General features: G+C 70.1%; 47 protein-coding genes, 1 tRNA gene, 3 pseudogenes and 1 riboswitch (1 of these 52 only partly in view). Of the genes and pseudogenes, 18 read left to right on the top strand and 33 right to left on the bottom strand.

All coding sequences use genetic code 11. From position 1 onward, the window contains the following. Positions 1 to 8: 8 nt before the first annotated feature. From btuB to QE438_RS11485, 5 genes are all read right to left on the bottom strand, one after another. Positions 9 to 1886, bottom strand: a complete 1878-nt coding sequence (gene btuB / locus QE438_RS11505; protein WP_306995532.1) for a TonB-dependent vitamin B12 receptor — start codon at positions 1884 to 1886, stop codon at positions 9 to 11. Positions 1887 to 2030: 144 nt separating this feature from the next. Further along, a riboswitch (cobalamin riboswitch) is annotated at positions 2031 to 2261 on the bottom strand. 27 nt (positions 2262 to 2288) lie between these two features. Beyond that, the gene (locus QE438_RS11500; RefSeq protein WP_306995534.1) at positions 2289 to 2663 is read right to left on the bottom strand and encodes a TfoX/Sxy family protein; all 375 of its coding nucleotides are present in this window, start codon (positions 2661 to 2663) and stop codon (positions 2289 to 2291) included. Continuing rightward, the gene (locus QE438_RS11495) at positions 2660 to 3145 is read right to left on the bottom strand and encodes a GAF domain-containing protein (RefSeq protein WP_130524992.1); all 486 of its coding nucleotides are present in this window, start codon (positions 3143 to 3145) and stop codon (positions 2660 to 2662) included. Before QE438_RS11495 ends, QE438_RS11500 begins: the two co-directional genes overlap by 4 nt. Positions 3146 to 3910: 765 nt before the next feature. Next, complete coding sequence (queD, locus tag QE438_RS11490) at positions 3911 to 4276, bottom strand: 6-carboxytetrahydropterin synthase QueD (protein ID WP_130516495.1); 366 nt, start codon at positions 4274 to 4276, stop codon at positions 3911 to 3913. A gap of 84 nt (positions 4277 to 4360) precedes the next feature. Next, positions 4361 to 5725 carry a DEAD/DEAH box helicase gene (locus tag QE438_RS11485; RefSeq protein ID WP_130528189.1) on the bottom strand — a complete coding sequence of 455 codons (1365 nt, stop codon included), beginning with the start codon at positions 5723 to 5725 and terminating at the stop codon, positions 4361 to 4363. A gap of 764 nt (positions 5726 to 6489) precedes the next feature. Between QE438_RS11485 and QE438_RS11480 the strand changes: the two genes are divergently transcribed. After that, positions 6490 to 7230 (top strand): helix-turn-helix domain-containing protein, encoded by a 741-nt coding sequence (locus QE438_RS11480; RefSeq protein WP_130528190.1) that lies wholly within the window; start codon positions 6490 to 6492, stop codon positions 7228 to 7230. A gap of 16 nt (positions 7231 to 7246) precedes the next feature. Here the strand turns inward: QE438_RS11480 and QE438_RS11475 are convergent, their stop codons facing one another. From QE438_RS11475 to cydD, 3 genes are all read right to left on the bottom strand, one after another. Continuing rightward, positions 7247 to 7570 carry a hypothetical protein gene (locus QE438_RS11475; protein WP_130528191.1) on the bottom strand — a complete coding sequence of 108 codons (324 nt, stop codon included), beginning with the start codon at positions 7568 to 7570 and terminating at the stop codon, positions 7247 to 7249. 89 nt (positions 7571 to 7659) lie between these two features. Next, a complete protein-coding gene (gene cydC, locus QE438_RS11470) occupies positions 7660 to 9315 on the bottom strand; it encodes a thiol reductant ABC exporter subunit CydC (RefSeq protein WP_306995541.1) in 1656 nt (551 codons plus the stop codon). After that, positions 9312 to 10997 (bottom strand): thiol reductant ABC exporter subunit CydD, encoded by a 1686-nt coding sequence (gene cydD, locus QE438_RS11465; RefSeq protein ID WP_306995543.1) that lies wholly within the window; start codon positions 10995 to 10997, stop codon positions 9312 to 9314. Before cydD ends, cydC begins: the two co-directional genes overlap by 4 nt. A gap of 108 nt (positions 10998 to 11105) precedes the next feature. On the opposite strand from cydD, the pseudogene QE438_RS11460 reads away from it, so the two are divergent. The 3 genes and pseudogenes from QE438_RS11460 (at position 11106) to cydX (ending at position 13969) form a co-directional block, all read left to right on the top strand. Continuing rightward, positions 11106 to 12681 (top strand): annotated as a pseudogene (locus QE438_RS11460) (cytochrome ubiquinol oxidase subunit I). 10 nt (positions 12682 to 12691) lie between these two features. Next, positions 12692 to 13840, top strand: coding sequence for a cytochrome d ubiquinol oxidase subunit II (gene cydB / locus QE438_RS11455; RefSeq protein ID WP_306995547.1), 1149 nt, complete (start codon positions 12692 to 12694; stop codon positions 13838 to 13840). A 27-nt stretch (positions 13841 to 13867) separates the two neighbouring features. Then, on the top strand, positions 13868 to 13969 hold the full coding sequence (gene cydX / locus QE438_RS11450; protein WP_130516512.1) for a cytochrome bd-I oxidase subunit CydX: 102 nt from the start codon (positions 13868 to 13870) through the stop codon (positions 13967 to 13969). A gap of 706 nt (positions 13970 to 14675) precedes the next feature. On the opposite strand, the gene QE438_RS11445 is transcribed toward cydX, so the two are convergent. The 4 genes from QE438_RS11445 to QE438_RS11430 all read right to left on the bottom strand — a co-directional run bounded on the left by QE438_RS11445 (position 14676) and on the right by QE438_RS11430 (position 20579). Further along, a complete protein-coding gene (locus tag QE438_RS11445; RefSeq protein ID WP_306995549.1) occupies positions 14676 to 16760 on the bottom strand; it encodes a hypothetical protein in 2085 nt (694 codons plus the stop codon). A gap of 103 nt (positions 16761 to 16863) precedes the next feature. After that, entirely contained in the window at positions 16864 to 19371 is a 2508-nt protein-coding gene (locus QE438_RS11440; RefSeq protein ID WP_307183924.1) for a TonB-dependent receptor, read from the bottom strand. A gap of 484 nt (positions 19372 to 19855) precedes the next feature. Continuing rightward, complete coding sequence (locus QE438_RS11435; RefSeq protein WP_309736286.1) at positions 19856 to 20419, bottom strand: SDR family oxidoreductase; 564 nt, start codon at positions 20417 to 20419, stop codon at positions 19856 to 19858. A 10-nt stretch (positions 20420 to 20429) separates the two neighbouring features. Next, positions 20430 to 20579, bottom strand: a complete 150-nt coding sequence (locus QE438_RS11430) for an SDR family NAD(P)-dependent oxidoreductase (RefSeq protein WP_309734174.1) — start codon at positions 20577 to 20579, stop codon at positions 20430 to 20432. Positions 20580 to 20742: 163 nt separating this feature from the next. On the opposite strand from QE438_RS11430, the gene QE438_RS11425 reads away from it, so the two are divergent. Beyond that, positions 20743 to 21069 carry a helix-turn-helix domain-containing protein gene (locus tag QE438_RS11425; protein WP_306995555.1) on the top strand — a complete coding sequence of 109 codons (327 nt, stop codon included), beginning with the start codon at positions 20743 to 20745 and terminating at the stop codon, positions 21067 to 21069. A 180-nt stretch (positions 21070 to 21249) separates the two neighbouring features. Here QE438_RS11425 and QE438_RS11420 read toward each other — a convergent pair. Next, positions 21250 to 21326 (bottom strand) — tRNA-Met (locus QE438_RS11420). 120 nt (positions 21327 to 21446) lie between these two features. Between QE438_RS11420 and QE438_RS11415 the strand changes: the two genes are divergently transcribed. From QE438_RS11415 to bfr, 3 genes are all read left to right on the top strand, one after another. After that, complete coding sequence (locus QE438_RS11415) at positions 21447 to 22055, top strand: RNA pyrophosphohydrolase (protein ID WP_130516528.1); 609 nt, start codon at positions 21447 to 21449, stop codon at positions 22053 to 22055. Between the two features lie 66 nt (positions 22056 to 22121). Further along, the gene (locus tag QE438_RS11410) at positions 22122 to 22337 is read left to right on the top strand and encodes a (2Fe-2S)-binding protein (RefSeq protein WP_130516530.1); all 216 of its coding nucleotides are present in this window, start codon (positions 22122 to 22124) and stop codon (positions 22335 to 22337) included. 107 nt (positions 22338 to 22444) lie between these two features. Next, positions 22445 to 22915: a bacterioferritin gene (gene bfr / locus QE438_RS11405; protein WP_130528693.1), complete on the top strand. Its 471-nt coding sequence runs from the start codon at positions 22445 to 22447 to the stop codon at positions 22913 to 22915. Here bfr and QE438_RS11400 read toward each other — a convergent pair. The 3 genes and pseudogenes from QE438_RS11400 to QE438_RS11390 form a co-directional block, all read right to left on the bottom strand. Next, on the bottom strand, positions 22888 to 25287 hold the full coding sequence (locus QE438_RS11400) for a hybrid sensor histidine kinase/response regulator (RefSeq protein ID WP_307183925.1): 2400 nt from the start codon (positions 25285 to 25287) through the stop codon (positions 22888 to 22890). The two genes, bfr and QE438_RS11400, sit on opposite strands and share 28 nt — an antisense overlap. Before the next feature lie 29 nt (positions 25288 to 25316). After that, positions 25317 to 27210: pseudogene (locus QE438_RS11395) on the bottom strand (EAL domain-containing protein). A gap of 67 nt (positions 27211 to 27277) precedes the next feature. Further along, a complete protein-coding gene (locus QE438_RS11390) occupies positions 27278 to 27877 on the bottom strand; it encodes a DUF4126 domain-containing protein (RefSeq protein WP_306995559.1) in 600 nt (199 codons plus the stop codon). Positions 27878 to 27994: 117 nt separating this feature from the next. On the opposite strand from QE438_RS11390, the gene QE438_RS11385 reads away from it, so the two are divergent. Genes QE438_RS11385 through QE438_RS11360 form a run of 6 tightly spaced genes read left to right on the top strand, consistent with a single transcriptional unit; the run spans position 27995 to position 32313 of the window. Further along, on the top strand, positions 27995 to 28750 hold the full coding sequence (locus tag QE438_RS11385; RefSeq protein ID WP_309734162.1) for a DUF6776 family protein: 756 nt from the start codon (positions 27995 to 27997) through the stop codon (positions 28748 to 28750). A 30-nt stretch (positions 28751 to 28780) separates the two neighbouring features. Further along, positions 28781 to 29215, top strand: coding sequence for a polymer-forming cytoskeletal protein (locus QE438_RS11380; RefSeq protein WP_130524976.1), 435 nt, complete (start codon positions 28781 to 28783; stop codon positions 29213 to 29215). Between the two features lie 53 nt (positions 29216 to 29268). After that, positions 29269 to 30030, top strand: coding sequence for a DUF6776 family protein (locus QE438_RS11375; RefSeq protein ID WP_306995561.1), 762 nt, complete (start codon positions 29269 to 29271; stop codon positions 30028 to 30030). Between the two features lie 32 nt (positions 30031 to 30062). Further along, entirely contained in the window at positions 30063 to 30449 is a 387-nt protein-coding gene (gene erpA, locus QE438_RS11370; protein WP_130516543.1) for an iron-sulfur cluster insertion protein ErpA, read from the top strand. Next, the gene (gene nudC, locus QE438_RS11365) at positions 30449 to 31372 is read left to right on the top strand and encodes an NAD(+) diphosphatase (RefSeq protein WP_306995563.1); all 924 of its coding nucleotides are present in this window, start codon (positions 30449 to 30451) and stop codon (positions 31370 to 31372) included. Before erpA ends, nudC begins: the two co-directional genes overlap by 1 nt. A 53-nt stretch (positions 31373 to 31425) precedes the next feature. After that, positions 31426 to 32313, top strand: a complete 888-nt coding sequence (locus tag QE438_RS11360) for a hypothetical protein (RefSeq protein ID WP_306995565.1) — start codon at positions 31426 to 31428, stop codon at positions 32311 to 32313. Between the two features lie 519 nt (positions 32314 to 32832). On the opposite strand, the gene QE438_RS11355 is transcribed toward QE438_RS11360, so the two are convergent. The 10 genes from QE438_RS11355 to prmA all read right to left on the bottom strand — a co-directional run bounded on the left by QE438_RS11355 (position 32833) and on the right by prmA (position 44716). After that, the gene (locus QE438_RS11355) at positions 32833 to 33249 is read right to left on the bottom strand and encodes a DUF2752 domain-containing protein (RefSeq protein ID WP_306995567.1); all 417 of its coding nucleotides are present in this window, start codon (positions 33247 to 33249) and stop codon (positions 32833 to 32835) included. Continuing rightward, the gene (locus QE438_RS11350) at positions 33246 to 33626 is read right to left on the bottom strand and encodes a CD225/dispanin family protein (RefSeq protein WP_306996343.1); all 381 of its coding nucleotides are present in this window, start codon (positions 33624 to 33626) and stop codon (positions 33246 to 33248) included. The genes QE438_RS11355 and QE438_RS11350 overlap by 4 nt, the downstream gene beginning before the upstream one ends. Before the next feature lie 103 nt (positions 33627 to 33729). Next, positions 33730 to 35619 (bottom strand): MFS transporter, encoded by a 1890-nt coding sequence (locus tag QE438_RS11345; protein ID WP_306995570.1) that lies wholly within the window; start codon positions 35617 to 35619, stop codon positions 33730 to 33732. A 431-nt stretch (positions 35620 to 36050) separates the two neighbouring features. Next, positions 36051 to 38279 (bottom strand): YccS family putative transporter, encoded by a 2229-nt coding sequence (gene yccS, locus QE438_RS11340; protein WP_306995572.1) that lies wholly within the window; start codon positions 38277 to 38279, stop codon positions 36051 to 36053. Positions 38280 to 38582: 303 nt separating this feature from the next. Further along, the gene (purD, locus tag QE438_RS11335; protein WP_306995574.1) at positions 38583 to 39869 is read right to left on the bottom strand and encodes a phosphoribosylamine--glycine ligase; all 1287 of its coding nucleotides are present in this window, start codon (positions 39867 to 39869) and stop codon (positions 38583 to 38585) included. A gap of 117 nt (positions 39870 to 39986) precedes the next feature. Beyond that, the gene (gene purH / locus QE438_RS11330) at positions 39987 to 41609 is read right to left on the bottom strand and encodes a bifunctional phosphoribosylaminoimidazolecarboxamide formyltransferase/IMP cyclohydrolase (protein ID WP_306995576.1); all 1623 of its coding nucleotides are present in this window, start codon (positions 41607 to 41609) and stop codon (positions 39987 to 39989) included. 131 nt (positions 41610 to 41740) lie between these two features. Further along, complete coding sequence (locus QE438_RS11325; RefSeq protein WP_306995578.1) at positions 41741 to 42130, bottom strand: VOC family protein; 390 nt, start codon at positions 42128 to 42130, stop codon at positions 41741 to 41743. A 353-nt stretch (positions 42131 to 42483) separates the two neighbouring features. Then, positions 42484 to 42753 carry a DNA-binding transcriptional regulator Fis gene (gene fis, locus QE438_RS11320; RefSeq protein ID WP_130516561.1) on the bottom strand — a complete coding sequence of 90 codons (270 nt, stop codon included), beginning with the start codon at positions 42751 to 42753 and terminating at the stop codon, positions 42484 to 42486. Between the two features lie 133 nt (positions 42754 to 42886). Then, entirely contained in the window at positions 42887 to 43762 is an 876-nt protein-coding gene (locus QE438_RS11315; protein WP_306995580.1) for a DUF3426 domain-containing protein, read from the bottom strand. Between the two features lie 18 nt (positions 43763 to 43780). Next, positions 43781 to 44716, bottom strand: a complete 936-nt coding sequence (gene prmA, locus QE438_RS11310; protein WP_306996345.1) for a 50S ribosomal protein L11 methyltransferase — start codon at positions 44714 to 44716, stop codon at positions 43781 to 43783. A 238-nt stretch (positions 44717 to 44954) separates the two neighbouring features. On the opposite strand from prmA, the gene QE438_RS11305 reads away from it, so the two are divergent. Next, positions 44955 to 45884 (top strand): hypothetical protein, encoded by a 930-nt coding sequence (locus QE438_RS11305; protein WP_306995582.1) that lies wholly within the window; start codon positions 44955 to 44957, stop codon positions 45882 to 45884. Then, positions 45881 to 46249 carry a hypothetical protein gene (locus tag QE438_RS11300; protein ID WP_306995584.1) on the top strand — a complete coding sequence of 123 codons (369 nt, stop codon included), beginning with the start codon at positions 45881 to 45883 and terminating at the stop codon, positions 46247 to 46249. Before QE438_RS11305 ends, QE438_RS11300 begins: the two co-directional genes overlap by 4 nt. Positions 46250 to 46831: 582 nt before the next feature. Here the strand turns inward: QE438_RS11300 and accC are convergent. The 6 genes and pseudogenes from accC to QE438_RS11270 all read right to left on the bottom strand — a co-directional run bounded on the left by accC (position 46832) and on the right by QE438_RS11270 (position 52846). After that, entirely contained in the window at positions 46832 to 48199 is a 1368-nt protein-coding gene (accC, locus tag QE438_RS11295; protein WP_130516567.1) for an acetyl-CoA carboxylase biotin carboxylase subunit, read from the bottom strand. Continuing rightward, a complete protein-coding gene (locus QE438_RS11290) occupies positions 48189 to 48623 on the bottom strand; it encodes a four helix bundle protein (RefSeq protein WP_130524495.1) in 435 nt (144 codons plus the stop codon). Before QE438_RS11290 ends, accC begins: the two co-directional genes overlap by 11 nt. Positions 48624 to 48643: 20 nt before the next feature. Next, positions 48644 to 49129, bottom strand: a complete 486-nt coding sequence (gene accB, locus QE438_RS11285; RefSeq protein ID WP_130516571.1) for an acetyl-CoA carboxylase biotin carboxyl carrier protein — start codon at positions 49127 to 49129, stop codon at positions 48644 to 48646. 242 nt (positions 49130 to 49371) lie between these two features. After that, positions 49372 to 49971, bottom strand: coding sequence for a TlpA disulfide reductase family protein (locus QE438_RS11280; protein WP_306995587.1), 600 nt, complete (start codon positions 49969 to 49971; stop codon positions 49372 to 49374). After that, positions 49968 to 52263, bottom strand: a pseudogene (locus tag QE438_RS11275) (protein-disulfide reductase DsbD). The gene QE438_RS11280 and the pseudogene QE438_RS11275 overlap by 4 nt, the downstream one beginning before the upstream one ends. 157 nt (positions 52264 to 52420) lie before the next feature. Further along, a complete protein-coding gene (locus QE438_RS11270) occupies positions 52421 to 52846 on the bottom strand; it encodes a helix-turn-helix transcriptional regulator (protein WP_165403037.1) in 426 nt (141 codons plus the stop codon). Positions 52847 to 53457: 611 nt separating this feature from the next. Here QE438_RS11270 and groES point away from each other — a divergent pair. Both groES and groL read left to right on the top strand, forming a co-directional pair. Further along, positions 53458 to 53748 (top strand): co-chaperone GroES, encoded by a 291-nt coding sequence (gene groES, locus QE438_RS11265; RefSeq protein WP_130516576.1) that lies wholly within the window; start codon positions 53458 to 53460, stop codon positions 53746 to 53748. A 62-nt stretch (positions 53749 to 53810) separates the two neighbouring features. Continuing rightward, positions 53811 to 55451 carry a chaperonin GroEL gene (gene groL / locus QE438_RS11260; RefSeq protein WP_306995594.1) on the top strand — a complete coding sequence of 547 codons (1641 nt, stop codon included), beginning with the start codon at positions 53811 to 53813 and terminating at the stop codon, positions 55449 to 55451. Between the two features lie 107 nt (positions 55452 to 55558). On the opposite strand, the gene QE438_RS11255 is transcribed toward groL, so the two are convergent. Next, on the bottom strand, positions 55559 to 56349 hold the 3' portion of the coding sequence (locus tag QE438_RS11255) for a crosslink repair DNA glycosylase YcaQ family protein (RefSeq protein ID WP_306995596.1). Its footprint extends 307 nt past the window's final position; 791 of the gene's 1098 nt are visible here — the last part of the coding sequence; its start codon lies off the right edge, out of view — the gene reads right to left on this strand; its stop codon occupies positions 55559 to 55561.

Raw genomic sequence — 56349 nt, 5'->3', positions numbered from 1 at the left:
GCGAAGGCTTACTGCTTGGCCTGCCAGCGCACGCTGACGGTGTACTCGCGGCCGGGCTGGTTGTACCACTGGACGGTCTCGTAGTCCTTGTCGAACACGTTGGCGGCCTTGGCCAGCAGGGTCCAGTCGCGCGACAGGGCGTACTCCAGGCGCACGTCCATCGTGCCGTAGCCGGCCAGGCGCTCGGTGTTGGCCGCGTTGTCGTAGCGCTTGCCGGCGGCGTTGCCGGTCAGGCCCATGCGGAAGTCGCCGATCGCATAGTCCAGGTCCAGTCGCGCGGTGTCGCGTGCGCGGCGCGCCAGCCACTTGTCGTGGTTGGCGCCGTCGCCGTCGTCGCGCGCATCGGCGTGGCTGAGCTGGGCGTTGATGTCCAGCCCGGCCAGGGTGACGAAGCCGGTCAGCTCGGCGCCGCGGATCCTGGCCTTGTCCACATTGACGATGTTGAAGGCCGTGTCGTAGCCGATCAGGTCCTCGATGCGCGTCTCGTAGGCGTTGAAGGTCCAGTTCCAGCCCTGGCCGTACTGCGCCAGGCCCAGGTTGAGCGACTTGCTCTTCTCCGGCTTGAGGTTCGGATTGCTGAAGCCCGGGTAGTACAGGTCGTTGAAGTTGGGCGCCTTGAAGCCGGTGCCCGCGTTGGCGGTGAACTTGAAGCCGTTGCCGAAGCCGAAGCCATAGCCCAGGCTGCCGGTGGTGTGCGAGCCGAACTGTTCGTTGTCGTCGTTGCGCACCGAGGCCTGCAGCGCGTGCGCGCCGAAGCTGCCCTGGTACTCGGCGAACACGCCGGTGTTGTCGCGCGCGTCGATGTCGTAGGGCGTGGTGCTGGTGACGCGGTCGTTCAGCCAGTCCACGCCCAGGGTGAAGGTCTGGCCTTCGGCGAAGCGGTAGTCGCCCTGCGCCGAGGCGGTGTCGCGGCGGGTGTCGAAGGTGCTGACGAAGCTGCGCGTGCCGGTATCGGCATCGGCGAAGTAGTTGTCGGCCTGGTCGTCATTGCGGCCGGCCTGCACGGTCAGCTGGAACGCCTCGCTCGGGTTCCAGCGCAGCTTGCCGCCGGCCACGCGCTGCAGGCTCTTGGCCTCGTTGCCGCCGAACAGGGTGCCGTCGTATTCGTTGTAGCTGTCGGCGTTGAGGAAGTTGCCCTCCAGCGCCAGCGTGTCGGTGACGTCGATCCCGGCGCGCAGGCCGAAGGAGGTGTTGCGGTAGCCGTCGCGGTCCGGCTCGTCGGCGTAGCAGCCGGCGCCGAAGGGATGGGCCGCATCGCCGGCGGTGCCGCGGCAGGCGTTGATGCCGTCGGTGTCCTGGTAGCCGCCGTTGGCCGACAGCCAGCCGCGTTCGCCGCGATAGCTGAAGCCGGCGCTGTGGTCGCGCAGGCCATGGCTGCCGAAGCCGGCCTGGGCGTAGGTGGTCAGGCCCTTGCCGCCGCTGCGGGTGAAGATCTGGATGACGCCGCCGATGGCTTCGGAGCCGTACAGGCTCGAGCGCGGGCCGCGCACGATCTCGATGCGCTCGATCTGCGACACCGGCAGGTCCTGGAACGCGGCCAGCCCTGCGGTGACCGAGCCGATGCGCACGCCGTCCACCAGCACCAGCACGTGATCCGATTCGCTGCCGCGCAGGAACACGCTGGTCAGCTTGCCCGGCCCGCCCTGGTTGGCGATGTTGATGCCGGCGCGGCCGGCCAGCAGCTCGGGCAGCGAGGTCGCCTGGCTGCGCTCGATCTCCTCGCGCGAGATGACCTGCACGGGGACGAGACTGTCCTGGACGGCGACTTCGGTGCGCGTGGCGGTGACGCTGATCTGGTCCAGATCGGTGGCGTCGTCGGCGGGCCGCGCCAGGGCGGTGGCGGAAAGGCTCAGGCCGATGGCCAGGCAGAGCAGGGTGGTCTTCATGTGGGGAACTCCGTCGCGCGCCTCGCACGTGCAAGGCAGGAAAGTCGCGGCGACGGAAGGCAACACAGGCGGACAGCGCGCACGGCAAGGCGTGGGCGCGGCACGCGCGACGCCCTCCGCATCGCAACCGGTGGTGGGTTCGGTACGAACCCGTGCTGCTCAGGCCGGTCTCCGGGCTTGCGAGCTGGAAGGCACTCCTTCCGCCGTCGCGCCTTCCCGCGTGCGCTAGGGCACGCAGTGGCCGATGCGTTGGCATGGCTCGCTTACCGTTGCGGGGGCAGCGCCGGATTCGTCCCGTGGCGGGGCTCACCGGCTTCCCGTTTCAACCTGGACGCGATGGATGCGCGGCAGGTCACCTGAAAGCGGCGCGGATTGTACGCGATCCGGCGCCTGGCGCGGCGCTCAGTCGCTGTCGCGGCCGGGGCTGTCGAAGAAATCGAACGTGGGTGCGGCGCCGCCTTCCTCATCGTGGCGGGTGGTGGTCACCGGTGCGGCGGCGGGGCGGCCGCGCGGAGCGGGCAATGCGGCGGCGGCGACCTCGACCTCGGCCACCATCTGCTGGCGGCGGGCGTCGGGCACGTCCTGCCAGTGGCAGCCCAGCAGGGCGCCTTCCAGGGCGTAGAGCAGGTTGAGGCTAGGGCGGAAGCCGGCGCGCTTGATGCGCATGAAGGCTTCCACGGGACCGGCCGCGCGCAGGTCCTCTTCGGTGCGCAGGCCGACCTGACGCAGCCACGCAGCGGACTTGGGGCCGATGTTGCGCAGCTGCGTGGTGCTCACGCCAGGGCGTCCACGAAGGCCGCGGCGATGGCTTCCAGGCCGCGCTGGTCGTCTTCGTCGAAGCGGCCCACCTGGGGGCTGTCGATGTCCAGCACGCCGATCAGGGCGCCGTCTTTCACCAGCGGCACCACCAGCTCCGAACGCGAGGCCGCGTCGCAGGCGATATGGCCGGGGAAGGCTTCCACGTCGTGGACGCGCTGGGTCTGGCGGGTGCTGGCCGCCGCGCCGCACACGCCCTTGTCCAGGGCGATGCGCACGCACGCCGGCAGGCCCTGGAACGGCCCGACCACCAGCTCGGTGCCATCGAAGAAATAGAACCCGGCCCAGTTGAAGCCGGGCAGTGCGTGGTAGAGCAGCGCGGCGAGGTTGGCGGCGTTGGCGATGCGGTCGGTTTCCCCGTACATCAGGCCGCGCGCCTGCTCCAGCAGCTGCGCGTATTGCTCGGGCTTGGTCCCGGAGAGGGTCTGGGTCGCGAATGACATGTCGTGGATTCTACGACGCATGGCGCGCAGACCGGCCATGGTTGTGCAGGAAACGCTATGTCCCCGGTGCCCGCGGCGCGGAAAGCTTGGTTCTTGCGATCGAGGATCGCGGGGGCGTGCGCGTTCTGGCTTCGGTTGGGCAGCGGTCCGGCGGGCGGTGGCCGCTTTTCCCTCAGTCGGGGCGTCCTGCCCTGCCTTAAGGCGCTCGGCTTCCTGCCTCGCTCGTCGCGGCCCCCGCCCGCCGGCCCGCTGCCGCGCGCGTCGAGATGATCGGCTTCGGTCGAAAGAGGTCCTGCTTGGTTCACTGGGGAGCCTCGACCGTTCGGGCCCGTGGCGGCGCGCTATCGGGCTCCCATCTCCGTGGGAGCGACTGTCTCCTCAATCTGTAGAGCGGAGCTTGTGGCAATCCCCTTTTGGGGACTCCGCTGCTCTTCGTTCGGTTCATGGGAGGGCCCCAGCGGAGCGAGCTCCGCTCTACAGGCTCCCACCGAACACGAGCGGAGCGAAGAGCGGTCGGCGAAGCGTGTTTCCCGGCCCTGCACCCTGGTGGCGGAGACAAAAAAAAGGCCCGACAGGGGGAGGGACCTGTCGGGCCTGGATTTGTGCGGGGGGAGGGACCCACACAAATGGGGGTTGCGTGGCGCGGCGCGCCGGCGCGAGAACTGCTGTTGCGACGCAGCATAACGCCGGACTTGGTGCGATGCAACATCCCCTGTCGGTACGACCGACGAACGGTCGGCCGCGGGTCGATGACGCGCCTTGGTGTCAGTCCGCGCGCGGTCCGCGATAGCGGCTGCCGGCCGTGCAGGTCTCGTGGACCACGACCTGGCTCAGCATCGGCAGGGCGGGCTTGAGGTGGTCCCAGATCCACTCTGCGATGCGCTCGCTGGTCGGGTTGTCCAGGCCCTCGATGTCGTTGAGGTAGTGGTGATCGAGCCGTTCGTAGAGCGGCTTGAAGGCCGCCTTGACGTCGGCGAAGTCCATCACCCAGCCGGTGTGCGGATCCAGCGGGCCGGTCAGATGCAGTTCGACGCGGAAGGAATGGCCGTGCAGGCGGGCGCACTTGTGCCCCTCGGGCACGTTCGGCAGCCGGTGCGCGGCCTCGAAAGTGAAGACCTTGAAGATGTCCATGGCGGGCAGTCCGGGGCCGGCGCGTGGGCGTCGGCGGTGAAGGAAAGGGGACGCGCCGGCCTGCGGCGCGTCCCCGATGGCAGCTTAGTGCGCGGCGCGCGGCGCGCTCTGGCGCCGACCGCCGTCGCGGCGGCCGCCGTTGTTGGGCGCGCTGCCGCTGCCGTGCTTCTTCGGGCCGGCGTGGGCGTGGGCCTGCGCCTGGCGCGGGGCGTCGCCGTGCGGACGGCGGCCGTGGCGGCGCGGCGGACGGGTGCCCGACGGCTGCTCGGCCTTGCCCGGCGCGCTGTTGCCCCAGCGGATCGGATGCTGCGGCACGAAGCCCTCCACATCGCGGATCTCCACGTCGCGGCCCAGCAGGCGCACGATCTGGCGCAGCAGCTTGGCGTCTTCCTGCGCGACCAGCGACACCGCCTCGCCGGTGGAGCCATTGCGGCCAGTGCGGCCGATGCGGTGCACGTAGTCCTCGGCCACCATCGGCAGGTCGAAGTTGATCACCTTGGGCAGCTGGTCGATATCGATGCCGCGCGCGGCGATGTCGGTGGCCACCAGCACGTTGATCTTGCCGGCCTTGAAATCGCGCAGCGCGCGCAGGCGCTGGGCCTGGCTCTTGTTGCCGTGGATCGCCGCGGTCTGGATGCCGGACTTCTCCAGGAAGGTGGCCAGCTTGTCGCTGCCGTGCTTGGTCTTGGCGAACACCAGCGTCTGCACGCGCGTGTCGGCCGCCAGCAGGTGCAGCAGCAGCTCGCGCTTGCGCGCGCTGTCCACCGGGTGCACGCGGTGGGCGATGGTGTCGGCCACGGTGTTCTTCGGTGTGACCTGGATTTCCAGCGGGTCGACCATGAACTCGCGCGCCAGCGCCTTGATCGGCTCGGCGAAGGTGGCCGAGAACAGCAGCGTCTGCCGATCCTGCTTGGGCAGCTTGGCCAGGATGCGCTTGATCGAGGGCAGAAAGCCCATGTCGAGCATGCGGTCGGCCTCGTCCAGCACCAGGATCTCGATGCCCGACAGGTCCACGCTGCGGCGCTCGATGTGGTCCAGCAGGCGGCCCGGGCAGGCGATGACCAGGTCCACGCCACGACGCAGCGCGTCCAGCTGCGGACCCATGCCCACGCCGCCGTAGATGGTCGCGGCCGGGATGCGCAGGTACTTGCTGTAGTCGCGCAGGCTCTCGAAGACCTGCGTGGCCAGCTCGCGGGTCGGGGTCAGCACCAGCGCGCGCGGCCGACGCGGGCCACGGGTGACTTCCTGCGAGGACGTGCCCAGGTGCTGCAGCAGCGGCAGGCCGAAGGCAGCGGTCTTGCCGGTGCCGGTCTGCGCGCCGGCCAGCAGGTCGCGGCCTTCCAGCGCCGGCGGGATCGCCTGCTCCTGGATCGGGGTGGGATGTTCATAACCCTGCTCGGTCAGCGCGCGCAGCAGGAACGGGGCAAGCCCCAGGGATTCAAACGACATGAGAAAACTCCGGATGGACGCCCACGCCGCGCGGCCCCTGCCTGATCCGTGCGACGCGAAAGCGCCGCCGGCCACGCAAGCCAACGCGAGGAGAAGCGTGTGTTGCCCGAAGCGTTCCCGAACCGCGCTGCGAGTAACTGGATGGGCGGCCCGTGCCGACACTGGCGCGAACCGTCTTTGCGAAGCGAAAAGGCGTCGGAAGGAAGGGGGGCGAGGCGGGCGTAGGGCCCTGGCCGCGCCGCTGGTCCCGTCAAGGGAAACACGACTGCCGCTAGCGAAGCGCGTCGATGGTAGCAGATTCCAGGCCCGCCCGTGGCCCCGCCTCACGCCCGCCCCCGCACCGCGGCGCTTCTGACGAGCGCCATTGCCACCTCCGATCACGTCACAGCCGTTGTAGAGCGGAGCTTGCTCCGCTGCTTTTCGGCCGGATCACGGGAAGGCCCCAGCGGAGCAAGCTCCGCTCTACAAAGGCCGGATCATGGGAAAGCCCCCGCGGAGCAAGCTCCGCTCTACAAAGGCCGGATCACGGGAAGGCCCCAGCGGAGCAAGCTCCGCTCTACAAAGGCCGGATCATGGGAAGGCCCCAGCGGAGCAAGCTCCGCTCTACAAGGGCCGGATCAGGGGAAAGCCCCGGCGGAGCAAGCTCCGCTCTACAGGTAGGGGCCGCCATGGCGGCGATGTGGCTTTCCCACGGGCCCATCCGACCCCCCAGCACCAGGGGCGTATCATGCAGCCTCAGTTAAGGCAGAGCGGCCGATCCGACCATGAGCCTGCGCATCCAACGCAATCCCACCGACCCCAACCAGACCAGCGTGGAGGGCCACGGCTGCCGCGTCTGCCTGGTGCGCCATCTCGCAGTGTGCACCGCGCTGCCGCCCGATCAGGCCAAGGCGCTGGAGGCGATGACCGGCGACACCCATCTGCGCGCCGGCGAACTGCTGGCGCGCGAAGGCGAGCCGCGGCGCTACGTCTTCACCGTGCAGAGCGGCGCCCTGCGCCGCACCCGCACGCTGGCCGACGGCCGCCGGCTGGTGGCCGGGTTCCTGATGCAGGGCGACTACATCGGCTTCTCCGGCGCCAGCCACTACCGCCACACCATCGAGGCGATCACCGACGCCAGCCTGTGCGCGGTCTCCCAGCCCGGCATGCGCCAGCTGTGCCAGACCTATCCGGGCCTGGAACACGAGCTGATGGAGCGCGCCTGCATCGAGCTGGACGCCACGCGCGATAAGCTGATGGCGCTGGCGCGGATGACCCCACCCGAGCGCCTGGCCGGTTTCCTGGTGGACATGGCCGCGCGCCGCGCCCGCCAGGGCCTGGACGATGCCGTGGTCGAACTGCCGATGACGCGCACCGACATCGCCGACTACCTGGGCCTGACCATCGAGACGGTCAGCCGCTGCTTCACCCGCCTGCGCACCGACGCGCTGATCGCCACGCCCGAGCCGCACACCGTGCGCCTGCTCGACCGCGACAGACTCGAGGCGCTGGCGGCCGCCGCCTGAGGCGTCTGCGCGGTCCCTAGGGACTGATGCTGTAGGTGATGTACAGGCCGCCGCCGGTGAGTACCACCATCGCCACGATGAAGGCCACGTCGGCCACCTGTTCGAGCCGGTGGTTGCGCGTGCCGGTGCGCAGCCCGAAGTAGGACACCAGCGTGGCGATCAGGAAGATCACCGCGTCCCAGGCCAGCAGGTCGTCGGCCAGGGTCGCCTTCTGATTCACCGCCGCCGCCACGTGCAGCAGGCCGACTCCGGTCAGGCACACGCCGACCATGGCCGCCGAGATCGGGCAGATCAGCGCGCAGATCTTCTCGTCGAGCTTGCTGCGTGCAGGGTCGTACATGGCCGAACGTGTGGGGGTACGGACTCCGACTCTAGCGCAGCTGCGTGCATCGGCCGTTGCCCGGACTTAAACGCGGGCGTGCGTTTCGCTCATGGCTGCGCGCGGGGCGCGAGCCGGCCGTCGATCAGCTGCCAGTGCGCGTCGGCCCAGCCGGCCGGCAAGGCGTCGTGGGTGATCACGATGACGGTGCGGCCGGCGCTGGCCTGGGCCAGGTCGGCGAGCAGGGCCTGGGCGGTGTCCACGTCCAGGCCTTCGGTGGGTTCGTCCAGCAGCAGGATCGGCGCATCGCGCAGCAGCGCGCGTGCCAGGGCCAGACGCCGGGCCTGGCCGGCCGACAGGGTGCGGCCGTGTTCGCCGACCCAGCCGTCGAGCTGGCCGGGCAGCGCGCGCACCAGATCGTCCAGGCGCACCTGCGCCAGCGCCTGCCACAGGCGCGCCTCGTCGGCTTCCGGCGCGCCCAGCTGCAGGTTCTCGCGCACGCTGCCGGCGAAGACCGGCGCCTCCTGCGGCAGCCAGGCGATGTGGCGATGCCAGTCGGCCAGGGCGAAGCTGCGCATTTCCTGGCCGCCGTAGCGCAACGTACCTTCGGTGGGATCGACCAGCCGCAGCAGCAGCGCCAGCAGCGAGCTCTTGCCCGCGCCGCTGTCGCCGCCGATGGCCACGCGCGTGCCCGGCGCGATGCGCAGCTGCACCTGCCGCAGTACAGGCGCGGCGGCGCCGGGCCAGCGGAAGGCGACCTGATCCAGCTCCAGCACGCCGGTGGCGGGCACGGCCTGCGGCGCTTCGGGATCGGCCACCTGCGGCGCGGGGGCGAGGGTGGCCTCCAGCCGCTGCGCGGCGGTGGCGGCGGCGTGGCGTTCGCGCCAGGCCAGGGCGGCGCCCGCGCTGGCTTCCAGCAGGGCCACGGTCATGAAGAACAGGCCGGCGGCCGCGGGCGAGCCCAGCGTGCCGGTGCCGACCGCCTGCAGCAGCAGGCCCAGCACCAGCACCAGGGTCACCGCGCTGATCGCGCCATGGCCCAGGGTGCCCAGCGCGAGCACGCGCTTGCGCTGGCGTTCGAGCCGTTCGAAGTGCGTGCTGCGCGCGTCGATGCGTGCGGCCCAGGTGGCGCTGGCGTGCAGGGCGGCCAGGTCGGTCGCGCCGTCCAGGCCGTCCAGCACTTCGGCGCGCAGCACGGCGCGGGCCTGCGCGCGGGCCTGTTCCTGCGCCTGTGCGCCGCGCGCGGTCAGCCAGGGCAGGCCAAGGCCCAGCAGCAGGCACGCCAGCAACAACACCAGCCCGGCCAGCGGCAGCACGCAGGCCATGACCACGCAGGCCAGCACCATCAGCGTGCCCAGCGCGACCAGTGGGCCGAGGGCGCGCACCAGGCCGCCTTCGACGCGTTCGATGTCGCCGACCAGCTGGCCCAGCAGTTCGCCGGTGCGCAGGTGGCCCAGCTGCAGCGGCGCCAGCGGCAGGGCGCGGCGGAAGAAGCCGGTGCGCAGGTCCGCGCCAATGCGCAGGGTCACGTCGTGGCCGATCAGTTTCTCGAAGTAGCGCGACAGGATGCGGATGAAGGTCAGGCCGCGGATGCCGGCCGACGGTCCGAACAGGTTGAACCCCAGCGCCCCCACGCCGGCCAGCGAGGCGGCGGTGAGGAAGTGCCCGGCCAGGCCGAGCAGCGCGGTGCCGGCCAGCGCGGTGAGCGTCATCAGGGCCAGGGTCAGCGCGACGCCGCGGCGGTGCCGGGCCAGCAAGGCGTTCATGCCGCCCTCCGTACGCCCGGCGTGCGGTCATCGCCCAGCCACAGCACCTGGCCCAGGCGCTCGATCACGGCCGCGCTGTGCGTGGCCACCAGCAGGGCGCGGCCCTGGCCGAAGCGCAGCAGGGCCTCGAGCAGCGCGGTTTCGGTGTCGGCGTCGAGGAAGGCGGTGGGCTCGTCGAGCAGCAGCAGCTGCGGGTCCTGCAGCAGGGCACGGGCCAGCGCCACGCGCCGGGCCTGGCCGCCGGACAGGCCGAAGCCGCCCTCGCCGATGCGCGTGTCCAGGCCATCGGGCAGCGCGCGGGCGAAGTGCAGCACCTGCGCGGCGTCGGCGGCGGCCTGCAGCTGCGCGGGGCTGGCCTGCGGCGCCGCGATGCGCAGGTTGTCGGCGATCGTCCCGGCGAACAGATGCGGGCGCTGCGGCGCGTAGCCGATGCGCAGGCCGGAGGCGTGCTGGATCAGGCCCGCCTCCGGCGGCAGCCAGCCGGCCAGGGCCTCGAGCAGGGTGCTCTTGCCGCAGCCGCTGGGGCCGGCCAGGGCCAGGTGCTGGCCCGGGGCCAGGTCGAAGGACAGGCCCTGCACCGCGGCGCGCGCGGCACCGGCATGGCGCAGGCGCAGGTCGCGCACGCGCAGCAGCGCCGGAGCGAGGGTGGGCGCCGGCCTGGCGTCGGCATGCGGCGGCGGGGCGGGTGCCGCGTCGTCCATGGCCAGCGCGCGATTGATGCCGTCCAGCGCGGCCAGCGCGCCGGCGCGGTCGTGGTAGTGGGCGGCCAGCCGGCGCAGCGGGGCGTAGACCTCCGGCGCCAGCAGCAGGCAGAACAGGCCTGCTGCCAGGTCCAGCGGCGCGCTGCGCAGCTCGAGCATGCCCAGATAGGTCAGGCCCAGGTACAGGGCCACCATCGCCACGCCCATCGAGGCGAAGAACTCCAGCACCGCCGAGGACAGGAAAGCGATGCGCAGCACCTTCAGGCTGCCCTCGCGCACGCCCTGCGCGGCCTGCGCGATGCCGGCCAGCGCGGCGGAGGCCTGGCCGTACAGGCGGATCAGCCCCAGCCCGCGCAGGCGGTCGGCGAAATGCGCGCCCATGCGCGCCATGGCCTGCAGCTGGCGGTCGCTGGCGGCCTGCGCGCCCCAGCCCACCAGCGCCATGAACACCGGGATGAGCGGCAGAGTGAGCAGCAGCACCGTGCCGACCACGCGATCCACGCAGAACACCGCGGCCAGCAGCGCCAGCGGCACCCAGACCATTTCCATGCGCGCCAGCAGGAAGCCGCCGACATAGCCGTCCAGCGCGTCGATGTGCGTGCCGGTCAGCTCGCTCAGCGCGCCGCTGCGCTGGCCTCGCAGCCACAGCGGGCCGCGCGCCTGCATCCGCGCGAACACGCCCAGGCGCAGGCCATGGCGCAGCGCCTGCACCGCATCGTCGGCCAGGGTGCGGGCCGCCCAGGCCAGCCCGGCGCGCGCCAGGCCGACGCCCAACAGCGCGACCAGCGGCCACCACAGGGTCTGCATGGGCCGGTGTTCGGCCAGGACGTGCTGGGCCAGCAGCGCGATCAGGCCGGCCTGCGCGATGAGCAGCACGCCGCTGGCCGAAGTGGCCAGGCCGGCCAGGCGCAGGCAGCCGCGGACCGGCGCGACCAGGGTCTCGAGGGTCAGGGGGGCGTCTGCGGTGGGCGCGACCAACATGGCGTCCATTCTGCGCCACGCCTCCTAGAAGGGCGTTGATCCAGATCAAGGTTGAATCCGGGCCAGGCGCGCAAGCTGTCGGCAATCTCCCAAACAGCTGCTCGTGCCATGCCCGACATGACCGTCGTTGAACTCAGCAGGCTGCAGTTCGCCCTGACTGCGCTGTACCACTTCCTGTTCGTCCCATTGACGCTGGGGCTGTCCTTCCTCATCGCCATCATGGAAAGCGTCTATGTGATGACCGGGCGCGATGTGTGGCGGCGCATGACCCTGTTCTGGGGCACGCTGTTCGGCATCAACTTCGCCATGGGCGTGGCGACCGGCATCGTCATGGAGTTCCAGTTCGGCACCAACTGGTCCTACTACAGCCAGTACGTCGGCGACATCTTCGGCGCGCCGCTGGCCATCGAGGGGCTGATGGCCTTCTTCCTGGAGGCGACCTTCATCGGCCTGTTCTTCTTCGGCTGGGACAAGCTGTCCAAGGTCCAGCACCTGGTGGTCACCTGGCTGGTGGCGCTGGGCTCGAACCTCTCGGCGCTGTGGATCCTGATCGCCAACGGCTGGATGCAGTACCCGGTCGGGGCGAAGTTCAATCCGGAGACCATGCGCATGGAGGTCACCGACTTCGCCGCGGTGCTGTTCAACCCGGTGGCGCAGGCCAAGTTCGTGCACACCGTCAGCGCCGGCTACGTGTGCGGGGCGGTGTTCGTGATGGCGATCAGCGCCTGGTACCTGCTGCGCGGGCGTCACCTGGAGTTCGCCAAGCGCTCGATGGCCGTGGCCGCCAGCTTCGGCCTGGCCGCGTCTTTGAGCGTGGTGGTGCTGGGCGATGAGAGCGGCTACATCGCCGGTGAGAACCAGAAGATGAAGCTGGCCGCGATCGAGGCCATGTGGGAGACCGAGCCCGCGCCAGCCGGCTTCAACGTCTTCGCGCTCCCTGACCAGGACACGCACAGCAACAGCGCGCAGATCCATATCCCCTGGGTGATGGGCCTGATCGGCACGCGCTCGTTCAATACCGAGATGCCCGGCATCCTGCCGCTGGTCGAACGGGCCAAGGAGCGCATCCGCAGCGGCCAGCAGGCCTATGCGGCCCTGCAGGCCCTGCGCGCGGACAGGAACGACGCCGCCGCGCGCGCCACCTTCGACGCGCACTGGGGCGATCTGGGACACGGCCTGCTGCTCAAGCGCTATCGCGACGACATCGCCAACGCCACCGACGCGCAGATCGACCAGGCCGCCTTCGACACGGTGCCGCGCGTGGCGCCGCTGTTCTGGCTGTTCCGCGCGATGGCCGGGCTGGGCTTCTACTTCATCGGCTTCTTCGCCCTGGCGTTCTGGTACGCCAGCAAGCACACGCTGCATGAGAAGCGCTGGTTCCTGAAGCTCGCCTTCTGGACGCTGCTGCTGCCGTGGGTGGCGATCGAGTCCGGCTGGATCGTGGCCGGAATACGGTCGCCAGCCCTGGATCATCGACGGCGTGCTGCCGACCTTCTTCGCCGCCTCGGGTCTGAAGCTGCACCAGATCCTGATCAGCCTGGGCGTGTTCGTTGGTCTCTACACGACGCTGGCGGTGATCGAGATCTACCTGCTGCGCAAGACCATCCTCAAGGGCCCCACCGAAGTCTCCGGTGGGCGTCAGCCCGACACCACCGGCACCCCGCTCGCCGTCGTCAACGCCTGAAGGTCAGCTCATGGACACGATTCCGCTTAATTACGAAACCCTGCGCTTCATCTGGTGGCTGTTGCTGGGCATCCTGCTGATCGGCTTTGCGGTCATGGATGGCTTCGACCTGGGCGTGGCCACGCTGCTGCCCGGCGTGGCGCGCACCGATCAGGAGCGCCGGCTGGTCATCAACGTGGTCGGCCCGGTGTGGGAAGGCAACCAGGTGTGGCTGATCCTGGGCGGCGGCGCGATCTTCGCCGCATTCCCGGCGCTGTATGCGGTCAGCTTCTCCGGCTTCTACCTTGCGATGATCCTGATCCTGATGGCGCTGATCCTGCGGCCGGTCGGCTTCAAGTTCCGCAGCAAGCTGGAGAAGCCGGCCTGGCGCGCGACCTGGGACTGGGTGCTGTTCGCCGCCGGGCTGGTGCCGGCGCTGGTGTTCGGCGTGGCGATGGGCAACGTGCTGGTCGGCGCGCCGTTCCGCTTCGACGAGTCGCTGCGCACGATCTACGAAGGCGATCTGTTCGGTCTACTGATGCCGTTCCCGGTGCTGTGCGGCCTGGTCAGTGTGGCGATGCTGGCCACGCACGGCGCGGGCATGCTGGTGATCAAGACCAGCGGCGAGATCCAGGCCCGCGCCCGTCGCCTGGGCAGCCTGACCGCGCTGGCCACGGCGGTGCTGTTCGCGCTGGCCGGCGTGTGGCTGGCGCTCGGCGTCCAGGGCTATCAGCTCGTCGGCGCGCTCGATCATGCCGGCCCGTCCAATCCTTTGGCCAAGCAGGTGGAGGTGGCCGCCGGGGCCTGGATGAGCAACTACCACGCCATGCCGTGGACCTGGATCTTCCCGGTGCTGGGCGTGGCCGCCTTCCTGGCCTGCGCGGCGCTGCTGCGCGCCGGGCGCGAGGTGCCTTCGTTTCTGGCCTCGGCGGTGGGCATCGCCGCGATCATCCTGACCGAGGGCGTGGCGGTCTTTCCCTTCATGCTGCCGTCCTCGCTGGATCCGCGCTCCAGCCTGACCCTGTGGGATGCCTCGTCCAGTCACATGACGCTGTTCATCATGCTGCTGGCCACGGCGGTGTTCCTGCCGATCATCCTGGCCTACACCGCCTGGGTCTACCGCGTGCTGCGCGGCAAGGTCGGCGACGACGCCCTGACCCGCAACCCCAACGCCTACTGACGGCGCTCAACCTTAGGAGCAACGACGATGTGGTACTTCTCCTGGATCCTCGGCGTGAGCCTGGCCTGCTTCTTCGCCATCCTCAACGGCATGTGGTTCGAAATGCGCGAGGACGCGCGCAAGCGCTGATCCTCCGCGCTCGATGAAGCGAAGCCCGCCGTGAGGCGGGCTTTCTTTTGGTTTCTCCCGATCGAGGCGCTGTGGCGCTTGGGCATTGCGGCTTCGGACCGCTGCCTCGCGCGTCAAGTCACAGGACTTCGGTTCGAGCCCCCTCCCTTTCGCCGCAGGCGAAGGGGAGGGCCGGGGTGGGGTGCTTTTGCTCTTGCTTCCGTGGCTTGCCCGGGAAATCCACCGACCCCTCCCCATCCCTCCCCTTCGCCTTCGGCGAAGGGGAGGGGCAGAGCGCTTGCTCGATGCCCTCGAGTTGGAAGGAGTTCCGATCTTTCCGCTCACCGGGCCTCGCGCCGGCCGGGCGTGGAGCAGAGCGGACTGGGTGTCTAGCGACGCGCGGATGCGCATGGTCCTCGCGGATGACCGACGCAATCCCTGTGGGAGCCGCCCTTGTGGCCTTTTCGGCCAACGGCGGCGATGGGGCTTTACCGATAGAGCCTCATCGCCGCCGTGGCGGCTCCCACCGAGGCGCAAGCCTCGATCAATTCCAGGAATAGGCCATGGAGGCTAGCCGAGGATCGGCGCCCGGCTGCGTCGAGGCTGGTGGGCGAAGTCCGCTCGCCGATCCGCCTCCCATGTCCTCAACTGGTTCGCGTCGCGCACCCCGGCAGAGCGCCTGTCCTTTTCCCGGTCGCCGGCCGGACGTGTGCGGCGCTGGTCTCGTTCACTCGTGCGTGCCCGGGTCGGCCAGGAACACCGTGCTCCACAGCTGTGCGGCGTTGGATTCGTCCTCGTGCGCGCCCTGTGCGCCGAAGGGCTCGATGCGATAGCGCCCCTGTTCCCAGCGCCAGGACCACAGCTCGGAGGTGCGCACCTCGCCGGCGGCCTTGATCAGCTGCTGCAAGCGCGTCTGCGCCTGCTGCAGCTGTGCGCGCACGGGTGCGGGCAGGTCGTCGCGCGCCAGCTGGCGGCGCAGCCCCGCCAGCATCACCGCCTGTTGCCAGGCCCACACCACGGTGCCGTGGTAGGCCTGCGGCCCCAGGCGGCTCCAGGCCGCCTGGTCGGCGAAGACCGGGTTGGCGACCACCATGCCCACGTCGGTGATCAGCCCGGCGGGGAAGGGGCGCATCACCGCGGCCACGTCGCGCGCCAGCGTGTCCGGGTCGGGTCGGCCGAACAGCAGCCCGAAGCCCGCGTCCGAATGCAGCACCGGCACGACGCGCCCGTCCGCGTCCAGCGACAGCGCCGGGAACGCCAGCCCGGCGCCGGCGAGCGAGGCCAGGGCCGGCTCGACCGGTACGCCGAGCTGCTGCGCATAGGCGCGCAGCGCGGCGTCGGCCTGCGTGGCATCCAGGCGCACTTCGAACAGCCCGCGCGCCTGACGTTCCCAGGCATCGGCGCGTGCCGCGGCCGCGCGCAGGGCCTGGCGCTGCGCGTCGCTGGCGACGCCGTCCAGCAGGCCGCTGTCGACGAAGGCGCCGATCGCGCGCAGCGCGGCTGGCATCCAGACTACGTTGACATCGTAGGGGTAGCGGCCGCGGCCCAGGCCTTCCTCGCTGTCGCGCCACTGGCCAGTCATGCGCCCGGGCTTGAGCGACAGCAGATGATCGAAGGTCGGCGCCGCGGCGAAGGCCTCGCTGTTGCGCGCCACATGCAGCAGGTTGCGCAGCAGCGCCTGGGCGTTGCTGCTGTGCTGCAGGTCGTTGCGTGCGGCGAGGAACGCACGGGCGCGGGCCTGTCCGCGCGGGTCCTCGGCCAGCCAGGCCGCCATCACCGGCGCCAGCATGTAGTCGCCGTCGATCATGCCGTAGTCGTAGATCGGCGCGTCCGAGCGCGTGCCGTCGCCGGCCAGGTGGCGCAGGATGGCGAATTCGCCGATGTCCTCTTCGTGCGCGACTTCGCCCTGTGGCGACAGGCGCGCCAGCACCGCGCCCAGGCCGGCTTCGACCGCCGCCGGCTGCAGCACGGGCATCAGCAGGCGCGTGGACATCAGCGTGTCGCGGCCGAAGTAGGTGTCGAAGCGCCACGAGCCGGCGAGGAACTTCTCGCGATAGCTCAGGAACTGCAGCGCGTTGCGCATGCGCGCATCGGATGCGGCCTTGGCGTTGAGCAGCTGGCCGCTGGCGAGCGGGGTCAGCGGCGTCTCGCCGGTCGAGGCGAGCAGGCGCACGTGCACGGTGCCGCCGGCGCGCTCCGGTTCCAGCGTGATCGCGCCGGCCCGGGAGACGACGCGACCCTGGGTGATCTCCAGCGCGACGCGGTAGCCTGGCGCATCGTCGAGCCGGCGCCGCGCCCAGCTGACGCTTTGCGCGGCGACCTTCGCCGCGGTGGCCACCTGTGCGGGGATGGGCTGGCCCAGCTGCACATCGCGCAGCACGCGGATGCTGCCCAGCGCCGCCTTGTCCAGCGTCAGCGGACCGCCGCGCAGTTCGAGCTCGGCCACGATGCCGTGCATCGCCGGATCGTCGCGCGACGCCTGTGGCCGCACCGACTGCAGCGTCCATTGCACCGGTGCCGTGGTCGGCGCGAACCATACCGCCACGCCGCTGTTGCCGGCCGGGAATGCGACCAGCAGGCGCGGACGCGTGCCGCTGGTGGCCAGCACATGCGCCGCCACCGGCCCATGCTGATAGAAGGCGTTGGTGGTGCTGCCCTCGTCGATGCGGAACTGCAGCGCCTGCGCACTGGCCGCGGACGGGGCGAGCGCGGTCAGCAGAGCGGCGGTCGCCAGGCCTCTCCAGGTCCTGCCCAGTGCGGCGCGCAGGCGTGGTGCGGTCGATGGCCGTGGACGGCGCGGTGGCTGATGCATGTGCTCGTTCCCTTTCAAGAAGTCATCAACGACAACGCCCGGGCAGATCCCGGGCGTTGTCCTGTGCGTTGCCTGTCGTGTCATCAGAGAGCGTACTTGCGGATCACCACAGGTACTTGGCCTGGAAGTTGACCTCGCGACCCTCCAGCGGACGGGCCAGCAGCACGCCGCCGGCACTGGCCGCATTGCCGAAGATGCGCGAGTTCGACTCGGTCAGCCCCAGCTCGTTGGTCATGTTGGTGCCGCGCAGGTTCAACTGCCAGTGATCGCCGATGTTGCTGGTCACGCCGAAGTCCACCGTGTGGTACGAGCCCAGCTGCTGCAGGCCCGACTGATCCTGCGTGTGATCGCCCACATAGGTGTAGGTGACGTACGGCAGGATGTCGCCCCAGGCGGTCACGAAGCGGTAGCTGGGCGTGAACATGCCGCGGAACTTCGGCTGGCGCTGCAGCTGCTTGCCTTCAATCGGCGCGCACGCCGCCTGGCCGTTGATGTCGGTGTACTGGAAGCAGGCGTTGTAGTCGGTGTATTCGCCGTCCAGGTAGTTGGCCACCACCTGCAGGCGCAGGTTCTCCACCGGGGTCAGCGCACCCATCAGGTTCACGCCGTTGGACTTGGAACCGTAGATCGAGCGATCGCCCACCGGCGTGCCCAGGCCATTGGTCGGCTGGTACTGCAGGCCGGTGAAGACGCGGTGGTAGGCGCTCAGGTCCACGTAGACCAGCGGCGACTGGTACTTGAAGCCGACTTCGTAGTTGCGGATCTTCTGCAGCGGCGGGTAGTCGTCGTTGGTGGTCCCGCGGATGCCGTTGTCGAAGTCCAGGAAGTGCCCGCCGGTGTTGACGCGTCCGTAGGCCGAGGTGTGCTCGTTGAAGCTGTAGTTGGCGCCGGCCGTCCAAGAGGGATGGGTCTTGTCGTACTCGTTGTGCGCGTAGGTGCCGTTGCACACCGGCACGGCGTTGTCGTACAGCGTGCGCGGATTGCCATCCAGGTCCTGGTTGGTCATGTTGCACACATCGCTCTTGGCGTCCTGGTTCTCAAGACGCCCGGACAGGTCCAGCAGCCAGTTGCCCACGCGCCACGAGTCGGACACGTAGATCGCCTTGTTGGTGGCGCTGCCGCGCTGGGCGATGTGGTAGCCGCCGAAATCGGCGAAGCCCTGGCCGTCGGTGCGGTAGTAGGTCTGCCCGCCATCGACGTAGGTGACCGCGATCGGCGTGGCGTTGGGCGTGTTGGTCATCAGCATCTGGTTGCCCAGCGACCACTTGTCGGCCATCGTGTAGTGCGCGTAGTACAGGCCGACGGTCAGCGTGTTGCCTTCGAACAGTTCGCGGCTCAGGCGGAAGTCGTTGTTGAAGCTCTTCAGGTGCTTGTGGATATGCCACCAGCCCTGCTGGATCACGCTCTGGTCCAGCGGCACCGCGCCGCCGGTGGTGTAGGTGGCGGTGGCCGAACCGGCCGGCAGGTTGAAGCCGCCGGGCGTGCTCGGGTTGTAGAGCATGTCGGCCAGGCTGGCCGGGTTGTTGCCCGAGAACAGCGCATTGGTGTCCATGTCGCCGGCATCGAACAGGAAGCGGTCGCTGATCGACCAGCCGTTCTCCAGCTGATAGTCGAAGTTGCCGCCCAGGAAGAACATCTTCGCGCCGCGCCCGTCGGCCAGGTCGGCATTGGTGCCGCCGTTGGGATAGCTGGGCAGGTACACGTGCTGCATGGCCTTGCTGTAGTACGTGTCCTTCAGCGGGTCGAAGCCCGGATAGGCGCTGAAGCTGTCGGTGCCGCGCTGGATCAGCGGGATCGGGGTGATGAACTGGTTCTTGTCGTTGAGGTAGCGGCTGTACAGGGTGAACTTGCCCGCGTCGGTCTCGTGCGACAGCGTGGCGGTCAGCTGACCGCCCTTGTCGGCCTTGAACTGCGGGTCGCGCACGCCGTCGGACTCGCGCCAGAAGCCGCCCACGCTGCCGTACCAGCTGTCGGCCAGCTTGAAACCGGAGAAGCCATCCAGCCGCCACAGTCCCTCGTTGCCGTAGGTCACCCCGATGCTGCCGGAGGGCACGTCGGTGCCGGTCTTAAGGAAGAAGTTGGCCGAGGCGCCCATCTGGCCATCGGCGAACACCACCGACGGGCCGCCCTGCAGGATTTCCACGGCCTCCACCGTGTCGTCCAGGCGGAACATCGAGGTGGTCTCGAAGAACGACAGCGTCGGCATGCCGTACAGCGGCGAGCCCATCAGCAGCGTGGAGAAGTACGGCGCATCGCCGCCGCCGGGGAAGCCGGCGATCTCGATGTTGGCGCCGGTCTGGCCGCCGCTGCTTTCCGGCCACATGCCCGGCGAGATCTTGAGCAGATCAGCCGTGCTCTTGGGATTGGCCTGCTTGATCTGCTCGGCGTTGGCCGTGACGATGTTGAAGCTGGCCTCCAGCTTCTTCACACCGCCGGCCTGGGCGGTACCCGAGACCACCACGGTGTCCAGCGTGGTGGCGTTGTCCTTGGACGCCTGCGCGGGCGTCGGCGTCTGTGGAGCGGTCGCGGCTTCCTGCGCGAAGGCGGTGGTGTTGAGACTGGCGGCGATCGCCGCCGAGAGCGCATAGCGCGTCAACCAGATGCGTTGCATGGTTCCCCTCCCCGGAGAATGTGGTTCCACGTCGTTCTAAAGACAGCACGGACACGCATGCGCGACACTGTCTGCCTCCGTTGCCAGCGCCCCTCCTGCAGCCGGCAACGGCCCATCGCGCACGCGATGCGCGGCACGGTAGGGACGCGGTTACAAAGGTGTCAAATTGCCCAAGGCAACGGCGCTCACAGTGCCGTCATGTCCTGCGCTGTCATGCGCGCGGACCAGCGAAATCACCTGCAATTCGCGCTCTTTTGATTTTGCTGCTATCGAACGCGAAGACACGCGCAGGCAGGGCGAGCGTTGCGACGCAGCACAGCGTGGCGCGAACGGGACATGCGCTGACGTCGGCGTTGTCCGTTCATGTCCGGCATACGCGCGGCCGGCGCGCCATATTCATGGTCGCGCCTAAAGACGGCCGCGGGGAAAGTCCGATAGGGCGATATGCGGTGCGTCAGCAGGCTGCCGCTGCCGAGGTCTCGATCTAGACCTGTCCCATGCCCCCGTCCACGAACAGTTCCACGCCGGTGATGAAGCTCGCCTCATCGCTGAGCAGGAACAGCGCCGCCGATGCCACTTCCTCAGGCCTGGCCATCCGCCCCAGCAGAATGGGCGCGACGATCGACGCGCGCACCTCGTCCGGCACGCGCGCCATCATCTCGGTGTCCGTGGGGCCCGGCGCCACGACGTTGATGCGGATGCCGCGCGGTGCGAGCTCGGCCGCCCAGGTCCGCGCATAGGAGCGCAGCGCCGCCTTGGTCGCCGCATAGGTGCCGTAGTTGGCGATGCCGAGCGAACTGGCCACCGAGCCCACCAGGACCACCGCCGCACCCGATCGCAGCGTGTCGACGGCGGCCTGCAGGCCATGCAGCGCGCCTCTGACGTTGACCGCGAAGTGTCGATCGAAGTGATCCTGGGTGACATCGCCCAGCGCCGCGGGCTCGCTGATACCGGCATTCAACACCAGCGCGTCCAGAGACCCAAAGCGCTCCCGCACCGCAGCGATCGCACGATCCAGGTCCTCGCGCGCGCTCGCATCGGCGACCAGCCCCTGGGCGTCATGGCCGATGACGCGAGACGGCGGCCTCCACCTGATCCTGCGCGCGGCCGGTGATGAACACGGTGGCCCCCTCCGCCGCCAGACGCGTTGCGATGGCCAAGCCGATGCCCTTCGCGCCACCCACGACCAATGCGACCTTGTTCGCCATCCGATTCATCACGCATGCCTTGCCCAGGAAGAGATGCGCGCTAAGGTATACGCAGTAAATCTGGTATCAAGAACGCACCATGAGTAGCGTAGATATACACGGCGATACCGAGCTGGCCGCGCAGTCCTGCAGGGTGCTGTCCCAGATGGCGCAGATCCGGCCCGTGCTCGACAAGATCGCGGACAAGTGGACGATCCTGATCCTGATCGTGATCTGCCCGAAGCCCTCGCGCTTCAACGAAATCAAGCGTCGACTGGACGGCATCACCCACAAGGCGCTGGCCGACGCGTTGAAGCGCCTGGAACGCAACGGGCTGGTGACAAGAACCGTGCTGCCGACCTCGCCCGTCGGCGTCGAATATGCGATCACGCCGCAGGGACACGCCTTGCGCGAACCGTTCGAAGCGTTATGCGCCTGGGCACTCGAACATGGCAGCGAACTCGACGCCGCCAGCGCGCGGTTCGATCAGCAGCAGAAGGCGCAGGCTTGAGTGGCGGACGCAGATCGCGACAGGCCTGGAGGCTCTGGCTAGACCATCGAGCGCGGCCCTGATTTTCGATGAGCAGGCGACCTTGCCGAAGCAGGCTGTGCCCCTCGCATCGGCGTCGCCCAACAAAAAACCCGCCGATGGGCGGGCTCTTCCTAACGCGCTGATTTCACAAGGGAAATCTGGTGGCTATGGGTGGACTCGAACCACCGACCCCAGCATTATGAGTGCTGTGCTCTAACCGGCTGAGCTACATAGCCGCGCGAAGAACCGGCAATTCTGGGCATCGGCCTGCGGCTTGTCAATCGATGCGCGGCGGGTTGAGGCTGCGGCCGGGGCGTGGCACATTCGGACCCAGTAGATTTTCAGGAGTCCGCGTCGTGATCGATCCGGACGGTTACCGACCCAACGTCGGCATCGTGCTCATGCATCCGGAAGGCAAGGTCTTCTGGGCGCGCCGCGTGCGCCGCGACGGCTGGCAGTTCCCGCAGGGCGGGATGAACACCGACGAGACGCCGGTGGAAGCCATGTACCGCGAACTGCGCGAGGAGACCGGGCTGCTGCCCGAACACGTCGAGATCCTCGGCGCCACCCCCGGCTGGCTGCGCTACCGGCTGCCGCCGCGCGCGGTGCGCCGCAACGAGCGTCATGTCTGCATCGGCCAGAAGCAGGTCTGGTTCCTGCTGCGCCTGGTCGGCGAGGAGCGCCACGTGCGCCTGGACGTGACCGATACGCCCGAGTTCGACCACTGGCGCTGGGTCGACTTCTGGTACCCGATGGAGCACGTGGTGATGTTCAAGCGTGGCGTGTACGCACGGGCGCTGGGGCATCTGGCGCCGATGGCGCGGGTCGTGGCCGGCGCGCAGGCCGTGCCGCAGCAGCGCCAGGAGCGGCGGCCGGGCGAAGGCCAGGCGCGCAGTTCGCAGCGTCCGCGCGCCCGGGCGGGTCGGCGGCGCGAGGGTTCAGGCCCGGGTACGCCTGCAAATTGACAATCATTCGCATCCGCGATTGAATGGCATCGGGCCGGTCCGGCCCGCCGCCGTCCCGCCATCGCCGTGTACGTCTGCATCTGCAACGGGGTCACCGACCACCAGATCCGCGAAGCCGCCGCCAACGGCTGCAGGACCGTGTCCGAACTGACCATGCGCACCGGCGCCGGCAGCACCTGCGGCAGCTGCCTGGACATGGCCGCCGACCTGCTCGATGCGCACCACGCCAGCGTGGGGTTCCCGCTGCCGCTGCTGGGCGCCGCCCTGGCCAACGCCGCCTAGGGGCGCACCGCCCGCGCAGTGCGCGGGACTGATCACGATTCGCGTTTCCTCACGGCCTCGTGCCGGCCGCTATCCTGCGCGTCGATTCTCTGCGCATGGATATGACGATGAAGGGCGACGCCAAGGTCATCGAGTTCCTCAACAAGGTCCTCTACAACGAGCTGACCGCGATCAACCAGTACTTCCTGCACGCCAAGATGCTCAAGCACTGGGGCCTGAAGGAACTGGCCGAGTACGAGTACAAGGAATCCATCGACGAGATGAAGCATGCGGACAAGCTGGCCGACCGCATCCTGTTCCTCGAAGGCCTGCCGAACTTCCAGGCGCTGGGCAAGCTGCGCGTGGGCGAGAACCCGCGCGAGATGCTCGAGTGCGATCTGGCGCTGGAGCTGGAGGCGCTGCCGGTGCTGCGCGAGGGCGTGGCCTACTGCGAGACCGTGGGCGATTACGTCAGCCGCCAGCTGCTGGTGGACATCCTCGATTCGGAGGAAGAGCACGTGGACTGGCTGGAAACCCAGCTGGACCTGATCGGCCGGATCGGCGAACCGAACTACCTGTTGACCAAGCTCGACGACTGAGCCGCGGCCGGCGCGCCCTCCAGGCGTGCCAGATAGTCCTGCAGCGCCACCCGGGCACGCGCGAACTCGGCGATCACCAGCGCCACCGCCACCGCCGGGCGCTCCAGGCGCGCCTCGCGCGCGCCCAGTTCGATCCGCTTGGCCGCGGCCGACAGCGCCAGCGCGCCGAGATTGGCGCTGGAGGACTTGAGCGAATGCGCCGCCGCGCGCATGGCTTCCAGGTCCGGCGCGGCCGAGGCGGCTTCCAGCTCGGCGATCAGCCGCGGCGCGTCCTCGAGGAAGACCTGGATGATGCGGCCGGTGTCCGGGCCGGTGAACTCGACGAGTTCGTCCAGCAGCGCGGTGTCCAGCGCGACCGGGATGCCGAGCGCAGGCCCGCTGGGCGGCGGCGCGGGCGACGGCGGCGCGACGGACACGGAGTTGCCCTCTGACACCGGGACCGCGGGGAGCGCGCCCACACTGGGCTCGCTGCTTGGGGTGTCCGAATCCGAGGCTTCGCCGACCGGCGGCAGCCAGCGCACCAGGCATTCCTCCAGCAGCGCGCGCGAGACCGGCTTGGACAGGTAGTCGTCCATGCCGGCGTCCAGGCAGCGCTGGCGGTCGCCGGCCATGGCGTTGGCGGTCATGGCCACGATCGGCAGGCGCGGCTGGCCGCGCTCGGCCTCGCGCTCGCGCCAGCGGCGCGTGGCGGTATAGCCGTCCAGCAGCGGCATCTGGCAGTCCATCAGCACCAGCGGGTAGCGGGTGCGCTCCATCTTCTCCAGCGCCATCACGCCGTTGTGGGCGTGGTCGGCGCGGAAGCCCAGCGACTCGAGCATCTTCTCGGCCACCGCCAGATTGACAGGGTTGTCCTCGACCAGCAGTACGCGGCGGCCGTCCACGGCGATGGGCTGCGAAGCGTCGGCGGCGGGTCCGACGCCGGCGAACGGCTCCGGTTCGGGCAGGGGCAGCGGCTGCTCGACGTGGACCGGCGCGCTGGCCGGCGCAGTGGGGGGCTTGGGAATGGTGCTCAGCAGCGCGCGCAGGTCCGATTCATGCGCCAGGCGCGGCAGCGAGGTCGCGCCGACGCGCAGCTCCTCGGGTACCGGTTCGTCGCCGTAGAGCCAGACCAGCTGGGTGCCGGTCTCCTGGGCGAGGCGGCCGATCACGCGGTGCAGGGCGCGGGCGCTGCTGCGCATGCTCGGGCTGAGATCGGCCACCACGGTGTGGAAGCCCGCGGTGTTGGCGCGCAGCCGTTCCAGCGCCTCCTGCACGGTCTCCACGCACTGCAGGGAGGCGTTCCACTGCGGCACCAGGTTGGACAGGCGCGAGCGCAGCCGGCCGTCGGCGCTGACCAGCAGCACGCGCGCCTGCGCCGGGCGCGCCGGCGCGGGCAGGTCGCCCAGCGCCTTGAGCAGCGGGATCTCGAACCAGAAGGTCGACCCGCGCCCCAGCTCGGACACCACCGCGATGCGCCCGCCCATCAGGCCGACGATGCGCTTGCAGATGGCCAGCCCTAAGCCGGTGCCGCCGAAGATGCGGGTGGTGGACGCATCGGCCTGGCTGAAGGGACTGAACAGCCGCGCCTGCGCTTCGGGGTCGATGCCGATGCCGGTGTCGCGGACCTCGAAGCGCAGCAGGTGCTGGGCGCCGGTCTCGCCCAGGCGCCGGGCGACCAGCGTCACCGAGCCGCGCTCGGTGAACTTGATGGCGTTGCCGATCAGGTTGGTCAGCACCTGGCGCAGGCGCAGCGGATCGCCGCGCACCGACAGGCGCACGGTCGGGTCCAGCTGCAGGCCCAGGCGCAGGCCGCGGCTCTCGGCCGGGCGCTGCATCAGCTGCATGACCTGCTCGAGCACCTCGCGCAGGTTGAAGGCGGTGTTCTCCAGCTCGAGCTTGTTCGCCTCCAGCTTGGAGTAGTCCAGGATGTCGTCGACGATGCGCAGCAGGGTCTGCGAGGAGGCGGTGGCGGTCAGCAGCAGCTGGCGCTGGTCCGGCGCCAGGGCCGAGCGCGAGAGCAGTTCGAGCATCGGCACGATGCCGTTGAGCGGGGTGCGGATCTCGTGGCTCATCGTGGCCAGGAACTCGCCCTTGGCCAGCACCGCCGATTCGGCCGCCTGCTTGGCCTTGATCAGCTCACCCTCGACGCGGCCCAGGCGCTCGACCTCGCGCTGGGCCATCTGGCGCTCGGATTCGGCGATGGCCGCGCGCGCGTCGGCGGCCTCGATGTGGCGCGCGACCGCATGCAGCAGCACCAGCGTGGCCACGGTGGCCAGCAGGGCGGCCACGCCCGAGGAGAAGGCCGCCAGCAGCCACGGGCCAGGCACCATCGACAGGTCCAGCCACAGCGAGACCAGCAGCAGCACGGCCGCGGCGGCCGCCAGCCAGGACATCAATGCCGCACGTCCTGGCGCGGCGACCACTACAGCACCGCGTTATGGAAGTCGAAGCCCAGGTCCTCGCCGACGCCCTGCACCAGGTTGCCCTGGATGAAGTCGACGCCGCCCATCCACATGGCCGCGGCGGCCTGCGGGTCCTCGATCTGCTGGCCGATCACCAGCAGGTTCTGGCGGTGCGCCAGGTCGATGGTGGCGCGCAGCTGGCCGCGCAGCGCGGCGTCCTTGTGCGCGCCGGCGAAACGGCTGGAGACGCGCAGATAGCTCAGCGGTAGCAGCGAGAGCAGCGCCTCGGCATCGGTGCCGGGCTCGAACTGGCTCAGGCAGAACTGCACGCCGGCCTGCATCGGGGCCTGGCAGAAATCGCGCAGCGCCACGGTGTGGATCAGCGCGTCGGACAGGCGCAGGTCCATCACCAGCGAGGACGGCTCGATGCCGCGGCGGCGGATCTCGCCGATCAGCCAGTCGGCCGCGCCAGGACGGTTCAGGGTCAGCGGCGACTGCGACACGAACAGACGCAGCTCGGCGCCCTCGACCTTGCGCTTGGCGATCAGGTCCAGCGCGCGGGCGATGATCTGGCGGTCCAGGTCGACGATGTCGCCGGACAGCTCGGCCGCCGGCACGACCTGGGCGGCCGGCAGCAGCGTGCCGTCGGGCCTGGCGCAGGCGCATGAGCACCTGGAACTGGGCCTGGTCGCCGCCGGCCACCGACACGATCGGCTGGAACAGCAGTTCCAGCGTGGTGTCGGCCAGCGAGGCGCGGGCCTGTTCGCTGGCCGAAGGCGCCGGCACGTGGGCGGCGACGTGGCCGGGCTGGCTGCGCGCGGCCACGGCGGCGTGCTCGACCGCCTCCAGCGCCGCATCGCGGTCGGCGAAGCCCAGGGCCAGCTCGGAGTAACCGATGATCGCGCGCAGCTGGATGGTCTCGCTGGCGCGCACCGGCAGCGACACCTTGGCCAGCTGGTCGTGCAGCGAACGGGCGAAGCCCTCCAAGGCCTCGCGCGGCAGGCCGCGGGCCACGGTCAGGAAGCTGTTGTCGTTCAAGCGCGCCAGCGGATGCGGCGCGGCGAAGCCGGACAGCTGGCGCGCGGCCTGCGACATCAGCTGCTCGAAGGCGGCATAGCCGTAACGGTCGCGCAGACCCAGGGCGCCGGCGATCTCGATGAAGAACAGGCCGCCGTCGGCGTGTTCCTCCAGCGCCGAGGCCAGCTGCTGCTGGACGTAGGCGCGGGTGTGCAGGCCGGTCTCCGGATTGACGTCCAGCGGGGTCTGGTTGACCTCGGGCGCGGCGCTGGTCAGCACCTGCACCGGCAGGCGCTGGCGCATGCGGCGGATGCGGTTGGACACCGCGGCGATCAGGTGGCGCGGGCGGATCGGCTTGTTCAGGAAGTCGTCGGCGCCGCTGTCCAGCGCGTCGTACTGGCGTTCCGGATCCGGATCGCCGGTGAGGAAGACGATCGGCAGGTCCAGGTACTCGGGGCGCTCGCGGATGGCCATCGTCAGCGACATGCCGTCCTGGCCGGGCATGTGCAGGTCCATCAGCAGCAGGTCCGGCACGAAGCGCTGGATGCTGTCGATGACCTTGTCGGCCTCCATCTCCACTTCGGCCAGCATGCCCGCGCCGTGCAGCACGCTCTGGGCGAACAGCGCCTGCGGGCGGTCATCCTCGACGATCAGCACGCGATACGGCGATTCGGCCGGACCGCCTTCGCCCTCCGCCGCGCCGGCGGCCGGGGGCGCGCCCGCGCCGCCGGGCAGGCCGGCGCCAGCGCCGTTATCGGACTCTGCTTCGGCGCTGGCGGAGAGGGCCGGCACGTCGTCGGTCCAGCGCCGCCAGTAGTTCGGCGGCGGCATCTCGGCGCGCACCAGCGGGCGCGGAGAAGAAGAGGACGAAGACGTGGGGGACGGCGGTGCGGGCATCGGGCTTTCCGGCGTGACTGATGTCCATTATGCGACGGACTGCCGTTAAAACGGGTTCTCGACCCGCTTACGGCCGCGATGCGGCCGTGGGTGATGACCGGGGTCGCAGGCGTCGCCACACCGCGCGGGCGATCCATCCCAGCACCAGGGCGATGGTCAGGCTCAGCGCCACCGCCACCGACAGCGCCAGCCAGGGATGGGCCAGCGCCAGGGCCAGGCCGCCGGTCACCACCACGTCCTCGGCGAGCGAGGCGGTCCAGTTGCTGACCGGCTCGGGCGAGGTGTTGAGCAGGGCGCGCGAGCCGGCCTTGAGCAGATGGCTGGTCAGCGCCACGCCGGCGCCGGCCGCCAGCGCGCCGGTGCCCAGGTGGCCGTCGGGCGAGAGTGTCGCGGCGGCGAGGAAGGCGCCGGCCGGCACTCGCGCCAGGGTCTGCAGCAGGTCCCAGACCGAATCCACGCCGGGGATCTTGTCGGCGAAGAACTCGGCCACCGCCAGGGCGCCGGAGGTGCCCAGCACCCACCACGACTGGGTGGCCTGCAGCGCCGGCGGCAGCTCGACCCAACCCAGCAGCCCGGCCAGGCCGATCCCGAACACGGTCAGGTAGGCGCGGATGCCCGCCATCCAGGCCAGCAGGATCCCGATCACGAACAGATGTGCTTCGGTCATGGCCAACACGCTCTAGACTGGGGGCGACGGGAGGGGAGCGCGCGTCCCGTCGGGTCATCGCCAGTATAGGTCCCGCCGGGGCCGCGTCCGTGCAGGCGCGCGGGGGCGGCGTGGACCGTGCCGGCCTTCCTTGCCAACGCCGTGTCCGCCATGCACTCCACCATTCCGCAGTACCGCATCGTCCGCGGCCGCCAGGGCCGCCGCCTGCCGTGGCGGCTCCTGCTGGTCCTGGGCTGGCTCGCCTCGCTGGCGCTGGTCGCCGCCGCCGTCCTGTGGCTGACGCGTCCGGCCGGTCTGGACCAGCTGCGCCAGCGCGCGGCCAGCGCCGAGGCCGCCGAGCGCCAGTCCAGCCGCGAGGTCGCCGAGCTGCGCCGCCGGATGGTGGTGCTGGAGCAGTCCGACCGCATCAGCCGCGCGGCCAACCTGGACCTGCAGGACACCCTGGCCCAGCGCGAGACCCAGATCAACGACCTACGCAGCGACCTGGCCTTCTACGCACGCCTGGCCGGTCCGACCGCCCAGCGCACGGACCTGACGGTGTTCTCCTCCAGGTTCGCCGCCCAGGGCGACGGGGCCTTCGGCTACCGGATCGTGCTGACCCAGACCCTGGACCGCGATGCGATCAGCACCGGGCAGATGCAGCTGGCGGTGGACGGCGTGCGTGCCGGCCGCCACGAGACGCTGGACTGGGCGCAGCTGCACACCGGCGGCGAGACCGCGCCGCAGGCGTTCTCCTTCCGCTATTTCCAGGAGCTGTCCGGGCGCATCGTGCTGCCGGCCGGCTTCACCCCGCAGCGCGTGCGCGTGACCCTGCAGGCGCCCGGGCGGGCGCCGGTCGAGCGTGCGTTCGACTGGGCCCCGGCCCGCGGCTGACCGCAGTCCCCTTCCTCCCACGGAGCGTCCATGTTGAAGAAGAAGAGCAGCTGGCACGACGGCCAGGCCGTCGACACCCTCATCGGCGCGCAGGTCGTGCTGCATGGCGATCTGCAGTTCAGCGGCGGGCTGGTGGTGGAGGGCCGCATCCACGGCCGGGTCTTCGCCGCGCCCGGCCAGCCGGCCACGCTGACGCTGGGCGAGGCGGGCCTGATCGAGGGCGTGGTCGATGTGCCGGTGGTGATCGTCAACGGCCGCATCGAAGGCGACGTGCGCGCCACCGAGCGGGTGGAGCTGGCGCCCAGGGCGCGGGTCAGCGGCAACATCCACTACAAGGTGGTGGAGATGCGCGCCGGCGCGGTGCTGGTCGGTCAGCTGATGCATCTGGCCGAGGGCGAGCCGGCGCAGGCTGCGGCGCCCGTGCCGGCACAGCTGGACGCGCTGCCGGAAGCCGCCAACGCCTAGGCCGCGCAGGTGAACCTCGGCCCTGTTCATAACGGGCCGACTAAGCTGGCCCCATGTCTGCGAACGATCCGCCCAACGGCGCGCCGCGCCCGGCGTCCGAAGGCCCGCATCTGCTGCCCGTCAGCCGCGGCGCGCGCCTGACGGTGTATGCGCTGCTGGGCGTGCTGGTGCTCGCGCTGGGCTTCGGTGCCTGGGGCCTGTGGACCGTGTTCGCCCCGGGCGCGCGGCAGGCGCCGACGGTGGCGCAATGGCAGGCCACGCAGGGCCGCGTGCATGAACTGGAACAGCAGGTCGCCACGCTCTCGCGCTCGGACCAGATCAGCCGCGAGGCCAACCGCGACCTGCAGGCCACGCTGAGCGACCGCGAGGAACAGATCGCCGGCCTGCGCGCGGACGTGGCCTTCTACGAGCGCTTCGTCGGCGCCACCGCGCAGCGGCGCGGCCTGGCGGTGCACGAGCTCAAGCTGCAGCCGCAGACCGACCAGGCCTGGCACTTCACCGCCACGCTCACCCAGAACCTCAACCGTGGCGCGGTCAACCGCGGCCGGCTGCAGCTGAGCGTGGAGGGCACGCGCGCGGGCAAGCTGGAGACGCTGGACTGGGGGCGGCTGCGCCAGCAGCCGCAGGCCGATGGGATGGCCTATTCGTTCAAGTATTTCCAGCAGATCGAGGGCGAGATCGTGCTGCCGCCGGACTTCAAGCCGCTGCGCGTCACCGCGCGCCTGCAGCCGGACAACAGCGAGCGCGTGGACCAGTCCTTCACCTGGGCGCAGGCCGCCGGCGCGCAGGACGATGCGGCCCAGCCCGCGGGTTGAACTGACATCGTCCTGGCCCCATCCTTGCCGTCATGAGCACGCTCGTCTCCCTGCCCAATGCGACCCCGGCGCCGGACTACCAGTCGCTGGAGCGTCCGCTCAACTTCACCCATGCCGCCGCGGCCAAGGTGCGCGAGCTGATTGCCGAGGAAGGCAATGCCGACCTGGCGCTGCGCGTGTACATCGAGGGCGGCGGCTGCTCGGGGTTCCAGTACGGCTTCGAGTTCGACGAGAACCGCGCCGAGGACGACGTGGCCGTGCGCACCGACGAGGTCACCCTGCTGGTCGATCCGCTCAGCCTGCAGTATCTGATGGGCGCCGAGGTGGACTACACCGAGAGCCTGACCGGCGCGCAGTTCGTGATCCGCAACCCCAACGCCAAGACCACCTGCGGCTGCGGCAGCAGCTTCAGCATGTGATGCCGGCCGACGCGGGCGGCGCACGCACGCCGTTGCCTCTTCAGACCGGACCCTTGTCCGGTTTTTCGTTCGTGGCCGAGCCATTGGGCCGCGCCGATGCGCTGCGCGACGACGCGCGCGCGCTGGCCGCGCTGTGGCCGCAGGCGCGGGTGCTGGTGATCGACGCCGACGGGCTGGCCTACGCCGATCGCCACGGCGAGCTGCTGGCGCCCACCGGCGAGCAGCTGGGCGGCGGGCCGGGCCTGGCGACATTCTTGGGGCTGCGCGGGGAGGTGGCGTGGTTCGCCATCTCGGCCGACGTGGTCGCCTTCCAGGCGCCGGGCCGGATGGAGTTGCGCCAGGCCGCCAGCGACTGGGCGCATGCCGATTCGACCGCCTTCGCCCAGGCGCGCGCGCTGCTGCACTGGCAGCGGCGCACGCGGTTCTGCACCGTCTGCGGCGGCCGGCTCGAACTGCGCCGCGCCGGCTATATCGCGCGCTGCCTGCAGTGCCGCGCCGAGCACTACCCGCGCGTGGACCCGGCGGTGATCGTGGCGGTCAGCGACGGCACGCGGCTGCTGCTGGGGCGCCAGGCGGCGTGGCCGGCACAGCGCTATTCGGTGGTCGCCGGTTTCGTCGAGCCGGGCGAGAGCCTGGAGCAGACCGTGGCCCGCGAGGTGCTGGAGGAGACGCAAGTGCGCGTGCGCGCCGCGCGCTATCTCGGTTCGCAGCCGTGGCCGTTTCCCGGCGCCCTGATGCTGGGCTTCGAGGCCGATGCCGAGCCCGACGAACCGCGCGTCAACGGCGAGCTGGAGGACGCGCGCTGGTGCAGCGTGGACGAGGTCGGCGCGGCGCTGCGCGGCGAGGGCGAGCTGCTGCTGTCGCCGCCGCTGTCCATCGCCCGTGCGCTGATCGCGCACTGGCACCGCAAGATGACGGCCTGAGCCGCCCGGCGTCGATCGCTCTAGAATCGGCGCCACGCAAGGGAGCCTTCGAAATGTCGATCACGCTGGTAGCGGTCGTGGTGGCGGTGGTGCTGGGCCAGCTGGCGCCGCATGCGGTGAGCGCGTACCGGCGCCACGATCTGTACGCGCGCTGGTTGCACTGGCTGCAGGTGCGGCTGGGCGGCAGCGGGCTGTGGACCGGTCCGGCCGGCGCCGCGCTGGCGATCGCGCCCTGGCTGCTGCTGGTGATCGTGGTGCAGGCCTGGCTGCATGCGCCGTTGCTGGGCGTGCTGGGTCTGGTCTTCGGCGTGGCGGTGCTGGTCTGGGCCTGGGGTCCGCGCGACCTGGATGCCGACGTGCGCGCGGTGCTCGAGGCCGAGGAGGCCGCCGGGCAGCGCCTGGCGATGGCCGAGCTGGGGCCCGACAGCGACGACGCGCCGGGCCTGGTCGAGGCGGTGTTCCGCGCGGCGCTGACGCGCTGGTTCTCCGTGGTGTTCTGGTTCGCGCTGCTCGGCCCCGCCGGCGCGGTGCTGTACCGGCTGTGCGCCCTGTCCGCGCGCGGCCCGGCAGCCGACACCCTGCCCGAGGCGCATCGCGCCGGCGCCGCGCGGCTGCTGACCCTGCTGGACTGGCCGGTCGCGCAGCTGATGACGCTGTCGATGGCGCTGATGGGCAACTTCGACACGGTATTCCAGGCCTGGCGTGGCGCAGGTGGCAACCGCTGGCGGCTGGACACCGGCTTCCTCGGCGCGGCCGCGCGCGCCAGCGTCAGCGCCGAAGTCGCCGAGGAAGTGCAGGACTACCTGGACGACGGCGTGCCCCCGCCGCCGCAGCTGCGCGACATGCCCGAACTGCGCGACGCGATGAGCCTGGTCTGGCGCATCCTGCTGCTGTGGCTGGCGGTGATGGCCTTGCTGGTAATCGCGGGATGGGTGAGCTGAAGCGCGGCATGCCGCGCGCGTCGGCGAACGCCCGGCCATGGATGGCCGGGCCGGACAACCCGTAAGGCGGCCAAGCCGCGCCATGGACGGCGGTGCGGTGGCTAATCGAAGTGCGATGGCTTGCGCGGCATGCTGCGCGCTTCAGCGAACGCCCGGCCAGGGATGACCGGGCCGGACGATCCGCAAGGCAGCCAAGGTCCCGCCATGGATGGCGGTGCGGCGGATAATCGAAGCGCGATGGCTAGCGCGGCATGCCGCGCTTCAGCGAACGCCCGGCTGATGCGACACGTCGGCCAGCTCGTTCCGGCATTCTGGCGTAAGGCCGATCACAAAGAATCGTCGCTCCCGCGAAGGCGGGAGCCCATGGAGGTTGTGCGGTCTGGACGAACGTCCCTGGATCCCCGCGTTCGCGGGGATGACGAGAAGAAGGATTTCCGCGAACGGCGCAGGCATCCGAACGGGGTGAGCGCTTGCTCGCGCTGATCTCAGGCAATGTCAGCGCTCAACCCGTGCCAGCACTCAAGCCGGCGGCGCCAGCAGCGTGAAGGGAAACCACGGCAGATTGCGCAACAGCCAGTAGGCGGGAATCACCACCAGCCACACCCGCGGATCCATCGCCCAGCCCATGAGCGGCTGCAGCACGCGCGGCTGCCAGCCCCACGACCAGAACAGCATCATCGGCAGCAGCGGCAACATCAGCATGCCCAGCGGATTCATGTGCAGGGCGGTGGGCAGATCGCCCTGCAGCAGGGCGTGCAGCGCGCGGGTCATGCCGCAGCCCGGGCACCACAGCCCGGTGAGGCTGTGGAAGACACAACGGGGCAGCAGATTGCCCGGCTGATTGGGATCGACCACCCGCAGCACCAGCGCGCCGGCGGCGACCAATGGAACGGTCGCCGCCAACAGGAGGACGCGCGGGCGCGTCAGTGCGATCACTGGCCGGCCTGCGCCCGGATCTGCTGCATCATCAGCTCGTAGTTGGCCATCGCATGGCCGCTGGCGAAGTTGTAGATCATCAGCACGATGCCGATCGCGGCGAACACCGTGGTCACGATGCACCAGGTCTTGGCCGTCTGCGAGGCGCGCTGGGCGCCGGCGAAGTCGCCCGCGGCCAGCAGGCTGTTGACCTTGGCGGCGAACACGATCGCCACGATGCCGGTGATCAGGCCCGGGATGCCGCAGCACAGGCACAGGCTGAAGACCGTGGCCAGGATCGCCCACACCAGATGATTGGGCACCGGGCCCGGCGCGGCGGCCTGCGGCGGCGGGGTGTAGGGAGGCGGCGTATACGGTGGCGGATCGGACGGCGGCATCGGCGGGCCGGGTGGCGGCGGAATCGTGCTCATCTACTCATCTCCCCAAGGGTTGGTGGCTGGAGTCTAGTCCAGCGTTGCGATCCTGCGAACCCGCAGTGCTTCAGGCCGCATCGCCGCGCAGTGCGCGTACGCGGGCTTCGAGCTGCTCGGCGCTGCTGTCGGCGGGCATCGGTGCGCCGGCGACCACTTCGATATGCGCACGGAAGCGGCGCGGCAGGCGCATGCGGTGCAGGCGCGAGTCGCGATGCGACCACATGCTGGTCCACATGCCGCGCAGCGCCATCGGCACCACCGGCACCGGGCGGCGTTCGAGGATCTTCTCCACGCCGGACTTGAACGCGGCCATCTGCCCGTCCTTGGTCAGCGCGCCCTCTGGGAAGATGCCCACCAGCTGGCCGTCGGCCAGCGCCGCATCGATCTGTTCGAAGGCCTCCTGCATCAGCGCGGGGTTCTCGCGCGCGCCGGCGATCGGGATCGCCTTGGCGTTGCGGAAGATCCAGCGCATCACCGGAATGTTGAAGATCTTGTAGTACATGACGAAGCGCACCGGGCGCGGGATCGCCGCCGAGAGGATCAGCGCGTCCATGTAGCTGACGTGGTTGCACACGATCAGCGCCGGGCCCTCGTCGGGCAGGTGGCGCTCGATGCCGTGCAGGCGCAGCCGGTACAGCGCGCGCACCATCACCCAGCTCAGGAAGCGCATCAGGAACTCGGGCACGATCGAGAAGATCCAGATCGCCACCACGGCGTTGGCGATGGCCAAGGCCAGGAACACCTGCGGGATCGACCAGCCCAGGAAGCGCTGCACCGCCACGCCCAGCACCGCGGCGATGACGATGAACAGCGAGTTCTGGATGTTGACCCCGGCGATCACGCGCGAGAGCTCACTGCGCGGCGTGCGGCTCTGGATCAGCGCGAACAGCGGCACCACGAAGAAGCCGGTGAACAGACCGATGCCGACCAGGTCCATGCAGATGCGCCAGCCGCCGTGCGCCTGCAGGAACTGCATCACGCTCAGCCCGCTCTGCGTGGCCGCGCCCGGGCGGGCGAAGTACAGGTCGAGCATGAAGGCGGTGATGCCGAACGCGCCCAGCGGCACCAGGCCGATCTCCACCACGCGGCCGGAAAGCTTCTCGCACAGCAGCGAGCCGGTGCCGGTGCCGATGGAGAACAGCGCCAGGGCGAAGATGTACAGCGAGGGCGTGCCGCCCAGGTTGACCTCGGCATAGGTCGGCAGCTGCGCGGTCAGCACCGTGCCGATGAACCAGAACCAGGACACGCCCAGGATCGCGTTGCGTACCGCCAGCTGCTTGCGCGCCAGGCGCATGATGGCCAGCGATTCGCCCAGCAGGTTCCAGTTGAGCTTGAGGTCCGGCGCGCCGGCTTCCACCCGCGGCACCCTGCGCGCGACCAGGTTGCCGGCCACCGCGAACACGATCACCGCCGTGGCCGCGGTCACCGGCCCGTGCGTGCCGGCGATCTGGAAGATCAGCCCGCCGAAGATCATGCCCACCAGGATCGACAGCGAGGTGCCCATCTCGACCAGGCCATTGCCGCCGGTGAGCTCCTCGGGCTTGAGCACCGAGGGCAGGATCGAATACTTGACCGGGCCGAACAGCGTGGACTGCATGCCGGTGCAGAACAGCGCCACCAGCAGCACGGGCAGGTTCTGCGTCAGGAAGCCGACCGCGGCCAGCGTCATGATGCAGATCTCCATCGTGGTGGTGATTACGATCAGCCGCTGCTTCTCCAGCTTCTCGGCGATCTGCCCGGCGATGGAGGAGAACAGGAAGTACGGCAGGATGAACAGCGCCGGCGCCAGATTGGTGTACAGCGTGCGCTGCTGGGCATCGATGCCCAGGTAGAACAGCAGGCCGATGATGGCCTGCCGGTACACGTTGTCGTTGAAGGCGCCGAAGCACTGGACGGCGAAGAAAGGCAGGAACCGGCGCTGCTTGAGCAGCGCGAACTGGTTGTGGCCCGAGGACATGCGCGATTCCGTGCGAGAGCTGGGGCGCAGCCTAGGCCATCGTGGTGGGGTTGGGGAAGCGGGGATTGGGGGGGGGCGGGGATTCGGGATTCGGGATTGGGGATTGGGGATTGGGGATTGGGGAGTTGGATGGGCGCGGGGGTAGAGCGCGTGGCGTGAGGTGAGCGCTATTGATCGCTGACGCGCTCTTATGGGCGCAACCGTCTCTTTCGCCCACATCGCGGCCTCCCCGTAGAGCGGAGCTTGCTCCGCCGCCTTTCGGCCGGGTCAATCGGGAAAGCCCCAGCGGAGCAAGCTCCGCTCTACAGGTGGGAGCCGCCATGGCGGCGCGGGGCCTTACCGGGAAAGCCCCATCGCCGCCATGGCGGCTCCCACCAAGCCCTGCCCAGTCCCTTTCGCGAAGCGAAGGGAGGGATGGGGAGCGGTTGCTCTCAGGCGGGCGCCGCGCTGGCGCCGGATGTGCTGGGCTCGGATGCCGGGCCGCGGATCACCTCGTCGGCGGCGGCGCGCAGCTTGGGCAGCAAACGCAGGATCAGGGCCAGCTGGGTGCGCAGCAGGCGCTGCTTGTCCTCGATGTCCTCGGGCATCTGTTCGAGCGTGTCGGCCAGCTCGGCCACGCCGGCGTCCAGGTCGGCCGGCGGCGGCTGGCGCGCGGACAGCGCGCTCGCGGCCTGGCTGAGTGCGTCGTGCAGGCGCTGACCGGCCTGGTCGATGAGCGCGTCGTCGGCGTGCGGCGGCAGCGTGGCGCGGTGCGCGCCCAGCGCGGAGAGATAGCCCAGCAACGTGTTGGACAGCGCCAGGAAGCGGAAGCCCGCATCCAGGTTGCGGCGCAGATAGCCCGGCTCGCGCACCATGTTGGCCAGCGCCGCCGACAGCGCCGCGTCGGCGTTGTGCATGTCGCGCCGGGCGATGCGATAGGCCAGATCGTCGCTGCCGCGGCCGCGGTACTGCGCCAGCACCTCGTCCAGGTAGCGGGTGCAGGCCTGCACCACCGCGGCCATCACCAGGTGCAGGCGCCGGCCCTGCCAGTCGGGCAGGATCAGGAACGAGGCCGCCGCGGCGATCGCGCAGCCGATCACCGTATCCAGCAGGCGCGGCCAGATCAGCAGGAAGCCATCGCCCAGCAGGTTGAAGCACAGCAGCGCCATCACCGTGATCGCCGCGGTGGCGATCATGTAGCGGTCGGTGCGGGTGACGAAGAACACCAGCGCGCCGGCCAGCGCGATCAGCAGCTGCAGCTCGGTGCCGGGGAACAGCTGCATCAGCGCCCAGGTGGCGCCCAAGCCGACCAGCGTGCCGGCGATGCGCTGCACCAGCCGCAGGCGCGTGGCGCCATAGCTGGGCCGGCAGACGAAGGCGGTGGTCAGCAGGATCCAGAAGCCGTGGTCGGGATGGATCGCGCGCATCACCCCGTAGCCCACGGCCAGCGCGATGGCCATGCGCAGCCCGTGGCGGAACAGCAGCGACTTGGGCGTCAGCTGCGCCACCAGGCGCGCGCCCATCTCGCGCAGCGTATGCGGCGAGGCGTCGCGCAGGCGCGTGTCGATGCCTTCGCTGGTGGTGTCGGACAGGGCGGTTTCCGACAGCCGCCGCTCGATGGTCTGCAGGTTGGTGCCCAGCAGTTCCAGCGAGCCGAGCAGGCGGTTCCAGCGCGGGTTGTGCTGGTCGCGCAGGAAGGCCAGCGACTCGCGCAGGTCCGCCGTGGCGATGCGCGTCTGCTCACCGTACTCGAACGGCGTGCGCATGCGGATCGCCACGCCCAGCGCGGCGCAGGCCTTGCCCTGCAGCGCCAGCAGGCGCTGGCAGCGGTACAGCACATCGCTGTGGAAGAAGGCCTCGGTCAGCGCCTCGTAGGGGTAGTGCGAGGAGCTCGCGCGTTCGTGGAAGTCCTGCGCCATGTAGTACAGGCGGAAGTACAGGCCCGACTGCACGCCGGGCCGGCCCGAGCGCCCGAAGCACGCCAGGATCGCGGTCTTGGCGCCGTTGAGCGCCTCGACCACGCGCGCGTTCTGCTGGGCCAGCGCCAGCCGGCGCGCGTTGACGTCGACCTCGCGCACCGGCTCGAACAGATCGGCCTTCAGGCGCAGGAAGCGGCCCAGCTCCCAGAACAGCCGCGCCAGCCGCTCGCGCACCGGGCGGTTGGCGAACAGCACCGTCCACAGGATCGACAGCAGCCCGTACCAGGCCGCGCCGAGCAGCAGCAGCCCGGTGCCCTGCCAGCTGGCGGCGGTGTGCGCCGGCGCGGGGCTGATGCCGTGGTCCATGCCGATCATCGCGTAGATCGACAGGCTGACCGTGCCGGTGGCGATGGAGGCATAGCGCTCGCCCAGCGCGCCGAGCAGGGTCAGGGCGAAGGTCGCCAGCGCCAGGCTGATCACGAACAGCAGCGGATGCGGGAACAGCAGCTTGACCGCGCTGGCGGCCAGCACGAAGCACAGCAGCGACAGCAGCACCGACTTGGTCCGGCCCAGCCAGTTGTCGTCGGTCTCGGCCAGGGCGCTGGCGATGATCCCCAGGAACAGCGGCGGGATCCACAGCAGCCGGTCGTGGTACCAGCACAGGCCCATGGCCACCGACAGCGCGATGAACACCCGCAGCCCGTAGCTGGCTTTCTCGTGGGCCCAGAGGCGGCCGAGGCGGGATTCGAAGGACGAGGACATGCGAAGGGAGCAGGCGCACCGGGACGGACGAGACGCCAGTGTGCCGCAAGCCGATGCAACGCAACGTGGCCGGGGCGCGTGGGCCTAGCGGCATCGCGCGTCCGTTCGAGTCCAGGCACGGACTCAGCGGGTCGGCGCAGGGCACGCCAATGGCCGCAGGGCCGGCAGGCTTGTCGGTCAGGCGATTGATGCGCAGCCGCCAGATCGGCGCATGCCCATCGAGCCGGCGCTGGCGAGCCGCAAAAAGAAACGCGCCCGGCAGGGCGCGTTTCGGTCAACGCGTCGCACTGAAGACGACGGCGCTCAGTCCTGCTCGCGCGCGATCGCGCGCCAGCCGATGTCGCGGCGGTGGAAGGCGTGCTCGAAGCCGATCCTGTCCACGCCGGCATAGGCGTTGGCCTGCGCCTGCGCGACGCGCTCGCCCAGCGCGGCCACGCACAGCACGCGGCCGCCGGCGCTGACCACGCGGCCGTCGGCGTTCAACGCGGTGCCGGCGTGGAAGACCTTGGCGTTGGCCGGCACGGCGTCCAGGCCTTCGATGATCTCGCCGGTGACCGGCGTGTCCGGGTACGGGCGCGCGGCGATCACCACGCCCAGCGAGGGCCGCGGGTCCCACTGCGCCTGGACCTCGTCGAGCCGGCCGTCGATGGCGGCCTCGACCAGCTCCACCAGGTCCGACTGCAGGCGCAGCATCACCGGCTGGGTCTCCGGGTCGCCGAAGCGCACGTTGAACTCGATCACCTTCGGCGCGCCGCTGGCATCGATCATCAGCCCGGCATAGAGGAAGCCGGTGAACGGCACGCCGTCGGCGATCATGCCGGCCACGGTCGGCTTGACCACCTCGCGCATCACGCGCTCGTGCACCTGCGGCGTCACCACCGGCGCGGGCGAGTAGGCGCCCATGCCGCCGGTGTTGGGGCCGGTGTCGCCGTCGCCCACGCGCTTGTGGTCCTGGCTGGTAGCCATCGGCAGCGCGGTGCGCCCGTCGACCATCGAGATGAAGCTGGCCTCCTCGCCGTCGAGGAACTCCTCGATCACCACCCGCGCGCCGGCCTGCCCGAAGGCGTTGCCGCTGAGCATGTCGCGCACGGCGGCCTCGGCCTCCTCCAGCGTCATCGCCACGATCACGCCCTTGCCCGCGGCCAGGCCGTCGGCCTTGATCACGATCGGCGCGCCCTTGTCGCGCACATAGGCCAGCGCCGCGTCCACGTCGGTATGCACCTGGTAGAACGCGGTCGGGATGCCGTGGCGGGCGAGGAAGTCCTTGGCGAAGGCCTTGCTGCCTTCCAGCTGCGCGGCGGCGGCGCTCGGCCCGAAGATTCGAAGGCCCGCGGCGCGAAACGTATCGACCACGCCGAGCACCAGCGGCACTTCCGGCCCGACCACGGTCAGCGCCACGCCCTCGTCCTGGGCGAGCTTGAGCAACCCTTCGATGTCGGTGACCTTGACCGGCACGTTGCGGCAGCCGCGCTCGGTCGCGGTGCCGGCATTGCCCGGCGCGACCAGCACCTCACTGACGCGGGCGGACTGGGCCAGCTTCCAGGCCAGGGCGTGTTCGCGGCCGCCGGAGCCGATGACGAGGATTTTCATTGGGGGTGGGATTGGGGATTCGGGATTGGGGATTCGTTAGAAGCAGAAGCGGGATGCTGGGCCGGGTGGGGCGTCGCTGTTGCGAATCCCCAATCCCGAATCCCCAATCCCGGCTTCTCAGTGCCGGAAATGGCGCACGCCGGTGAACACCATCGCGATGCCGTGCTCGTCGGCCGCGGCGATGACCTCGCCGTCGCGCATCGAGCCGCCGGGCTGGATCACCGCCTTGATGCCGGCCTGCGCGGCGGCGTCGATGCCGTCGCGGAACGGGAAGAACGCATCGCTGGCCATCACCGATCCTTCCACCACCAGGCCGGCGTCCTGCGCCTTGATGCCGGCGATGCGCGCCGAATACACCCGGCTCATCTGCCCGGCGCCGACGCCGATCGTGCGGTGGTCCTTGGCGTAAACGATGGCGTTGGACTTGACGAACTTGGCCACCTTCCACGCGAACAGCAGGTCCTCGAACTGCGCCTCGGTCGGCGCCAGCTGGGTCACCACCTTCAGCTCGTCGCGGGTCACCACGCGGTCGTCGGCGGTCTGCATCAACATGCCAGAGCCGATGCGCTTGGTGTCGATGAAGTGCGGCGAGGGCGGCGCCAGCGGAATGCGCAGCACGCGCACGTTGGCCTTCTTGGTGGCGTAGTCCAGCGCGCCCTGCTCGTAGTCCGGCGCGATCAGCACCTCGACGAACTGGCGGTCCAGGATCACCTTGGCCGTGGCCGCGTCCAGCGTGCGGTTGAAGGCGATGATGCCGCCGAAGGCGCTGGTCGGGTCGGTGGCGTAGGCCAGCTCGTAGGCATCGCCGGTGCCTGCGCCCACGGCCACGCCGCAGGGGTTGGCGTGCTTGACGATCACGCAGGCCGGCGCGTCGAACTGGCGCACGCATTCCCAGGCCGCGTCGCTGTCGGCGATGTTGTTGTAGCTCAGCTCCTTGCCCTGCAGCTGGGCGAAGGTGGCCAGCGAGCCGGGCGCCGGATACAGGTCGCGATAGAACGCGGCCCGCTGGTGCGGGTTCTCGCCGTAGCGCAGGTCCATCACCTTGACGAAGTTGCCGTTGGCCTGCGCGGAGAACAGCGAACGCTCCGGCGCGGCCTCCATGGCCTGTCCGCGTGCGGCGGTGCCGGCCTCCGCGGAAGGGCCCACGCACGAGGACAGGTAGTTGCTGATCGCCGCGTCGTATTGCGCCACGCGGTTGAACGCGGCCACCGACAGCGCGAAGCGCTTGGCCGCCGAGAGCTGGCCGTCGTGGGCCTCCAGCTCGGCCAGCAGTTCGGCGTACTGGTCCGGCGAGGTCGCCACGGCCACGCGTGCGAAGTTCTTGGCCGCGCTGCGCAGCATCGCCGGGCCGCCGATGTCGATGTTCTCCACCGCGTCGGCCAGCGTGCAGTCGGCCTTGGCGGTGACGGCCTCGAACGGATAGAGGTTGAGCACCAGCAGATCGATCGGGGCGATGCCGTGCTGCGCCATCACCGCATCGTCGAGGCCGGCGCGGCCCAGCAGGCCGCCATGCACCAGCGGATGCAGCGTCTTGACCCGGCCGTCCATCATCTCGGGGAAGCCGGTGACCTCGGACACGTCCTTGACCGGCAGGCCGGCGTCGCGGATCGCCTTGGCGGTGCCGCCGGTGGACAGCAGTTCGATGCCGCGCGCGGCCAGCGCACGGGCCAGCTCGAGCAGGCCGGTCTTGTCGGAAACGGACAGCAGGGCCCGGCGCACGGGCAGCAGATCGGAAGACATGGTCAGGAGTGGGAAGCGACGCGGGGGCGATATTGTAGAGCCCCGCGGCCCGTGGCTGCCGCCGGGCTGTCCCGGCTCGCGCCGCTGCCAGGCAGTGGCTTCGCGGTCCATGCCCCGCAGCGCGCGGGTGATCAGGCGGGTGCCGAGTGGCAGACCGCTTCGATGCTGTGGCCGTCCGGGTCGCGCACGAAGGCGCCGTAGTAGTGGGGGTGGTAGTGCGGCCGCACGCCCGGGACCCCGTTGTCGGTGCCGCCCGCCGCCAGGGCCGCGGCATGGAAGGCATCGACCGCCGCGCGGTCGGCGGCCCGGAACGCGATGTGGATCGCCGGCCGGTTGGGGCCGCCGCTGCTGATCCAGAAGTCGGTCTTGGGCGGCTCCCCGAAGCCGGCCATGTCGTGGCTGCCCGTCAGTTCCGCGCTCACTTCCATGAGCAGACGGTAGCCCAGGGGCGCGAGCGCCTGGGTGTAGAAGGCCTTGCTTCTCTCGTAGTCGCTGACGGCGATGCTGGTGTGGTCGATCATGTCGGATGCCTCTGCCTATCCCATCGGGTTCGGGAAACTGCCTCGGCGAGAGTTTATGCCGCCGGCCTGTCGTGGCAGGCGCTCCTGCTATGGCGATGGCGCGTTGCTGGCCACCGCTGGCTCCGCCGTATGCGCGGTGCCTGTTCGCAAGAGATGCAGGTCAGCGATCCGCTCGACCGTTCGCTTTCTGGCCGGCTTCGCAGTGCTGGTGTGACGTGTTTGTTGCTTGTTGCGCCATGCGCAGCGTGGATCGCTTGGTGCGCCAGGCGCGCGTCCGGATGCGCGCGATGTGGATCGTCAGCGAAAGCGTGCGCGTGCTGCGCCGTGCCGGATGTCGATGGGCCACCGACCGCTCAGGTCAGCCCGTAGTCCTTGAGCTTCTTGCGCAGCGTGGCGCGATGGATGCCCAGCAGGGCCGCGGCGCGGCTCTGGTTGCCTTCGCAATGGTTGAGCACTTCGACAAACAGCGGGATTTCCATCTCGCGCAGCACGATCTCGTAGACGTCGTCGGCCTCGCAGCCGTTGAGGTCGCGCAGGTAGCGGCGCACCGACTGGGCAACGTGTTCGCGCAACGGCGACTTTGGCGTGCCACGACTGGAGTCCTGGCGGGTCGTGGCGTTCAAGGCATCCCCGGATGTTTGTCGCATCGAAATGAACCCGGCCGGCGTTCGACACGCGAGGCGGAGCGCGGCGGGGGAGCGAGTCTAGCGCGTGGCCGCGGCGGGCGCACGCGCGCTGCGTCGCTTCTTCGCGTGTTCAGCGAAATTCGAAGGCGAAGGCGACCGCGCCGCCGTCCGGTTCACGCACCGGTACGGTCATCTGGCCGCTCTGGCCCGGGGCCAGCGTTGTCCCGCGCAGGCCAGGCTCGAGGTAATCGCTGGGCAGCAGCGCGCGCGCGCCGGTCACCCGACCGTCGGCATCGGACAGCGACAGGACGATCGCCGGCCACGGCTGCGGCCACGGCGCATCGTTGCGGAAGGTGGCGCGCACACGCAGCATGCCGGCGGCATCGGCCATCGGCTGCACGTCGCGGGTCAGCATGGTGTAGTCGCGCGGCTGCTGCCACGCCGGCAGCGTGCAGCGCAGCGCGCCGCACAGCCGCTCCAGGGTCGGGCGCCAGGCCGCGTCCTGGGCCAGGCGCGCGCGATCGGCCACCAGCAGCTGCAGCGCCAGCAGCGCGCCCAGCGCGGCCAGCAGCGTCCACTGCCAGCCCGGCACCGGAGGCCGCGCCACCGGCGCCGCAGTGCGCAGGAAGCTGGGAGCGGCCTGCGGCGTGTCGGCGGTCGGCGCTTCGGTCGTGGTGGAATCGCGGGAGTCGGGATCGATCATCGAAGGGTCTTGCACGACAGCGGCCTGCGCGGCCGCCGGAGGTTCTGTGGGAAGGTGTTCGGGAACGGCGCGCGGCGCTTCGGCAGCGGGCACGGCTGGTGCGGCGGGCGGGTCGGAAGACGGCGCGGGCCGGGTGAAGTGGCCCACCTCGCCCTGCGGCGGCGCGCGCAGCAGGCTGGCGATGCTGGCCGCGCGCGCGGGCGCCTCGCCCAGCGCCTGGCCGCAGCGCGGGCAGTGCGCCGGCCACGCGCCGCTGCCCGGCTCGGTCGGCAGCGGCAGATGGCAGTGCGGGCAGGCGCTCATCGCCTTATTCAAGCATGTTCAGGCCGGCGCGGCCTCGGTGCGGCGCGCGCCGTCGATGCGCATCCAGTCCTCCATCCGGGTGGCGCGCAGCTCGGTGAACCACGGCGCGTAGCGCTGCAGCAGTTCCTCCTCCTGGCCGTGCAGGATGCCGCTCATGGCAAGGCGTCCGCCCGGTGCCACGCGCGCGGCCAGCGTATCGGCCAGCGCATCCAGCGCCGAGGCCAGGATGTTGGCCACCACCACCGGATAGGTGCGCACCGGCTCGTCGGCCGGCAGGAACACCTGCAGCCGCGCCTGCACCGCGTTGCGCTCGGCGTTGTCGTGGGTGGCGATCAGCGCCTGCGGGTCGTTGTCCACGCCCACCGCGCCTTCGGCGCCCAGCTTCAGCGCGGCCAGCGCCAGGATCCCCGAGCCGCAGCCGAAGTCGAGCACGGTCTGGCCCTGCAGCCGCCCTTCGCCGGCCAGCGTGTCCAGCCACTGCAGGCACAGCGCGGTGGTCGGGTGCGTGCCCGAGCCGAAGGCCAGCCCCGGATCCAGCCGGACCACGGCCGCGTCGGCGGCCTGGGCGGCCTCGGGCAGATCATGGTTCCACGGCACGATCCAGGTGCGCGCGCCGAAGGCCATCGGCTGGAACTGGTCCAGCCACGCGCGTTCCCAGTCCTGGTCGGCGACGATGCGGAAGCTCGCCTGAGTCCAGTCCAGCCCCGGATCGAAGGCCTCCAGCGCCGCCAGCAGGGCCAGTGCGTCGGTCTCCTCGGGGAACAGCGCGGTCAGCACCAGCGCCTCCCACAGCGGCGTCTGGCCCACGCCCGGTTCCAGGATCGCGCGCTCGTTGCTGGTCTCGGCGTCGGCATCGACCAGGGTCACGGCGAGCGCGCCCAGGTCCTCCAGCGCGGTCTCGTAGCGGGGCTGGCGGGCCTCGCTGCAGGGGACGGAGAGTTCGAGAAACGGCATGGGCGTGGCCAGGCGGGCAAGGGGGCCGGGCATGCTAGACCATTGCCCTCGGACAGGCCCAGAACAGGGACGCAGGTCCGCTCTGCCGCGCCTGGGCGAGGACCCGGCGCCGGGCATGGGCTAGACTGCCGGCCGCCGTGACCCGCCGCGCCCTGCGCCGGTGGCGGTCACGCCTCTTTCCTGGCTTCCCGCGCGTGTCGTCTCGACGATGAGGCATCTGGTGTTTCGCAGCACTGCAATGCGTTGCGCTGCCGGGCTGGCCCTGGCGGCGGCGCTGGCATGGGCGATGACCGCCACGCGCGGTGCGCGGCATGCGGCGCTGGAGGCCGATGCCGGTACGCAGGCGCCGCTGCACAGCCTGCCGGTCGTGGCGCTGTCGACGCTGGAGCAGGCCCGGCGCGGGACGTCGATTCCGCTGCACGGCCTGCCGGCCGATCTGTCCGCCGCGTTCGAACAGGTCCCGGACCTGCACGACTACCGCCAGCGTCTGCAGGTCGCGGCCGACGCCGGCGACGTGCAGGCGCGCTGGGTCGCCAGCCAGGTCGACGAGTACTGCGCCGGCTATGCGCAGGATCCGCAGGCCTTCGACGCCGATACCCGCGCCATCGCCGGCCTGGCCGGTCAGGCCGGCGCGGCGATGGCGCAGGCGCGCGCGCGGATGGGTTCGCGCTGCAGCGGCTATTCGCCGGCCGATGGCGTCAGCCGCGATCGCATCGTCGCGGCGCGCCGGCAGGCCGCGCGCGGCGGGCAGCTGGCGGCCGAGGCCTCGCTGCTGGCCTTGGGCCAGCCGCTGGAGCCTTCGGCGGCGTACAAGCGCGCGCTGGTCCAGCGTGTGCTGGATGCGGGCGATCCGCAGGCCTATCTGGCACTGTCCGGTGCGCTGGGCGCGGCGGCCAGCGGCGATGACACCTATCAGGACATGGTGGCCGGCACGTCCTTCGCCGAGCTGGCCTGGCAGCTGGCCGCCTGCAAGCTGGGGCTGGCGTGCGGGCCGCGCAGCGCGCTGATGACGCGCTATTGCGCCAACGGCGGCATCTGCTCGCGCGATGCCAATCAGGATTTCCCGGCGTTCGTGATGGACGCGGCCGTGCCGCGCCAGGGCGCCGACACGATCGACACGATGGTCAATCGTCTGGTGCAGTCGACCAGGCAAGGAGAAGCAAGATGAAGCAGCGGCGTTTTCTGAAAGGCGTGCGCACCTGGGGTTGGGCCGTGCTGTTCGTGGCCTATACCGTCGGTGCGGTCGGGATCGTGATCCTCGACACGGCCGAGGAGCGCTACCGCGGCCTGTCCAAGATCCAGCTGACGTCGGTGACCTCCGAACGCGATACGCGCCGCGCCGGTGCGGCCGAGATCGCCGCGCTCTACCGGGCGCAGAGCGGGATGCCGTTCTCTTCGCTGCAGCCGGGTTCGACCTTCCAGATCGTCTGGCCGGACGGGTCGACCGAGACAGTGATGGTGGTCAGTCCCAGCTCGGCGCTCGGCACCGAGCCGCTGCCGGGGACCGCGCAGCCGGCGCCGGTCAAGCACTGAAGGTCTTTGGCGCCGCACCTTCTGCGGGAGTGGCGGGAAATGAAAAGGCCGGCGCAATGCCGGCCTTTTTTGTGGATCTTCTCCCAAGCGATGGATCTGGGCGTTGGGGGGGCTGGCTTCGGAAGGGCAGCGGTCCGGCGGGCGGGGGCCGCTGATCCCTCAATCAGGGCATCCTGCCCTGATTCGGGCGCTCGGCTCCTGCCTCGCTAGGCGCGGCCCCCGCCCGCCGGCCCGCTGCTGCACGCGTTGGTTCATAGGGCTTCGGTTTGCGGGGGCGCTCGAACCCTTCCTCGCGCACAGCGCGATCAGTGACGGGAAGATATCGACTTGAGGCCCCCTCCCTTGCGCGCAGCGCAGGGGAGGGATGGGGAGGGTTGGGGCTTTACCGGGCAAGCCACCGAAGCAAGAGCAAAAGCACCCCACCCCGGCCCTCCCCTTCGCCTGCGGCGAAAGGGAGGGGGCAGAGCGCTTGTCTAATGGCGTCCGGCTGAAAAAAGCCCTGCTCCATCCGTCGATGGCTGGTTGGCGAAGTCCGCTCTGCCGGACCGCAGCGAAGGACTTATTTGGCGACGCGCTGACCGATCAGGTCAGCGAGATCGCCTTGGTCTTGCGCTCGGCCAGGCGCTTTTCCAGGTAGTGGATGTTCTGGCCGCCGGCCTGGAAGCCCTTGTCGCGCATGATCCGCTGCTGCAGCGGGATGTTGGTGCGGATGCCTTCGACCACCGTCTCGCTCAGCGCCACGCGCATGCGCGCGATGGCCGTCTCGCGGTCGGGGCCGTGCACGATCAGCTTGCCGATCATCGAGTCGTAGTTCGGCGGCACGCGATAGCCCTCGTAGATGTGCGTGTCCACGCGCACGCCTGGGCCGCCCGGCGGATGGAAGTGCTGGATCAGGCCCGGATGCGGCATGAAGGTCTCCGGGTCCTCGGCGTTGATGCGGCACTCGATGGCGTGGCCGTTCAACACGATGTCGCTCTGCTTGATCGACAGCTTCTGGCCGGCGGCGATCTTGAGCTGCTCGCACACCAGGTCGATGCCGGTGACCATCTCGGTGACCGGATGCTCGACCTGGATGCGGGTGTTCATCTCGATGAAGTAGAAGCGCCCGTCCTCGAACAGGAACTCGAACGTGCCCGCGCCGCGATAGCCGATGCGGATGCACGCATCCACGCAGACCTTGCCGATCTCATCGCGCAGCGCCGGGGTGATGCCCGGCGCCGGGGCTTCCTCGACCACCTTCTGGTGGCGGCGCTGCATCGAGCAGTCGCGCTCGCCCAAGTGGATGGCGTTGCCCTGGCCGTCGGCCAGCACCTGGATCTCCACGTGGCGCGGATTCTCCAGGTACTTCTCCATGTAGACCTCGCCGTTGCCGAAGGCCGCCTTGGCCTCGGCCTTGGTGGTCTCGATGGAGGACTTCAGCGCGCCCTCGGCGTGCACCACGCGCATGCCGCGCCCGCCGCCACCGCCGGCCGCCTTGATGATCACCGGATAGCCGATCTCGCGGGCGATCTTGGTGTTGGTCACGATGTCATCGCCGAGCGGGCCGCCCGAGCCGGGCACGCAGGGCACGCCGGCGGACTTCATCGCGCGGATGGCCTCGACCTTGTCGCCCATCAGGCGGATGGTGTCGGCCTTGGGGCCGATGAAGATGAAGCCGGACTCCTCCACGCGCTCGGCGAAGTCGGCGTTCTCCGACAGGAAGCCGTAGCCGGGATGGATGGCCTGGGCGTCGGTGACCTCGGCCGCGGCGATCAGGCGCGGGATGTTGAGGTAGCTCTCGGCCGAGGGCGCCGGGCCGATGCACACCGACTCGTCGGCCATGGCCACATGCTTGAGGTTGCGATCGACGGTGGAGTGGACCGCGACCGTGCGGATGCCCAGGGTTTGGCACGCGCGCAGGATGCGCAGCGCGATCTCGCCACGGTTGGCGATGACGACTTTATCGAGCATGGGATTCGGGATTCGGGATTGGGGATTCGTAAGCCGCGACGTCCTCGCGCGTTGCGCGCGCGGTGTCCAGCGAACGGATCAGGGCATTGAGTCGGGAAAAGACGCGGTCGAGCAGCGCGGCCAGTGACGCGTCCGCATCGCAGAAGCCGAGTCGCGCGGCGAGTTGGGCTTGGGTATCCAGTTCCGAGAGCGAACCGCGGGCCATCGACAGGAAGCGCAGGTATTCGGCCGTGGAGCGGCGCGCCGCGCCTTCGGCGATGTTGGAAGGAACGCTGACGGCGGCTCTGCGCATTTGCGAGGTGAGTCCGTAACGCTCGGCGTCGGGAAAGTGCTCCGTGATCCGGTAGATCGATTCGACCAACGTCATCGCGTCGCGCCAGACGTCCAGGCGCTCGTGCGGTCGCGGCTGCGAATCCCGAATCACGAATCCCCAATCCCTGTCTTTTAGCCAATCACAAACAGCGGCTGATCGAACTCCACCGGCTGGCCGCTCTCGCACATGACCGCGACGATGGTGCCGGACTGGTCGGCCTCGATCGGGTTGAACATCTTCATCGCCTCGATGATGGCCAGCGTCTCGCCGGCCTTGACCTGCTGGCCGACGGTGACGAAGGCCGGCTTGTCCGGGGCCGGGGAGGTGTAGAAGGTGCCGACCATCGGCGAGCGCAGCACGTGGCCCTCGGGCAGGCCGCTGGCGGGCTTGGCCGCACCGCCGGTGGAGGCCTCGGTGGGCGAGCTCATCGGCATGGCCTTGGCCTCGGCCGGCGCGGGCGCGGCGGCATAGCTCACCGGCGCGGCGGCGGGTGCGGCGTAGCCGCCCTTGGGCACGCGGGCCAGTCGGACGGACTCCTCGCCTTCCTTGATCTCGATTTCGGCGAGATTGGATTCTTCCAGCAGGTCGATGAGTTTCTTGATCTTGCGCAGGTCCATGAAAGGCCTCGGTGGTTGAACGCGATAAGGAGGAGGTGGCGGGCCCGGCGGATGGGCCGGGGGCGCGGATCAGGCGCGGCAGGCGCGCGCTGGTGCGGCCGTGGCCGCCGGCGTGCAGACGCGGGGCCAGGCTGCGCGGCGAAGGGATCGATGCTGCTGGTCGGCCATGGCGCGCTCCGCGAGGAGGCGGCAGTCTGGAGGAAGCTGGCAATGCTGTCCAGTTCGCCGAACTTTGCGGCGATTTAATCGCGCGTTTGAATTTGCGCGGCGGCCGGCGCCGCAGCGCCGATCCAGCGCTCGATCTCGCCGTCGGCGAAGGGCCCGACCTTCTGCCGCAGGATGCGGCCATCGGCGCCGACGAGCACGCTGTAGGGCAGCACGCCGGCCCGGTCGCCCAGCCGGACGCTGGCATCGGCCGGCCCGGGCGTGTCCAGCACCAGCGCATAGCGCACCGGCACGCGCTGCAGGAACTGCTGCACGTTCTGCGCGCTGTCCAGCGCCAGGCCGACCACCTGCACGCCGCGCGCGCCCTGGGCCGCGGCGAAGCGGTCGAGCTCCGGCATCTCCTTGACGCAGGGCGCGCACCAGCTGGCCCAGGCGTTGATCAGCAGCGGCCGGCCGCCGGCCAGCTGCGCAAGATCGACGGACTTGCCGTGCGGGTCGGGCAGGACGAGGGCGGGCATCGCCTCGCCGACCGCGGCCATCGGCACCGTGGGCGTGGCGGGAGCAGGGGAAGGTGCTTCGGTGGCAGGGCGCCGTAAACCGGCGCCCTGCCACCACCACCCGGCGGCGACGCCGAGCACGCCGGCGGCCACGGCCACCAGCACCACCCGGGCGCTCACCGTGCCGAGGCCCGCTGCAGGGCGTCGCGCACCATCGGCGTGGTCAGCACGGTGGGCAGCACCTCGCCCTCGCCGCCGCTCTTCGGGAACACCACGTACAGCGGCACGCCCACCGCCTTGTGCGCCTGCAGGAAGGCGGTGATCTGCGGATCGACATTGGTCCAGTCGCCGCGCATCAGCACCGCGCCGGCCGACTGCATCGCCTGCTTGAAGTCATCCCCCGACAGCACGGCCTTCTCGTTGGCCTTGCAGGTCACGCACCAGTCGGCGGTCATGTCGACGAAGACCACCTGGCCCTGTTTGCGCAGCGCGTCCAGGCGCTGCGGCGAATAGGGCTCGATCCCGTCAGCCGCCGCGGTGGCCGCGGGCGTGCTCGCGGCCGGCAGCCGGTGCAGCAGCACCAGCGGCACCAGCGAGGCGATCAGCACCACCACCGCCAGGCCGCGCCGCAGCGGCGCGGTCTGGAAGCGCACGCGCTGGAACGCCCACAGCCCCAGCGCCAGCACCACCAGGCCGACCAGGGCCAGGCCGACCGCGTCGATGCCGCGCTGCTTGCCCAGCACCCACAGCATCCACACCGCGGTCAGATACATCGGGAAGGCCAGCACCTGCTTGAGCGTGTCCATCCACGCGCCCGGGCGCGGCAGCCGCGCGGCCAGCGCCGGCACCAGCCCGATCAGCAGGAACGGCAGTGCCAGGCCCAGGCCCAGCAGCGCGAACACCGCCAGCGCGACCGGCACGGGCGCGGCGAAGGCGAAGGTCAGCGCCGAGCCCATGAACGGCGCCGTGCACGGGCTGGCCACCACCACCGCCAGCACGCCGGTGAAGAAATCGCCGGACAGCCCGCCGCGCTCGGTCAGCCCGCGGCCGACACCGGCCAGCCCGTAGCCGACGGCGAACACGCCCGACAGGCTCAGGCCCACGGCGAACATCAGATAGGCCAGCGCGCCGGTGACCAGCGGCTGCTGCAGCTGGAAGCCCCAGCCCAGCGCCTGCCCGGTGGCGCGCAGGGCCAGCGCGACGCCGCCGACCAGCAGGAAGCTGAGCAGCACGCCGGCGGTATAGGCCAGGGCGCCGGCCCGCGCCCGGCCGCGTCCGCTCTCGGCCAGGGACAAGGCCTTGAGCGAGAGCACCGGCAGCACGCACGGCATCACGTTGAGGATCAGCCCGCCCAGCAAGGCCGCGACCAGGGCCAGCGCCCAGCCCGACGCGCCGCCGGCGCCCTGGTCGGCGCGCGCCAGCGCCTCCGGCGGCGGGGTCGAACGCGGCACCTCGGCCGGAGCCGGCGGCGGCGTCGCCGCCGGGGCAGCGGTGCCGGCTTCCAGCGCCACCGGCGCGGCCAGCGCGACGGCGCGCGCCTCGGGCGGCGTCACCGTGCCGGCCGGCAGCGTCAGCGCGACCTGGCGGGTCATCGGCGGATAGCAGATGCCATCGGTCTGGCAGCCCTGGAAGGTGACCTCCAGCGTGGCCTTGGCCGCGTCGGCGCGGTCGCGGATCACCGGCACCGGCACCTCGACCTGGTCGAAGTACACCGTGACCTCGCCGAAGTGCTCGTCGCGATGGGCCTTGCCCGGCGGCCAGCGCGGCGCGCCCAGCGACAGCCCCTCGGCGCCGTGCAGCGCCAGCTGGGTGCGGTCGCGGTACAGGTAATAGCCCTTGGCCGGAGTGAAGCGCAGCAGCAGCTGATTGCCGCCGTCGGCGATGGCCTCGAAGGCGAAGGCCTGCGCCTCTGGCAGGGGCGCCGCATCGGTGGCGCCCGGCACGGCGGCCTGCGTGCCCAGCAGCGTCGATCCCCCGGCCGCGGCGCCGCCGAGCGGCAGGCCCAGTCCGGTGCCGGCGCCGGACGCGGCGGCCGCCGGAACCGCCACCTGCAGCGTGCGGGTCTGCGGCGGATAGCACAGCCCGGCATCGGCGCAGCCCTGGTAGCGCACCTTCAGCGTGACCTGGCCAGCGGTCGTGGCCTGGCCAGGCAGAGAGCGCATCGAGCTGCTTGCGGTAGGTCTCCACCGGCCCGAAGAACTCGTCGACATGCTTGTCCCCATCCGGCAGCTGCAGCGCGCCGGCCGTGAACCCGCCGCCCTGCGCCTCCACCGAGATCCGCTGCCGGTACAGGTAATAGCCGTCTGCGATTTTCCAGTGCAGGGCGATGCCGTCCGGCTTGCCCTGGGCGCCCAGCACGAAGGCCTGGTCGACCGGCAGCAGCTCGGACGGGTCGGCCGCCGTGGCCGGCAGGGTGGGGACGAGCAGGGCCAGCAGGGCCAGCGGACGGGCCAGACGGGAGATCAGCGACATGCGGCCAAGCTTAGCGGAGCGGCTGGTCCCGCAGGCGGCGCCACTGTGTTGCAAGGGGCATGGGCTTGCCGCCGATCCGGTGTCTGGGCCTTCCCGGCACCAGGCCTGAGGTCGATCGCCGCCCGCGCGCCGCGGGCCGCGGGCCGGGCCGGATCGCTCAGCCGCCGCGCGCGTCGCCGCCCGGGCGGCCGGGACCGCGGGTGCGGGGGCGTCCGGTGCGCTGCAGGGCCAGGGTTTCCATCACTTCCAGCAACGACAGGCGCGCCTTCAGCGGCGCCTCGCGAAAGGCGCGCACCAGGCGGAACTCCAGCGGGTCCTCGACCAGAATGGCCTCGGCGGTGGCGATCGAATCCAGTTCCACCTCGCGCGAGAGCGTCATCGCGCCGCGGCCGGTGGCCAACCACTCGAACTGCGTGCCCGTCGCCAGCGCTACTTCACGCAGGTGCGAGACACTGGGACTCTTGCCCTTGGGGGACTCCCAATGGCTCACGGCGCTGCGCTGCACCCCGACGGATTCTGCCAACTGACTTTGCGAGAGACCGGCAAGGCGCCGCGCCATGCGGACTCGCTCGGGTGCATCCATCAAACCTCTCCGTGGCGATCGCCATCCAGAAACTTTTGTGACCATAGCCAAACGTTCCACGGATCGGAATGGAAAAGGATAGTGATACTAACGTAGTGACCAAAAATAGGCATACGTGGTGCGCTTTTGGTAACCAAAAGTTTTCCATAGCGGGCTAACAAAGGGTTTCGGCGGGATTGCGCGCCTTGTGCTCACTAGTTTTCCTGCGTTTAGGTCGGCTACAGGCTTGGCTTCGCCCAACCGCATTGGTATCTCTATGCCTGCCGGCAGGACGCTGGCACTGACAGGACGTCGGCGGGGGGAGTTGGCGCACGTCAAGGCGCGACGGAATCGGATTCCACAACCATTCCCTATGAAGCGCACGCATGCCGCACATGCGTGCGCTTCTTTTTTTGGCGGCGCCGAATCGCCCCGTCTGCCGCAGGCGCCTCCGCAAGAAATTCTCGCCGGCCGCCTTGAAAGGCCTGCCCGAGCGCCCCATCTGCCCTGTCAGCCCCCCGAGCCGTCCTGGCGCTGGGTCTTGGCGTTCCCGGTGTGCTGGCACTCGTCATGGACGAGTGCTAACATCGCCGGCCCTTTCCTAGTCCAATCAATCACTTAAGAGGATTGACATGAGCAACATCAAGCCGCTGTTCGACCGCGTGGTCATCAAGCGTATGGAAGAAGAAAAGCTGTCCGCGGGCGGCATCGTGATCCCCGACTCGGCCACCGAGAAGCCGATCAAGGGTGAGGTCGTCGCCGTCGGCGCCGGCAAGATCCTGGACAACGGTTCGGTGCGCGCCCCGCAGGTCAAGGTCGGCGACAAGGTCCTGTTCGGCAAGTACAGCGGCACGGAAGTGAAGCTGGACGGCACCGAGTACCTGGTGGTGAAGGAAGACGACATCTTCGCGACCATCGGCTAAGGCCGGCGCGACGTCCGCTTTCTCTCATTCCCATCATCCAAGAACAATCGAGGTAATACGCAATGGCTGCCAAGGACATTCGTTTCGGTGAAGACGCCCGCTCGCGCATGGTGCGCGGCGTGAACGTGCTCGCCAATGCCGTCAAGGCCACCCTGGGCCCGAAGGGCCGCAACGTCGTGCTGGAGAAGAGCTACGGCGCCCCGACGATCACCAAGGACGGCGTGTCCGTCGCCAAGGAGATCGAACTGGCCGACAAGTTCGAGAACATGGGCGCGCAGATGGTCAAGGAAGTCGCTTCCAAGACCTCCGACAACGCCGGTGACGGCACCACCACCGCTACCGTGCTGGCCCAGGCCTTCATCCGCGAAGGCATGAAGGCCGTCGCCGCCGGCATGAACCCGATGGACCTCAAGCGCGGCATCGACAAGGCCGTGACCGTCGCCGTCGCCGAGCTGAAGAACATCTCCAAGCCCACCGCCGACGACAAGGCCATCGCCCAGGTCGGCACGATCTCGGCCAACTCGGACGAGTCGATCGGCAACATCATCGCCGAGGCGATGAAGAAGGTCGGCAAGGAAGGCGTGATCACCGTCGAGGAAGGCTCGGGCCTGGAGAACGAGCTGGACGTGGTCGAGGGCATGCAGTTCGACCGCGGCTACCTCTCGCCGTACTTCATCAACAACCAGCAGAGCCAGTCGGCCGACCTGGACGACCCGTTCATCCTGCTGCACGACAAGAAGATCTCCAACGTGCGTGACCTGCTGCCCGTCCTCGAGGGCGTGGCCAAGGCCGGCAAGCCGCTGCTGATCGTGGCCGAGGAAGTCGAGGGCGAGGCCCTGGCGACCCTGGTGGTCAACACCATCCGTGGCATCGTCAAGGTCGTGGCCGTCAAGGCGCCGGGCTTCGGCGACCGTCGCAAGGCGATGCTGGAAGACATGGCCGTGCTGACCGGCGGCACCGTGATCTCCGAGGAAGTGGGCCTGTCGCTGGAAAAGGCCACGATCAAGGATCTGGGCCGCGCCAAGAAGGTGCAGGTCTCCAAGGAGAACACCACCATCATCGACGGCGCCGGCGATACCGCGGGCATCGAGTCGCGCATCAAGCAGATCAAGGCGCAGATCGAGGAGACCTCCTCGGACTACGACCGCGAGAAGCTGCAGGAACGCGTGGCCAAGCTGGCCGGCGGCGTGGCCGTGATCAAGGTCGGTGCCTCCACCGAGATCGAGATGAAGGAAAAGAAGGCCCGCGTCGAAGACGCCCTGCACGCCACGCGCGCTGCGGTGGAAGAAGGCGTGGTCCCGGGCGGCGGCGTCGCGCTGATCCGCGCCAAGGCCAACATCGGCGAGATCAAGGGCATCAACGAAGACCAGAACCACGGCATCCAGATCGCCCTGCGCGCCATGGAAGCCCCGCTGCGCGAGATCGTCACCAACGCCGGTGAAGAGCCCTCGGTGATCGTCAACAAGGTCAAGGACGGTTCGGGCAACTTCGGCTACAACGCCGCCAACGGCGAGTTCGGCGACATGGTCGAGTTCGGCATCCTGGATCCGACCAAGGTGACCCGCACCGCGCTGCAGAACGCCGCGTCCATCGCCGGCCTGATGATCACCACCGAAGCCATGGTGGCCGAGTCGCCGAAGAAGGAAGAGCCGGCGATGCCGCCGGGCGGTGGCATGGGTGGCATGGGCGGCATGGACTTCTAAGTCCGCCGCGCAGCCTCACCGCTGCTGTCGTACGACAAGGACCCCGCCGCGAGGCGGGGTCTTTTCGTTTCCGGCGTCGACCGCGCTGCGCCCGTCCCTTGGCGACCTCAGCGCGGTGCGAGGAACTGGCGCATGCGTGCTAGCTCCTCATCCAGCGCCTGGCCGAAGGCCGCCTCGCTGGGCGCCGCGCCCGCCGCATAGCCGGTCGCGGCCTCCAGCTGGCCCTCGCGCCAGGTCAGGTTCGCCCAGCCGATCACCTGCCCGCGCCAGAGCATCGGCAAGGCGTAGTAGCCGAACTGGCGCCGGGCCGCGGGGGTGTAGGCCTCGAACTTGTAGGTCCAGTCCCAGAACAGGCTGAAGCGGCGCCGGTCCCAGACGATGGGGTCGAAGGGCGCCAGCAGGCGTAGCTGCTCGTCGAAGCGGTAACGGCGCGCTCGCGGATGTTCGTCGGCGGGCCAGTACCAGTCGGTGCCGTCGATGCGCACCTGGGCCAGGCGCTCGCGCGCCAGGCGCAGGGCATCGCGCAGTTCGTCGCTCAGATGCGGCGCGCCACTGCCGAGCAGGCGCGCCAGGTAGCCCAGGCTGGCGGCAGGCAGCGGCGCGTACTTGCGCACCACCAGGTCGAGCAGCGCCGCGGCGCGTTCGGCGCGGGCGGCCGGCGCGTCGTCCGCCGGCGCATGCGCCACGGCCTCGTAGACCCGCGTGCCGCTGTCGCGCCGCTTGACCCGCAGCAGGCCGCGGTAATGCAGGCCGTCGAGCAGCTGGGTGGTGGCATTGCTCGAGCCGCCCCAGTAGTTGCGCACGCGGCCATGGGCGAAGTGCTGCTCGACCTGGCGCGGATGCACCGCGCCATGCGCGCGCACGAAGGCCAACACCGCGTTGGCCCGTCGCCGGGTCT

The sequence above is a fragment of the Pseudoxanthomonas sp. SORGH_AS_0997 genome (assembly GCF_031453535.1).
GTDB classification, from domain to species: domain Bacteria; phylum Pseudomonadota; class Gammaproteobacteria; order Xanthomonadales; family Xanthomonadaceae; genus Pseudoxanthomonas_A; species Pseudoxanthomonas_A winnipegensis.
This window is presented reverse-complemented; position numbering and strand designations above follow the sequence as displayed.

Excerpts from the sequence above, each read along its gene's own strand:
- btuB (WP_306995532.1), bottom strand. The coding sequence starts at position 1,886 with ATGAAGACCACCCTGCTCTGCCTGGCCATCGGCCTGAGCCTTTCCGCC.
- QE438_RS11495 (WP_130524992.1), bottom strand. The coding sequence starts at position 3,145 with ATGTCATTCGCGACCCAGACCCTCTCCGGGACCAAGCCCGAGCAATAC.
- queD (WP_130516495.1), bottom strand. The coding sequence starts at position 4,276 with ATGGACATCTTCAAGGTCTTCACTTTCGAGGCCGCGCACCGGCTGCCG.
- QE438_RS11485 (WP_130528189.1), bottom strand. The coding sequence starts at position 5,725 with ATGTCGTTTGAATCCCTGGGGCTTGCCCCGTTCCTGCTGCGCGCGCTG.
- QE438_RS11480 (WP_130528190.1), top strand. The coding sequence starts at position 6,490 with ATGAGCCTGCGCATCCAACGCAATCCCACCGACCCCAACCAGACCAGC.
- QE438_RS11475 (WP_130528191.1), bottom strand. The coding sequence starts at position 7,570 with ATGTACGACCCTGCACGCAGCAAGCTCGACGAGAAGATCTGCGCGCTG.
- cydC (WP_306995541.1), bottom strand. The coding sequence starts at position 9,315 with ATGAACGCCTTGCTGGCCCGGCACCGCCGCGGCGTCGCGCTGACCCTG.
- cydD (WP_306995543.1), bottom strand. The coding sequence starts at position 10,997 with ATGTTGGTCGCGCCCACCGCAGACGCCCCCCTGACCCTCGAGACCCTG.
- cydB (WP_306995547.1), top strand. The coding sequence starts at position 12,692 with ATGGACACGATTCCGCTTAATTACGAAACCCTGCGCTTCATCTGGTGG.
- cydX (WP_130516512.1), top strand. The coding sequence starts at position 13,868 with ATGTGGTACTTCTCCTGGATCCTCGGCGTGAGCCTGGCCTGCTTCTTC.
- QE438_RS11445 (WP_306995549.1), bottom strand. The coding sequence starts at position 16,760 with ATGCATCAGCCACCGCGCCGTCCACGGCCATCGACCGCACCACGCCTG.
- QE438_RS11440 (WP_307183924.1), bottom strand. The coding sequence starts at position 19,371 with ATGCAACGCATCTGGTTGACGCGCTATGCGCTCTCGGCGGCGATCGCC.
- QE438_RS11430 (WP_309734174.1), bottom strand. The coding sequence starts at position 20,579 with ATGGCGAACAAGGTCGCATTGGTCGTGGGTGGCGCGAAGGGCATCGGC.
- bfr (WP_130528693.1), top strand. The coding sequence starts at position 22,445 with ATGAAGGGCGACGCCAAGGTCATCGAGTTCCTCAACAAGGTCCTCTAC.
- QE438_RS11400 (WP_307183925.1), bottom strand. The coding sequence starts at position 25,287 with ATGTCCTGGCTGGCGGCCGCCGCGGCCGTGCTGCTGCTGGTCTCGCTG.
- QE438_RS11390 (WP_306995559.1), bottom strand. The coding sequence starts at position 27,877 with ATGACCGAAGCACATCTGTTCGTGATCGGGATCCTGCTGGCCTGGATG.
- QE438_RS11380 (WP_130524976.1), top strand. The coding sequence starts at position 28,781 with ATGTTGAAGAAGAAGAGCAGCTGGCACGACGGCCAGGCCGTCGACACC.
- QE438_RS11375 (WP_306995561.1), top strand. The coding sequence starts at position 29,269 with ATGTCTGCGAACGATCCGCCCAACGGCGCGCCGCGCCCGGCGTCCGAA.
- erpA (WP_130516543.1), top strand. The coding sequence starts at position 30,063 with ATGAGCACGCTCGTCTCCCTGCCCAATGCGACCCCGGCGCCGGACTAC.
- nudC (WP_306995563.1), top strand. The coding sequence starts at position 30,449 with ATGCCGGCCGACGCGGGCGGCGCACGCACGCCGTTGCCTCTTCAGACC.
- QE438_RS11360 (WP_306995565.1), top strand. The coding sequence starts at position 31,426 with ATGTCGATCACGCTGGTAGCGGTCGTGGTGGCGGTGGTGCTGGGCCAG.
- QE438_RS11350 (WP_306996343.1), bottom strand. The coding sequence starts at position 33,626 with ATGCCGCCGTCCGATCCGCCACCGTATACGCCGCCTCCCTACACCCCG.
- QE438_RS11345 (WP_306995570.1), bottom strand. The coding sequence starts at position 35,619 with ATGTCCTCGGGCCACAACCAGTTCGCGCTGCTCAAGCAGCGCCGGTTC.
- yccS (WP_306995572.1), bottom strand. The coding sequence starts at position 38,279 with ATGTCCTCGTCCTTCGAATCCCGCCTCGGCCGCCTCTGGGCCCACGAG.
- purD (WP_306995574.1), bottom strand. The coding sequence starts at position 39,869 with ATGAAAATCCTCGTCATCGGCTCCGGCGGCCGCGAACACGCCCTGGCC.
- purH (WP_306995576.1), bottom strand. The coding sequence starts at position 41,609 with ATGTCTTCCGATCTGCTGCCCGTGCGCCGGGCCCTGCTGTCCGTTTCC.
- QE438_RS11325 (WP_306995578.1), bottom strand. The coding sequence starts at position 42,130 with ATGATCGACCACACCAGCATCGCCGTCAGCGACTACGAGAGAAGCAAG.
- QE438_RS11315 (WP_306995580.1), bottom strand. The coding sequence starts at position 43,762 with ATGAGCGCCTGCCCGCACTGCCATCTGCCGCTGCCGACCGAGCCGGGC.
- prmA (WP_306996345.1), bottom strand. The coding sequence starts at position 44,716 with ATGCCGTTTCTCGAACTCTCCGTCCCCTGCAGCGAGGCCCGCCAGCCC.
- QE438_RS11305 (WP_306995582.1), top strand. The coding sequence starts at position 44,955 with ATGCGTTGCGCTGCCGGGCTGGCCCTGGCGGCGGCGCTGGCATGGGCG.
- QE438_RS11300 (WP_306995584.1), top strand. The coding sequence starts at position 45,881 with ATGAAGCAGCGGCGTTTTCTGAAAGGCGTGCGCACCTGGGGTTGGGCC.
- accC (WP_130516567.1), bottom strand. The coding sequence starts at position 48,199 with ATGCTCGATAAAGTCGTCATCGCCAACCGTGGCGAGATCGCGCTGCGC.
- accB (WP_130516571.1), bottom strand. The coding sequence starts at position 49,129 with ATGGACCTGCGCAAGATCAAGAAACTCATCGACCTGCTGGAAGAATCC.
- QE438_RS11270 (WP_165403037.1), bottom strand. The coding sequence starts at position 52,846 with ATGGATGCACCCGAGCGAGTCCGCATGGCGCGGCGCCTTGCCGGTCTC.
- groES (WP_130516576.1), top strand. The coding sequence starts at position 53,458 with ATGAGCAACATCAAGCCGCTGTTCGACCGCGTGGTCATCAAGCGTATG.
- groL (WP_306995594.1), top strand. The coding sequence starts at position 53,811 with ATGGCTGCCAAGGACATTCGTTTCGGTGAAGACGCCCGCTCGCGCATG.